Annotated in this window: 51 protein-coding genes, 2 tRNA genes and 1 pseudogene (1 of these 54 only partly in view); 28 read left to right on the top strand and 26 right to left on the bottom strand. The window is 60.1% G+C overall.

The window, feature by feature from the left end:
* Together ACFORG_RS13800 and ACFORG_RS13795 are read right to left on the bottom strand one after the other, a co-directional pair.
* Positions 1 to 115, bottom strand: the beginning of a protein-coding gene (locus ACFORG_RS13800; protein ID WP_386736118.1) for a YceI family protein. Its footprint begins 458 nt before the window's first position; only the first 115 of its 573 coding nucleotides appear in the window; the start codon lies at positions 113 to 115; its stop codon lies off the left edge, out of view.
* 135 nt (positions 116 to 250) lie between these two features.
* Complete coding sequence (locus ACFORG_RS13795; RefSeq protein ID WP_386736117.1) at positions 251 to 769, bottom strand: hypothetical protein; 519 nt, start codon at positions 767 to 769, stop codon at positions 251 to 253.
* A gap of 272 nt (positions 770 to 1,041) precedes the next feature.
* On the opposite strand from ACFORG_RS13795, the gene rpsF reads away from it, so the two are divergent.
* The 7 genes from rpsF to ACFORG_RS13760 all read left to right on the top strand — a co-directional run bounded on the left by rpsF (position 1,042) and on the right by ACFORG_RS13760 (position 5,310).
* The gene (rpsF, locus tag ACFORG_RS13790; RefSeq protein ID WP_386736116.1) at positions 1,042 to 1,395 is read left to right on the top strand and encodes a 30S ribosomal protein S6; all 354 of its coding nucleotides are present in this window, start codon (positions 1,042 to 1,044) and stop codon (positions 1,393 to 1,395) included.
* 29 nt (positions 1,396 to 1,424) lie between these two features.
* On the top strand, positions 1,425 to 1,652 hold the full coding sequence (gene rpsR / locus ACFORG_RS13785) for a 30S ribosomal protein S18 (protein WP_005982441.1): 228 nt from the start codon (positions 1,425 to 1,427) through the stop codon (positions 1,650 to 1,652).
* Between the two features lie 12 nt (positions 1,653 to 1,664).
* Positions 1,665 to 2,291 (top strand): 50S ribosomal protein L9, encoded by a 627-nt coding sequence (gene rplI, locus ACFORG_RS13780; protein ID WP_386736115.1) that lies wholly within the window; start codon positions 1,665 to 1,667, stop codon positions 2,289 to 2,291.
* A 158-nt stretch (positions 2,292 to 2,449) separates the two neighbouring features.
* Positions 2,450 to 2,944, top strand: a complete 495-nt coding sequence (locus ACFORG_RS13775) for a transglycosylase SLT domain-containing protein (protein WP_386736114.1) — start codon at positions 2,450 to 2,452, stop codon at positions 2,942 to 2,944.
* Positions 2,945 to 3,134: 190 nt separating this feature from the next.
* Entirely contained in the window at positions 3,135 to 3,536 is a 402-nt protein-coding gene (locus ACFORG_RS13770; protein ID WP_386736113.1) for a helix-turn-helix domain-containing protein, read from the top strand.
* 29 nt (positions 3,537 to 3,565) lie between these two features.
* Positions 3,566 to 4,270, top strand: coding sequence for an autoinducer binding domain-containing protein (locus ACFORG_RS13765; RefSeq protein WP_386736112.1), 705 nt, complete (start codon positions 3,566 to 3,568; stop codon positions 4,268 to 4,270).
* 179 nt (positions 4,271 to 4,449) lie between these two features.
* A complete protein-coding gene (locus tag ACFORG_RS13760) occupies positions 4,450 to 5,310 on the top strand; it encodes an acyl-homoserine-lactone synthase (RefSeq protein ID WP_386736111.1) in 861 nt (286 codons plus the stop codon).
* Between the two features lie 136 nt (positions 5,311 to 5,446).
* Here ACFORG_RS13760 and tig read toward each other — a convergent pair whose 3' ends face one another.
* The 3 genes from tig to ACFORG_RS13745 form a co-directional block, all read right to left on the bottom strand.
* Positions 5,447 to 6,778, bottom strand: a complete 1,332-nt coding sequence (gene tig / locus ACFORG_RS13755) for a trigger factor (protein ID WP_386736110.1) — start codon at positions 6,776 to 6,778, stop codon at positions 5,447 to 5,449.
* Positions 6,779 to 6,918: 140 nt separating this feature from the next.
* A complete protein-coding gene (locus ACFORG_RS13750; RefSeq protein WP_386736109.1) occupies positions 6,919 to 8,052 on the bottom strand; it encodes a porin in 1,134 nt (377 codons plus the stop codon).
* Between the two features lie 1,049 nt (positions 8,053 to 9,101).
* A tRNA-Asn gene (locus tag ACFORG_RS13745) sits at positions 9,102 to 9,176 on the bottom strand.
* Positions 9,177 to 9,384: 208 nt separating this feature from the next.
* On the opposite strand from ACFORG_RS13745, the gene ACFORG_RS13740 reads away from it, so the two are divergent.
* From ACFORG_RS13740 to ACFORG_RS13720, 5 genes are all read left to right on the top strand, one after another.
* A tRNA-Leu gene (locus ACFORG_RS13740) sits at positions 9,385 to 9,471 on the top strand.
* A 1,058-nt stretch (positions 9,472 to 10,529) separates the two neighbouring features.
* Positions 10,530 to 12,455, top strand: coding sequence for a DUF3604 domain-containing protein (locus ACFORG_RS13735; RefSeq protein WP_386736108.1), 1,926 nt, complete (start codon positions 10,530 to 10,532; stop codon positions 12,453 to 12,455).
* 373 nt (positions 12,456 to 12,828) lie between these two features.
* On the top strand, positions 12,829 to 13,260 hold the full coding sequence (locus ACFORG_RS13730; RefSeq protein WP_386736107.1) for a hypothetical protein: 432 nt from the start codon (positions 12,829 to 12,831) through the stop codon (positions 13,258 to 13,260).
* Positions 13,257 to 14,801 carry a GH3 family domain-containing protein gene (locus ACFORG_RS13725; RefSeq protein WP_386736106.1) on the top strand — a complete coding sequence of 515 codons (1,545 nt, stop codon included), beginning with the start codon at positions 13,257 to 13,259 and terminating at the stop codon, positions 14,799 to 14,801. Before ACFORG_RS13730 ends, ACFORG_RS13725 begins: the two co-directional genes overlap by 4 nt.
* A complete protein-coding gene (locus tag ACFORG_RS13720; protein ID WP_386736105.1) occupies positions 14,798 to 15,856 on the top strand; it encodes a hypothetical protein in 1,059 nt (352 codons plus the stop codon). The genes ACFORG_RS13725 and ACFORG_RS13720 overlap by 4 nt, the downstream gene beginning before the upstream one ends.
* 3 nt (positions 15,857 to 15,859) lie before the next feature.
* On the opposite strand, the gene ACFORG_RS13715 is transcribed toward ACFORG_RS13720, so the two are convergent.
* Entirely contained in the window at positions 15,860 to 16,648 is a 789-nt protein-coding gene (locus tag ACFORG_RS13715; protein ID WP_386736104.1) for an SDR family NAD(P)-dependent oxidoreductase, read from the bottom strand.
* Positions 16,649 to 17,911 carry an aminotransferase class I/II-fold pyridoxal phosphate-dependent enzyme gene (locus ACFORG_RS13710; protein WP_386736103.1) on the bottom strand — a complete coding sequence of 421 codons (1,263 nt, stop codon included), beginning with the start codon at positions 17,909 to 17,911 and terminating at the stop codon, positions 16,649 to 16,651.
* Positions 17,912 to 18,049: 138 nt separating this feature from the next.
* On the opposite strand from ACFORG_RS13710, the gene ACFORG_RS13705 reads away from it, so the two are divergent.
* The 3 genes and pseudogenes from ACFORG_RS13705 to ACFORG_RS23815 all read left to right on the top strand — a co-directional run bounded on the left by ACFORG_RS13705 (position 18,050) and on the right by ACFORG_RS23815 (position 19,981).
* The gene (locus ACFORG_RS13705) at positions 18,050 to 18,379 is read left to right on the top strand and encodes an AMP-binding protein (RefSeq protein ID WP_386736102.1); all 330 of its coding nucleotides are present in this window, start codon (positions 18,050 to 18,052) and stop codon (positions 18,377 to 18,379) included.
* Positions 18,380 to 18,395: 16 nt separating this feature from the next.
* Positions 18,396 to 19,189: pseudogene (locus ACFORG_RS23820) on the top strand (AMP-binding protein); the annotation flags it as partial.
* 24 nt (positions 19,190 to 19,213) lie between these two features.
* Positions 19,214 to 19,981 carry a hypothetical protein gene (locus ACFORG_RS23815; protein ID WP_449284307.1) on the top strand — a complete coding sequence of 256 codons (768 nt, stop codon included), beginning with the start codon at positions 19,214 to 19,216 and terminating at the stop codon, positions 19,979 to 19,981.
* 497 nt (positions 19,982 to 20,478) lie between these two features.
* Here ACFORG_RS23815 and ACFORG_RS13695 read toward each other — a convergent pair whose 3' ends face one another.
* A complete protein-coding gene (locus ACFORG_RS13695) occupies positions 20,479 to 21,240 on the bottom strand; it encodes an SDR family NAD(P)-dependent oxidoreductase (protein WP_386736101.1) in 762 nt (253 codons plus the stop codon).
* A gap of 34 nt (positions 21,241 to 21,274) precedes the next feature.
* A complete protein-coding gene (locus ACFORG_RS13690) occupies positions 21,275 to 22,678 on the bottom strand; it encodes an amidase (protein ID WP_386736100.1) in 1,404 nt (467 codons plus the stop codon).
* A gap of 222 nt (positions 22,679 to 22,900) precedes the next feature.
* On the opposite strand from ACFORG_RS13690, the gene ACFORG_RS13685 reads away from it, so the two are divergent.
* Positions 22,901 to 23,839: an acetamidase/formamidase family protein gene (locus ACFORG_RS13685; protein WP_386736099.1), complete on the top strand. Its 939-nt coding sequence runs from the start codon at positions 22,901 to 22,903 to the stop codon at positions 23,837 to 23,839.
* Here ACFORG_RS13685 and ACFORG_RS13680 read toward each other — a convergent pair whose 3' ends face one another.
* The 9 genes from ACFORG_RS13680 to ACFORG_RS13640 all read right to left on the bottom strand — a co-directional run bounded on the left by ACFORG_RS13680 (position 23,840) and on the right by ACFORG_RS13640 (position 35,946).
* Entirely contained in the window at positions 23,840 to 25,534 is a 1,695-nt protein-coding gene (locus ACFORG_RS13680; RefSeq protein ID WP_386736098.1) for an AMP-binding protein, read from the bottom strand.
* 18 nt (positions 25,535 to 25,552) lie between these two features.
* The gene (locus ACFORG_RS13675) at positions 25,553 to 27,940 is read right to left on the bottom strand and encodes an amidase (RefSeq protein WP_386736097.1); all 2,388 of its coding nucleotides are present in this window, start codon (positions 27,938 to 27,940) and stop codon (positions 25,553 to 25,555) included.
* Positions 27,937 to 28,671, bottom strand: a complete 735-nt coding sequence (locus ACFORG_RS13670) for an ATP-binding cassette domain-containing protein (protein ID WP_386736096.1) — start codon at positions 28,669 to 28,671, stop codon at positions 27,937 to 27,939. Before ACFORG_RS13670 ends, ACFORG_RS13675 begins: the two co-directional genes overlap by 4 nt.
* A complete protein-coding gene (locus ACFORG_RS13665; protein ID WP_386736095.1) occupies positions 28,668 to 29,723 on the bottom strand; it encodes a branched-chain amino acid ABC transporter permease in 1,056 nt (351 codons plus the stop codon). The genes ACFORG_RS13670 and ACFORG_RS13665 overlap by 4 nt, the downstream gene beginning before the upstream one ends.
* Positions 29,720 to 30,589, bottom strand: a complete 870-nt coding sequence (locus tag ACFORG_RS13660; RefSeq protein ID WP_386736094.1) for a branched-chain amino acid ABC transporter permease — start codon at positions 30,587 to 30,589, stop codon at positions 29,720 to 29,722. Before ACFORG_RS13660 ends, ACFORG_RS13665 begins: the two co-directional genes overlap by 4 nt.
* 60 nt (positions 30,590 to 30,649) lie before the next feature.
* Entirely contained in the window at positions 30,650 to 31,894 is a 1,245-nt protein-coding gene (locus tag ACFORG_RS13655; RefSeq protein ID WP_386736093.1) for an urea ABC transporter substrate-binding protein, read from the bottom strand.
* Positions 31,895 to 31,939: 45 nt separating this feature from the next.
* Positions 31,940 to 33,565 carry a flotillin family protein gene (locus ACFORG_RS13650; RefSeq protein ID WP_386736092.1) on the bottom strand — a complete coding sequence of 542 codons (1,626 nt, stop codon included), beginning with the start codon at positions 33,563 to 33,565 and terminating at the stop codon, positions 31,940 to 31,942.
* Between the two features lie 602 nt (positions 33,566 to 34,167).
* Positions 34,168 to 34,890 carry an aspartate/glutamate racemase family protein gene (locus tag ACFORG_RS13645; RefSeq protein WP_386736091.1) on the bottom strand — a complete coding sequence of 241 codons (723 nt, stop codon included), beginning with the start codon at positions 34,888 to 34,890 and terminating at the stop codon, positions 34,168 to 34,170.
* A 132-nt stretch (positions 34,891 to 35,022) separates the two neighbouring features.
* Positions 35,023 to 35,946 (bottom strand): LysR family transcriptional regulator, encoded by a 924-nt coding sequence (locus ACFORG_RS13640; RefSeq protein ID WP_386736090.1) that lies wholly within the window; start codon positions 35,944 to 35,946, stop codon positions 35,023 to 35,025.
* Positions 35,947 to 36,044: 98 nt separating this feature from the next.
* Here ACFORG_RS13640 and ACFORG_RS13635 point away from each other — a divergent pair, with 98 nt between their 5' ends.
* The 9 genes from ACFORG_RS13635 (at position 36,045) to ACFORG_RS13595 (ending at position 44,703) form a co-directional block, all read left to right on the top strand.
* A complete protein-coding gene (locus ACFORG_RS13635) occupies positions 36,045 to 37,178 on the top strand; it encodes an enolase C-terminal domain-like protein (RefSeq protein ID WP_386736089.1) in 1,134 nt (377 codons plus the stop codon).
* A complete protein-coding gene (locus tag ACFORG_RS13630) occupies positions 37,175 to 38,428 on the top strand; it encodes an NAD(P)/FAD-dependent oxidoreductase (protein ID WP_386736088.1) in 1,254 nt (417 codons plus the stop codon). Before ACFORG_RS13635 ends, ACFORG_RS13630 begins: the two co-directional genes overlap by 4 nt.
* A gap of 46 nt (positions 38,429 to 38,474) precedes the next feature.
* Entirely contained in the window at positions 38,475 to 39,452 is a 978-nt protein-coding gene (locus tag ACFORG_RS13625; protein WP_386736087.1) for a TRAP transporter substrate-binding protein, read from the top strand.
* Between the two features lie 72 nt (positions 39,453 to 39,524).
* Positions 39,525 to 40,058 (top strand): TRAP transporter small permease, encoded by a 534-nt coding sequence (locus ACFORG_RS13620; RefSeq protein WP_386736086.1) that lies wholly within the window; start codon positions 39,525 to 39,527, stop codon positions 40,056 to 40,058.
* 4 nt (positions 40,059 to 40,062) lie between these two features.
* Positions 40,063 to 41,373 (top strand): TRAP transporter large permease, encoded by a 1,311-nt coding sequence (locus ACFORG_RS13615; protein WP_386736085.1) that lies wholly within the window; start codon positions 40,063 to 40,065, stop codon positions 41,371 to 41,373.
* 25 nt (positions 41,374 to 41,398) lie between these two features.
* Complete coding sequence (locus ACFORG_RS13610; RefSeq protein ID WP_386736084.1) at positions 41,399 to 42,322, top strand: hypothetical protein; 924 nt, start codon at positions 41,399 to 41,401, stop codon at positions 42,320 to 42,322.
* A gap of 115 nt (positions 42,323 to 42,437) precedes the next feature.
* Positions 42,438 to 43,148 (top strand): GntR family transcriptional regulator, encoded by a 711-nt coding sequence (locus ACFORG_RS13605; protein ID WP_386736083.1) that lies wholly within the window; start codon positions 42,438 to 42,440, stop codon positions 43,146 to 43,148.
* Positions 43,149 to 43,167: 19 nt separating this feature from the next.
* Positions 43,168 to 43,947: an ABC transporter substrate-binding protein gene (locus ACFORG_RS13600; protein WP_386736082.1), complete on the top strand. Its 780-nt coding sequence runs from the start codon at positions 43,168 to 43,170 to the stop codon at positions 43,945 to 43,947.
* Positions 43,948 to 44,028: 81 nt separating this feature from the next.
* Positions 44,029 to 44,703 (top strand): amino acid ABC transporter permease, encoded by a 675-nt coding sequence (locus ACFORG_RS13595; RefSeq protein WP_386736081.1) that lies wholly within the window; start codon positions 44,029 to 44,031, stop codon positions 44,701 to 44,703.
* Positions 44,704 to 44,706: 3 nt separating this feature from the next.
* On the opposite strand, the gene ACFORG_RS13590 is transcribed toward ACFORG_RS13595, so the two are convergent.
* Positions 44,707 to 45,819 (bottom strand): aminotransferase class V-fold PLP-dependent enzyme, encoded by a 1,113-nt coding sequence (locus tag ACFORG_RS13590; RefSeq protein ID WP_386736080.1) that lies wholly within the window; start codon positions 45,817 to 45,819, stop codon positions 44,707 to 44,709.
* Positions 45,819 to 46,904, bottom strand: coding sequence for a cupin domain-containing protein (locus tag ACFORG_RS13585; protein ID WP_386736079.1), 1,086 nt, complete (start codon positions 46,902 to 46,904; stop codon positions 45,819 to 45,821). Before ACFORG_RS13585 ends, ACFORG_RS13590 begins: the two co-directional genes overlap by 1 nt.
* Positions 46,905 to 47,003: 99 nt before the next feature.
* Here ACFORG_RS13585 and ACFORG_RS13580 point away from each other — a divergent pair, with 99 nt between their 5' ends.
* Positions 47,004 to 47,729 carry an SDR family NAD(P)-dependent oxidoreductase gene (locus tag ACFORG_RS13580; protein ID WP_386736078.1) on the top strand — a complete coding sequence of 242 codons (726 nt, stop codon included), beginning with the start codon at positions 47,004 to 47,006 and terminating at the stop codon, positions 47,727 to 47,729.
* Here the strand turns inward: ACFORG_RS13580 and ACFORG_RS13575 are convergent.
* On the bottom strand, positions 47,726 to 48,484 hold the full coding sequence (locus tag ACFORG_RS13575) for an N-acyl homoserine lactonase family protein (RefSeq protein ID WP_386736077.1): 759 nt from the start codon (positions 48,482 to 48,484) through the stop codon (positions 47,726 to 47,728). The two genes, ACFORG_RS13580 and ACFORG_RS13575, sit on opposite strands and share 4 nt — an antisense overlap.
* 35 nt (positions 48,485 to 48,519) lie before the next feature.
* On the opposite strand from ACFORG_RS13575, the gene ACFORG_RS13570 reads away from it, so the two are divergent.
* Positions 48,520 to 49,656 carry an aminotransferase class I/II-fold pyridoxal phosphate-dependent enzyme gene (locus ACFORG_RS13570; protein ID WP_386736076.1) on the top strand — a complete coding sequence of 379 codons (1,137 nt, stop codon included), beginning with the start codon at positions 48,520 to 48,522 and terminating at the stop codon, positions 49,654 to 49,656.
* 29 nt (positions 49,657 to 49,685) lie between these two features.
* Here the strand turns inward: ACFORG_RS13570 and ACFORG_RS13565 are convergent, their stop codons facing one another.
* The 5 genes from ACFORG_RS13565 to ACFORG_RS13545 are packed head-to-tail and all read right to left on the bottom strand — an operon-like array spanning position 49,686 to position 55,633.
* Complete coding sequence (locus ACFORG_RS13565; protein ID WP_386736075.1) at positions 49,686 to 51,176, bottom strand: AMP-binding protein; 1,491 nt, start codon at positions 51,174 to 51,176, stop codon at positions 49,686 to 49,688.
* Positions 51,173 to 52,576: an acylating sulfoacetaldehyde dehydrogenase gene (sauS, locus tag ACFORG_RS13560; RefSeq protein ID WP_386736074.1), complete on the bottom strand. Its 1,404-nt coding sequence runs from the start codon at positions 52,574 to 52,576 to the stop codon at positions 51,173 to 51,175. The genes ACFORG_RS13565 and sauS overlap by 4 nt, the downstream gene beginning before the upstream one ends.
* Positions 52,577 to 52,633: 57 nt before the next feature.
* Positions 52,634 to 53,602, bottom strand: coding sequence for a tripartite tricarboxylate transporter substrate binding protein (locus ACFORG_RS13555; RefSeq protein WP_386736073.1), 969 nt, complete (start codon positions 53,600 to 53,602; stop codon positions 52,634 to 52,636).
* 40 nt (positions 53,603 to 53,642) lie between these two features.
* Positions 53,643 to 54,107 (bottom strand): tripartite tricarboxylate transporter TctB family protein, encoded by a 465-nt coding sequence (locus ACFORG_RS13550; protein ID WP_386736072.1) that lies wholly within the window; start codon positions 54,105 to 54,107, stop codon positions 53,643 to 53,645.
* Positions 54,104 to 55,633: a tripartite tricarboxylate transporter permease gene (locus ACFORG_RS13545; RefSeq protein ID WP_386736071.1), complete on the bottom strand. Its 1,530-nt coding sequence runs from the start codon at positions 55,631 to 55,633 to the stop codon at positions 54,104 to 54,106. Before ACFORG_RS13545 ends, ACFORG_RS13550 begins: the two co-directional genes overlap by 4 nt.
* Before the next feature lie 270 nt (positions 55,634 to 55,903).
* Between ACFORG_RS13545 and ACFORG_RS13540 the strand changes: the two genes are divergently transcribed.
* Positions 55,904 to 57,501: calcium-binding protein (locus tag ACFORG_RS13540; RefSeq protein WP_386736070.1), on the top strand; the 1,598-nt coding region annotated here is incomplete at its 3' end.

The raw sequence follows: 57,501 nt of genomic DNA, 5'->3' as shown, positions 1-57,501 counted from the left end.
GATCGTAGCTGAACAGAATTTGGCTGTGGCTTGCGTCCAGCATGTATTTCTCGGGCGCGGCAAAGGCTGCCGTTGCGGCGGTTGCCATAGCTGCGGCGAAGAGGGTCGTTTTCATCGGGGATGCTCCAATCCTGAAAATCCGTTCGGCGGCCCGGTATGAGCCACGCAACGTAGAGCTAACCCAATCCCCGGGTCGGACAATTCCCCATTCGCTCACACGCATTGTGAGGATGTGAACACGCCGATGCTGTTAGGAGGTAATGTTGACCAGACCGCTCAGCTGCATGCGTAGCGCCTGACGGATTTCCGCAGACTGTATCGGCAGTCTGAGCAGCAGGCTGCCATCCACGTCGTAAAGCTCGACCTGACGCTCGAGGAACCGCGCGCTGCCCAGCGTTTCGTAGCTGCGCCGCAGGATCGTGTGAGGACGGCCGCGATTGTTCTTCTGCAGGACACGCAGCTCGCGCCGGATGGGGTCGAAATAGGCGTCCGGCTGATTGTCGGCATGGTGCATCATCAGCAACGCAAGCCCGCACAGAAAAAAGAAGAGCGACGAGCCGAACTTCATCGCTGCAAGCTCGATGCTCAGGCTTGCCCCGGGCATGACCCACATGGCTGCCGAGCTCAGGATCAGGGCCGTTCCGAAGACACGGAATACGACCGTACGCACCGGCCAGTTGGGTGCGAAGGTTATCATCAATGGGACGGTGTCCTCGAAATTGGGAAGCGACATCGTCTTGCTCAGGTAACGTTTGTAAGTCGCGGTCATCTCGCTCAGCGTCCTCGTGCCGTTTGCGCCCGCCGGTTGTGTTCCGGTATGGTTAAACATCTTTTAGGAAAAAGTCAGGAATGCGGCAGCGGCAGGGAAATTGGGCGGCGCAGGCAGGCCCGAACCCATGCGGGGTTGCAACCGGGACCCAAACCTGTATAGGGGGCCATCCTTTCGCAGAACGTTCATCCGCGCAGCCTCTCGTGGCAGGGTCGCGAAAGGGATTTGACCCCGCCTATGAAATGCGCCTCGACAAAAGAACAGGAGTTCACATGCCGCTTTACGAGCATGTCATGATCGCGCGTCAGGACTTGTCCAACACGCAGGCCGAAGGTCTCATCGAGCATTTCGGCGCCATCCTTTCCGACAATGGCGGAACGCTCGTCGATCACGAGTATTGGGGCGTCAAGACGATGGCCTACAAGATCAACAAGAACCGCAAGGGCCACTATGCCTTCCTGCGTTCGGACGCGCCTTCGGCCGCCGTGCAGGAGATGGAGCGCCTGATGCGCCTGCATGACGACGTCATGCGCGTTCTCACCGTCAAGGTGGACGAGCATGAAGAGGGCCCTTCGGTCCAGATGCAGAAGCGCGATGAGCGCGAAGGCCGCCGCGAGCGCCGTTGATCAAAGCCTGAAGAAAAGGACAATTACCCATGGCCGCAAAACCGTTTTTCCGCCGCCGCAAGGTCTGCCCCTTCTCGGGCGACAACGCGCCCAAGATCGACTACAAGGATACGCGCCTGCTGCAGCGTTACATCTCCGAGCGTGGCAAGATCGTTCCCTCGCGCATCACCGCCGTCTCGGCCAAGAAGCAGCGTGAACTGGCCCGCGCGATCAAGCGCGCCCGCTTCCTCGCCCTGCTGCCCTACGCCGTGAAATAAGGAGCCGGACACATGCAAGTCATCCTACTCGAACGCGTGGCCAAGCTGGGCCAGATGGGCGATGTCGTCGACGTCAAGCCCGGTTTCGCGCGGAACTACCTGCTTCTCCAGAAAAAGGCGCTGGTCGCCTCCAAGGAGAACATCGCCGCTTTCGAAGATCAGAAAGCCCAGCTCGAGGCGCGCAACCTCGAAACCAAGAAAGAGGCCGAAGCCCTCGCCGAGAAGTTGGGCGGCCAGCAGTTCGTGGTGATCCGTCAGGCGTCTGACGGTGGCAACCTTTACGGCTCCGTCTCGACCCGTGACGCGGCTGACGTGGCAACCGAGGAAGGCTTCTCGATCGACCGCAAGCAGGTTCTGATCCGTCGCCCCATCAAGGAACTCGGCCTGCACGAAGTCGAAGTGCACCTGCACCCCGAGGTGATGGTTACGATCACACTGAACGTTGCCCGTTCGACCGAAGAGGCCGAACTGCAGGCATCGGGCAAATCGATCCAGGAACTGGCCGCCGAAGAAGAAGCCGCGGCTGAATTCGAGATTGCCGAGCTGTTTGAAGACATCGGCTCTGCCGCCGAAGACGACGACGCCCTGGCACCTGCTGCCGAGGCCGCCGAAGACGGTGAGGAAGAGCAGCGCGGATAAGACCGCGTGCCCGAGTGAAGATGGAGCCGCGCCCCTCGGGCGCGGCTTTTTCGTTTCCGCTCAACGGCCGTCGGCGGCATCCTGCGGATGCGACGAATGGAATGTTCCGTTCCGCGGCACGAATCAGTACTCTCCGCCTGTCTTTCGAGAGGTGACCCATGACATCATATTCGCGCAGGACCGTGCTATCCCTGCTTGGGGCGAGCGCTCTGACTGCCTGCTCGCAGAAAAGCGAAGAGCATCTGAGTACTCGTAACGCGCAGTTTGATCCGCCGCTCTACCCCAACGAAACACCCGAATTGCGCGCGCTCATCAACAAGTGGGCGGACCACTATGGATACCCGCGCCAGCTTTTGCACAGGCTTGCCATCCGGGAAAGCACGCACCGCCCCTGGGCCGTGAACCGCCCCTATTACGGGTTGTTGCAGATCCTGCCGGCGACCGCACGCTCGATGGGTTATAAGGGCTCTCCGCAGGGACTGCTGGATGCGGACACTAATTTGAAATATGCCGGAAAGTACCTGCGCGGCGCATGGCTTTTGGCGGATGGCAGCCAGGACCGCGCGATTTTCCTTTACGCGAAAGGTTTCTATTACGAAGCCAAGGCACGCGGGATGCTCGTTGAAACCGGGCTCCGGCCAGCCGGAGGTTAACGTAAAGTAAGGCGCCACATTAACAACTTTAGAACGAAAGGCGTTGAGTTTGCGCAGCCACTGGTGCAAGTTTCTTGGGGTTACCTCCCGATACGGGAGGCGGATCTCGGTCTGAACCGGCGTTCATTATTCGCCAAGGGGCCTAGATCTCCTTTGCAAGTGGTACTCAGTCGTAAACAGGTGCAGGTATATGAACGAAGTCGATGTTACGGTCGGTCAGCGCATCAAGGCGCGCCGCATGGCCTTGGGGATGAGCCAAGCTGAACTGGGAGATGCCGTTGGCGTCCGGTTCCAGCAGGTGCAGAAATACGAATCCGGAGCGAATCGGGTCAGCGCCTCGCGGCTTTGGTCGATCGCTGAGGTTCTTGGCGTGCATGTCAGCCATTTTTTCGAAGGAATTCGGCCAGCTGACGCCGATTGCGGCTCCGATAAACGGCAGCCAGTGGACAATATGGAATTTCTGAAGGATCATGACACGCTCGAACTGGTCAGCGTGTATAGCAGGCTAACACCGGCACATCGCCACGCGGTGCTGTCCTTCGTGAAAAGCCTGACCGACTTGGACGAGGACCGGAAGGTTGCAAGTGGGTAAGGCAAGACAGAACGCTTTGAGGGGACACTTTGGTCAAGCTGATAGATCTTGGCGCGCTTGATGTCGGTGAAGGTTCGAAAGGAGCCTTCATTGACGCGCTATGCGACCAGCTCGGCTTCGATTACGCCTCTTACGCGACGCTGAACGCTCTTCACGGCGATGTGCAAGGCTACGCCAATTATCCGGATGAGTGGAAGCTGCATTACGGCAAGCAAGGCTACCATCACGTCGACCCGACGATTTACACATCTTGCCAAAGCGTGGCACCGGTTGACTGGGGCCGCTTTGATCGTGACGCCAAGTTCCAGGCAGTGTTTCGTGACGCGCATGATTTCGGAATCACCAAGCGCGGCCTGACAGTTCCCATTCGTGGCCCCTACGGCGAAGTTGGGCTGCTGAGCGTTACCCGCAAATGCTCGGACCGGGAATGGTCCTTGCAGAAAAAAGATATCATGGGGCACCTTCAGGTTGCTGCCGTTCACATGCATGACAAGGTGATGGCATCCGGGGTTCTGGCCAAGGCCCTCTACCGCCCTGCCCTGTCGTCCCGCGAGGTCGAGATCCTGCAATGGGTTGCCGAAGGCAAATCACAACAGGATATCGGTGACATCCTGACGATATCGCATCGAACTGTCGAAGTGCATTTGCGGTCCGGCCGTGACAAACTCGGCGCTTTGACGACAGCGCAGGCCGTGGGCCGTGCTATCGGTATGGGCCTGATCCACCCGGGCTAACCGCGAAAAACCTATCCATGTCAGTCAGTTGATCCGCCGTGCAAGCAGAGTGCGGTCGCAAATGCATTGGCACGTAGCGTCACATTCCCCCGGCATACGGGAAAACCCCAATAGCCCTGATCGCCAGGATTGGTAACCATCATGTTACCACTCAGAACAACTGGTAGGGGGAATACCATATGATTATCGTGATCGACGCCTTGAACAAACACTCATTCGCTCCGGTTCTGGACGAGATGCATCGTCTGCGCGCAAGGGTGTTCGAAGGACGTCTTGGTTGGGACGTCAATGTCGTGGACGGAATGGAAAAGGACCGGTTCGATGAACTGAATCCTGTTCATGTCGTCAGCCTGGATGATGGCGGGCATGTCGTCGGTTGCATGCGGTTGCTGCAGACCACGGGTCCGCACATGCTGGCAGATGTCTTCCACTCGATTCTGGACGGCGAGCCCCCGCTACGAAGCGCGCAGATCTGGGAAGCGACGCGCTTTTGCGTAGACACCAAGCGACTGATGACCGGACGCGGACGAAACACCGTCTCCTACGTCACGAGCGAGGTGATGATCGGTGCCTTTGAATACGCGCAAGAGGCCGGGGTTCTGGATGCCGTTGCGGTGATCGACCCGGTCATGAACCGCGTTCTGCAACGCTCGGGCAATGCACCGGTCGACTATGTCGGCACCGCGAAACCCATGGGCAAGGTCACTGCGATGGCCGCTCTAATGGATTGCTCCGACGAGCGTATTTCCGCGATCCGGGACTACGCCGGAATTGAACATGATGTATTTCTCAGCGAGGACGAAGCCTTGAAACTCTTTGCCTGGAACGAAGCAGCACCCCAGATACCAAGCCCGGCAAACAGCGATCACAAACCGCTCAGCACGCTCGAAAGGTATTTCGTGGAGCAAATGCGCGAAGCCAAAACCGCGCAAGAAAGACAGGCGGTTCTGGACCTCATCGAGGCGCTCTCCGACCGCTACGCCATCAAGAAGCGTGTGCTGGAGAACACGGCCCCCATTGCGCTTGCACACGAGGCTTAACCCCCCCCCCTACGCCTTGTCAGCAAGCAAAAGGAGCCGCCCTTGGTAAAGGCGGCTCCGCTCAAGGCCGCCGCTCCGTAATCTCCCCGGCGGAGCGGCGGTCGCGGGACTACCGTGAAGCCCCGCGCCTAGTCGGTCACTCTTCTTCTAGTGCCTCGACCGCTTTTTGCAGGTCGTCTTTCGACACTTCTTTTTCTGTCAGAGTCGCCTGCTCAAAGACGTGGTCGACAACCTTGTCTTCGAAGATCGGCGCACGCAGCTGCTGCTGCATCTGCTGGTTCTGCTGCACGAATTCAAAGAACTGGCGTTCCTGTCCGGGATACTGACGGGCCTGGTTCATCACGGCCTGCGTCATCTCGGCGTCGCTCACCTCGACCTCGGCCTTCTGACCAAGATCAGCCAGCAGCAGCCCGAGGCGCACGCGGCGCTCGGCCAGGGTCTTGTGTTCGTCGGTCGGCTCGATCTCGCCGTGTTCGTGGCCCTGAACCTCGGGGTTTTCCTCGTGCCACAGCTGGTGCGCGATCTGCTTGGCCTCGGCGTCAACCAGAGACGGCGGCAGATCGAAGCTGACGATATCGTCCAGCTTGTCCAGCAGTTCGCGCTTCATCACGGCGCGCGCCGCACCCGAATACTCGGCTTCCAGCCGCTCGCGGATCTGCCCCTTGAGCGCGTCGAGATCCTCGGCGCCGTACTTCTTGGCAAGCTCGTCATCGACCTCGGCCGCCTTCGGCGCCTTGACCTCTTTCACGGTGCACGAGAAGACCGCTTCCTTACCGGCGAGATGCTCGGCCTGGTACTCCTCGGGGAAGCTGACGGTGACATCCTTGTCTTCGCCCGCCTTTGCACCGACCAGCTGCTCTTCGAAACCCGGGATGAAGGAGTTCGAACCCAGCACCAGCGGATAATCCTCGGCGGAGCCGCCATCGAATGCCTCGCCGTCGATCTTGCCGACGAAATCGATGACAACCTGATCTCCGTCCTCGGCAGCGGCACCCTCTTCGCGCGCTTCGAAATCCTTGGCGTTATCGGCCAGGTTGGCCAGCGCCTCGTCGACTTCGGCATCGCCGGCCTTGACCACCAGCTTCTCGATCGAGATCGAGGAGAGGTCGACATCGGGAATCTCGGGCAGCTTTTCATAGGACATTTCGACATGCACGTCGTCGCCCTCTTTCCAGTCCTCGTTGGTCATCTTGACCTCGGGCTGGAGCGCAGGCCGGTCGCCGCTGTCCTCGAAATGCTTGGTCATGGCGCCGTCGATACTTTCCTGCATCGCTTCGCCCATCAGACGCTGACCGAACTGTTTCTTGAGCAGAGCCATGGGCACCTTGCCCTTGCGAAAGCCCTTCATCTCTACCTCGGGCTGCGCCTCGGCGAGCTTCTCGTTGACCTTGGCGTCCAGTTCATCGGCCGTCACGGTTATGGCATAGCCGCGCTTCAGGCCTTCGTTCAGCGTCTCTGTTACCTGCATTGGTCTTCCCTATAAGTTTAGAGGCGCGCGTCCATGACGCGCGCCGGGCAAATTTGATGCCTTCTATTTGCCCTGCCCCGCGCGCGCAAGAGGGGTTTGGCGCGCGTGGGCTTGCAATCGGCTTTCGAACGCTGACGCGATCAGAACTTCCAGCGTGCGCCCAGCAGCCAGGACGAAACATCCTGGTAGTTGGTGGCAACCTCATCAAAGCTGTGATTGCGGTATGTCAGGTAAGCCTCGACATTCGCGTCTTCGAACTCCTGCAGAACGCCGACGCCCCAGGCTTCGCTGTCCGAGCCGACCGAGTTGTAGTCCTTGCCCGAGTAGTAGTCGATGCCGAAGCTGGTGGTCCCGACAGCCAGGAAGTTCGCATCATACGCCGCCTGAACGTACCAGTAGCTGGGATCCGTGGCGCCCGGCCGCTTGTCGTTTTGGTCGCCATATGCGGCTGCAAAGGCCAGACCGACGGGCAAGGTGATGGCACCCGAAGCAATGAAGGAGTCCGTGTTCTCGGTGCCGGGACGATCACGCCACTGGTAGGCCAGCGCACCTTCGAACTCGATACCATTGGCAAACTCGTTCTCATACATCAGCGCGATGTCTGCGAACTTGTCGTCGGGCTGCGGGTTGGCAAGAATGTTCTTACCGTATGCGACGGCCACCGAGAAACCGTTGAAGGTCGGAGAGTCGTACCGGATCCGGCCGCGACGCGAACCGTCGAAGTTGTCAAAAACATCGCCGATGGTCACACCGGACAGCGCGCCGCCAGCCGTGCGGAACTGGTACAGACCGTTGCCGTCGCCAGTGTAGGAATACATCGGCAGGGAAATCGCACCACCGGCGATCTCAGCCGCGCCATCGGCGGACATGCTGCCCTGACCGGCAGACAGTGTACCCCAGTCGCCACTCAGCGAGAAATCGATGTGACGCAGGTCGGTCCGCGACCAGCTCGAAACACCTGTCGAGCCATTCTGGTCGTATTCCGACGTCGCCGGGAAACCGAGCGCGGTTTCAAAGCGGAACCGGAATTCCATGCCGCCCTGCAGGGGCTGCATCAAACGCAAGCCGACGCGGCTGTTGGATACGTCGGAGTCGGCGAACTGGTTGTAGCTGTCAACGCCGTCGTCAACCGCGCTGAAGCCGGGGTGGAACTGACCATACAGAAGGACGTAGCCGCCGGACGCGTTTTCGTACTTCAGCTCGGCTGCAGCCGGCGCAGCTGCTACCAGCGCGCAGACCGCAACGGCGGATTTGAATTTCAGGTTCTTTGCCATTTGAACACCACTCTTGGTTTCAGTCATAGGAGGAGGAGGACTTGTGACCGGGCACCAGTTACCTTGGACTCGCCGGGACTTATGAAAACAGTGCACGGCACCCGCTTCCGGCCATCGAGGGGGCTGGCCGGATCACCGTGTGCCATGATGTTAGCAAAACACCCAAACAGTTTTGTGTAATCACCAACGCGCATTTCCCACGTGCAGCATTTTCAACATCCCCCAAACAATCCGTTGCGTTAGCGCGGAACATTCGGGCGGGTTTGCGAGTTGCAACCTTACCGAAAAACCGAACTTCGTTGAGGGAGAAACGGATCATGTTGGGACATCCTGACGAGACCGGCGTCGCTCGTGACATCCAACCGGAGAAATGGCAAGCAACGGTTTTGTGACGAGGCAAGAAAATTCCGATCACAATTTCATGCGAATATCTGAATGGTTTTGTTGGAGAATTGTGTCCGCAGACTTTTTTTTGACAACTCACGCGCGGGACTCCAAGGGTGCTGAAAGGCTGGACAACCAAGTGAGGCGACGCGCCGTGGCGCGCCGTGTCGAGGGCTGCGACTACTGTCCTGTAAAGCAGGTTGTCGACAGCTTACCCGTCGAGAACCAGAACCAGTCCGCCCTTCAAACGATCTACGTTGCCAAAGCCCTGAGTCGCATCGTTCTGGCTTTGCACAGCAGCGCGGTCTTGCAGTCCAGCGCCCTGCCCGCGGCCGCAAGACCTTTCGGCACATACGCCTTGACCAATTCAGCACTCCAAATCTTCACGCACTGTGCGTAAACGAGCAGCACAGCCTGGTTTGGGATGTCGCCGGATCAACGGGTTTGGACCATAGTCGTAAATCCGAACACGCAAGTCACCGAAGTTTTCTAGCCGAAAGGCGGTTATGGCCGCCTCAACGCTATCATAATGCGACATGCAGATCCTAGGGGTCTGACCAGATTCTCTTCCGTTGCGGGGCAAGAAAATGCAATGGCTCCCAACCGCTGGCCCAGACATGGGATTTGGCGTCACGGCCCATTTACAAAGTGGTTGGAGAGGAAGATGGCTCCGGCGGTAGGGATCGAACCTACGACCAATTGATTAACAGTCAACTGCTCTACCGCTGAGCTACGCCGGAACGGTGGGCGCCGTATAGCAATGGCTTTCGGGGGCGTCCAGAGGGTCATGACGATTTTTTGGCCGCGATTTTTGATACCGCATCCAGCACGCTCTTACAGGCTGTAGATGCGATTGATCGGAGTTTCTCTCGAACCTCGTCTGCGCTTGATCCGCCTGCAACGCACTGATAGATGATCGCGCACCACGTCCGGATATGGGCCGGATTTGCGAGCGTGGCGAAACTGGTAGACGCGCTGGATTTAGGTTCCAGTGGGGTGAAATCCGTGTCGGTTCGAGTCCGACCGCTCGCACCATCCAAGAAATCAAGACCCTGATTTCAAAGACTTCCCGATTTCGGTGATGTTTTCTGCACGATATCCGAGCTGCGCATCTCGATCAGGTCATTCCCTGAAAAGCGGTCCGCCTACCCGTGCGCTGTCGAACCTGACTGTTGGCAAGTCGTCGGGGTTGAGGTTGCCAGGATACTTCGATGCCCTTCGAGTCGTTGCCGGAGTATCGACAATGTGCGACTGGAACTGGGCGTATCGGCGTGTCCTGCCAATCGCTTTCTGAGCCAACACAGGTCTACCCAGGCCAAGAACCAAAAAGCCGACTCGACGAAGCGCGCCTAACTGGCGTTGTCATCGAACCGAGTAGACCATATTGCCGACAAGGCCATCCTTCCTTGACGACTATACTGAACGAAGAGGCACAATCGCCCCGAATGCGTTTCCGGAAACTCCGTCCGATAACACAGGCTGCGCGCATCCCCGGACAAAGGTTCGATCCGGTTACCGTCGCGATCCAAAACCGAGGCGTTGTGAGGCAGAAGTGCGGGATCGCCGCCGATAAATGAGCTTACGGCTGTGTCAAACGTCTCAACCAAGTCTTCTTGGGCGCCATGGATGTGAGCGTCCTCGCGATGACGCTCTTCCTAGGGACAGGATGGTTTTTGCCGCCCCCAGCGAAAACGCGATCCCACCCCCGCATTGTTTTGCCATGTTTTCATACATCAGTCTGATGATCGTCCGCAGCGGGCCAACGGAAAAGACGGCGCCACCCGCGTGTGTGGCATGGCCGTCTTGGATGGTTGTGCTGAGCATCAATGAGCGGGCTTTCCAACTGGATGCCCTGTGCCCGATGATCGGGATAGTCCTTTTATCCAACGGGATTAACCGCGATTCTGGCTACCGATTGTCCACGAAGTTGCCAGGGTCGCAGCTCTAGGCGACCCGAAACGTGGTGACGAGGTCGAACTACGGCAAGGTCGCTTAAAAAACACTAACGCACACAGGATGAAAGCTGTCATCCTTACCCAGGGTCACAACCTGCTGCAAAACACTTTGATATGGCACTCGTGCGAGGGAAAAAGATGAGACGACTTCTGTCATCAACCGCTTCATTCATTCTAATCGCAGGAACCGCACTCGCGACTGATGGTGTGCCGAGCCAAGAAGCCGCCGAAGGCACTTTCAAAGCGCCGCCGTTCTCACCCTACGCCAACCGAACGATACCTGAGCGACCTCTTTGGGGCGACACCCACCTTCATACTGGTCTGTCATTGGATGCGGGTGCCTTTGGAAACACGCTCTTGCCGGATGAGGCCTGGCGATTTGCGAAGGGTGAACAAGTCATCTCTTCCACGGGTCAGCCCGTACGCCTTGCGCGACCACTCGACTGGATGGTGTTGACCGATCACACGGATCTCATGGGGTTCGCACCTGATCTTCAGGCTGGCAAACCAGGTGTTCTGGCCGATCCCAAAGGGCGTGAATGGTACGAGGGCTATTCCAAAGGAGGTGCGGCGGCAGGAGAGACCGCGTTTGACCTCATCACCAATTTCTCGCAGGGCACTCTGCCGGAGTTGCTGCTCAATTCGTACAGCCCAGGTGCGGACGCTTTCGCATTCACTTGGGAGCACATAGTAGACGCTGCCGAACGTCACAACGAGCCCGGGACCTTCACGGCTTTCATCGGGTTCGAATGGACTTCCGTTCCAAAGGGTTTCAACCTCCACCGCAACGTTATGCTTCGGGATGGCGGCGTGCGGGCAAAGCAAGTCGTACCCCCGGTTACTCAAGCTCCGTTCGGAGATACCAACCCCGACAGCCTGTATGACTGGTTGGAGATGTACGAAGAAAAGACTGGTGGTCGCGCGGTATCTTTCTCCCACAATGGAAATCTCTCTAATGGGTGGATGTTTCCCATCGATAAAAGGTACCACGGTGAGACGGTGGATCAGACCTATGTGGAGCGCCGCGCGAGGTGGGAGCCGCACTACGAGGTCACTCAGATCAAGGGGGACGGCGAAGCACACCCAGCGCTAAGCCCTGAAGATGCGTTCGCCGACTATGAAAACTGGGATGTCGGCAACCTGGACCTTACAGAACTCAAGACCCCCGAAATGCTAGCTGGTGAGTATGCACGGGAAGCCTTGAAACGGGGTTTGATGCTGGAAGAAAAGTTCGGAGTGAATCCTTACAAGTTTGGCATGGGTGGGGCGACGGACAGCCACACCTCATTGACCACCGCTGAAGAAGAGAATTTCTTTAGCAAATCCGTCAGCGTTGAACCGTCGCCGAACCGAATTCAACACCCTTTCGTCAAGAGTGCTCTGGGTGAAATCCCGGGCCATCTGTTGGTGGCTTCCGGATACACCGCCGTCTGGGCAACCGAAAACACGCGCGCCGCCATCTTTGATGCATTCAAACGGCGTGAGACCTATGCCACAACAGGGCCGCGCATCGGACTGCGCTTTTTCGGTGGTTGGGACTTCACCGAAAACGACCTGCGCACTCGGATGCCTGCCGAGATCGGCTACTCCAAGGGGGTTCCCATGGGCGGGGATATGCGCCCACGTGAGGGCGATGGCGCTCCCAACTTCCTGATCTTTGCGTTGCGGGATCCGATTGGTGCCAATCTAGATCGACTTCAGATCATCAAGGGTTGGCTAGATAGCGACGGAGAACTGCAAGAGAAGGTATATGACGTTGCTTGGTCAGGGGACCGTGTCGCTGACGAGGATGGCAATGTGCCTTCCGTAGGCAACACTGTTGATCTCGAAACCGCAAGTTGGAGCAACTCGATCGGAACGTCAGAACTGGCGGTCGTCTGGACCGATCCCGATTTCAACGCTGCCGAACGAGCATTCTACTATGTGCGCGCTTTGGAGATACCAACGCCTCGTTGGGTCGTGTACGACAAGGTCCGCTTCGGAATTGAGCTGCCGGAAGAGGCTCAACTGATACATCAGGAACGCGCCTACTCCTCACCAATCTGGTATACACCAAAGGACTAGTGTCAGGACCCATACCCAGTATCCACTCAAGACACGCGGATCATCGACGCCAGGATTGCCCTTGGATTCGGGAGATATGGGGCGAGGAACGCCATTGTCGCATCTCTCGGCCAGAAGAAGGCAGACACGTCACCGCTCTGTTTTTGCCCGATGAATCATGCCGCCAATCGAAAATCGATGGGGCCAGAACCTGAACATAGCGATGGACCAATTCGGTTGGGGAAACTCAGTTCGCCGAAAGCCGGCAGCGCCCCTTCCACGCTTGATCGAGATCATTGCTCGGACGCTACCGGTTGGCTTGCATTGTGCGTATCCCCGAGTGGCAAAAAATGTCTCAAGAATGGCGGCTCTCGCGCTCCGAACGCCTGGCCAGATGCTGAGGTGGTTCTTCAGATGGGCGCATGACCAGCCCGGACTGGTCCGGATTTCGATCGCGGTGGCGGTCGGGGCGGTGTCGGGCTGGATATCCAATGAACTGGGCAATTTCCAGAAACCGCTGCATCCTTGTGCGACAGTAGGTTGGGCTCTTGCCTTCTTCATCGGGATCTTTCAGCGGAACCGCCTGCATCGCACCTTGTCCTTTGCAGTATCCCGAACAACTAATGAAACCTCGCCGCGTGGCGAACCAGTTGTCATCGGCTGCATCACCATGTCTCGCGCCGGCCCGAATTTCTTGCTGACCAAGGTCGCAGCGCCCCACCATCGTCTGACCCGGCCAATCTGTCTGGGTGGCGTTTCCGCGCTCGGGTACGCCTTGATGAAGCTCTACCCGCCCATCCGGCAGCAATCCGAAGGCCTGTCATGACGGGTCGGAGTTATCATGACTTCACGACCTTTGCGCGAGCCTATGCTTGGTTCCGCACCCGGAGACTGGACGCCACAAGGCCCGAGATCGCTCAGGCGGCCACGCTGCGCCGCCTTGTGCGCCATGCCGTGCAAACCGTCTTTGGCAGGGCGCATCGGTTCAGCGCAATCGACGGGATCGAACCTTACCAGCGCCAGGTTCCAATTCGTGACTACGAAACATTCTGGGAAACGTGGTGGCAACCGGATTACCCGAAGCTCGTCGATGTCTGCTGGCCCGGGAAAATTCCCTTCTTCACTATGACTTCCGGAACCACGACAGGGCGGTCGAAATACATCCCATACACCTTCGAGATGCGTCGCGCAGCAATACGTGGGCTCGTTGACCCGCTGTGTTTCCACCTGATCCGGCGACCGGATAGCCGGTTGTTCGGTGGCGCCGTGCTTGGCCTTACGGGACCAGTGAAACTCTCGCCGGTCAGCGATGGCGCGGATGCCGCCGCAGTCAGCGCCGTCACGGCCGCCGCCCTGCCGGGTTGGCTACGACATAGGGTCCTGCCCGCCGGAGAACTCGCCAACCTGGAGGATTGGCAGGAAAAGATCCAGCGGCTAGCCCCTCTTTCGCTGACCAGCGACGTGCGGATGCTGGCCGGATCACCGAACTGGTTGCTGATCTTTCTGGCTGAAGTAGCAAGGCAGGGCTGTACTGGGACAAGCCGGTTGGCAGACTGGTATCCGGATCTGGAACTCATCGTGCATGGCGGGGTCAATTTCACCCCGTATCGGGATCGGTTCCGCGCGTTGCTGGAAGGCAGCCATGCCGAAACCCGTGAAATGTACTCTGCATCCGAAGGCGTGTTTGCTTATGCCGATCGGGTGGACGGCGACGGGTTGCGGCTGAATCTGGACGGCCGGATTTTCTATGAATTCGTCCCGCCCGAGCAGCTGGACGATGCGAACCCGGATCGTCGCTGGATCGGAAACGTCGATATCGGGGTCGATTATGCGTTGATTATCACAACGGCGGCGGGCCTGTGGTCTTATGCTGTCGGCGATATCGTGCGCTTCGTCGATCTCTGGCCGCCCCGTCTGATCGTGTCGGGTCGGGTCCAGCAAGGGTTGTCGGTCTTTGGCGAACACCTTCTCGAAATCGAACTGGCCGAGGCCGTGGCGCACGCAGCCCGTGCCGTGAACCTGACGGCCCTAGACTATACCGTGGGTTCCCTCCAGGGATCCGCCGGCGGACATCACGCATTTCTCGTCGAACCAGACAAACAAGTTGCCGATAACGTGGCGGGCAGAATGGCCGAGGCGATCGACTCCCGGCTATGTGATCTGAACAAGGATTACCACGAACTTCGCAAGGACGGAGCACTCGGCGCGCCCGAGGTTCGACTGGTGCCGCCCGGCGGCTTTGCCAGATGGATGAGGCTGCGGCGCAATCTGGGAGGACAGAACAAGCTTCCTCGGATTGTTATCGATCCAGACCTCTTCGCTGACATCAGAAACATCGCCCTGAAGGATAAAGGACGTAGCGAATGACTGGTGACCTTTTCTGGAGCGAACCCGAAACCGGGCGAACCATCACCTGCTCGCATCACCCCTCGAAACAAACGGTCGCCTTGCTGGAGAGCACCATCTGGGGCAGCCGTGCAACCCGTTACCGGATCATCGGCATAACGGGCAAGCTCGCCCGCCTGCGCGAACCGCGTTACTTCGTGCTGTCCGAAAACGGTCGTGAACTCTGCGTCTTTGTCCTCGATTTCTGCCGCAAAAAGGTGATGGACCAAGACTGTGGCGCCTGGCACTTCGTCATGGCTTCGACAGTACCGGACCGGCAGAACGAAGGCTTGGCCGGACTTCTCATCGAACATGTGCGGGATTATTGCGTGGCTACTGTGGGACGCCCGGGTTTCGGCTTTGCCTATGTCGAGGCCAGTACCGAGTATTCGCTGAAACTTTCAGAGCAGATCGGCCATGCTGTCGAAGCCGAGATTCCCCTGACACTGTTTTCACGCCTTCATGCGCGCGCCGACCCAAGGGTATCACGATTGCGCGCGGAAGAATCTCATATAGTGTTGAACCGCTTGCAGTCCCTTTACGCGAGCCACGAACTGAACGATTTTGCCACTGCATTGAACCCCGAGGAATACTTGGCGCTTCGCGATCAGAATGGCCTTGTGGCGGGTGCTCAGACCGAAGTGTTGCGCTGGTCAGTTCAGTCCCTACCCGGTCCGACAGGACGCCTGCTATTGAACGTGCTCCCCAGGGTACCGGGCCTCAACCGCATGATTGACCTGCGGGATCTGCGCATTGTCCGTTTCGGGAACATCCTGATGCCGGACGGGGCCGAGGACGCACTGTTCCGGGTGCTTGAAACGGCGCTGTCCGTGCATCGGACAAAGGTGGGCCTGATCTTGTTGGACGCGCGAAGCCCGGAGCTGGAGCGACTGCGCGGACATGGCAGTTTCGGCCTGCTATCGGGCGCGCTGAAAGGTTCGGTCAAGCTGCATATCGACGTGGTCGGCATGGAGAAGCACATGCTCACACGCTTGAGACAGCAACCGCTGCTGGTCAGTGCCGCGGATGTGTTCTGAAGATCACGCATCGCTGCGCACAAGCCAGCGACCCAGCGGACCGGGCATCAGTTTGAAACCGGTGGCTATGACCTTGTTGAGCAGCCCGGGAACGCAGACCGCCTTGTTGCGCTCGACGGCGGCGATTGCAACTCTGGCGACGTCTTCAGGTCGGCTCCACATCCAGCGCGGGACCTCCACAGACTCCACGCTACCACCCGCAGCCTTCTGAAAGCTGGTTTCGGTGAAGCCCGGGCACAGCGCGGTGACATGCACGCCGCCAGACCGCAACTCTTCCCGTATGGCCAGTGAGAACTGGTAAAGAAAGGATTTGACCGGATAATAAAGGGTCCCGCCCGCGTGGGGCGGCAACAAAGCCGACAGCGAAGCGACGTTTATGATTTCTCCACCGCCTTGCCGGACCATAGACGGGGCGAAGAGCTGTGTCAGATGCACCGGGGCCGTGGCCATGACCTCTATCGTGGCCCGGTGCCGCGCCCAGTTTACGTCACACAGATTGCCTGGCACTCCGAAACCGGCATTGTTGATGAGGGTTTTGATGCTGATACCCCGGTCTTCAACTTCCTGCCAAAGCCGTTTGGGGGCTGCGGGATCGGACAGATCGGCGGACAGCGTCAAGGCTTTGATGCTCTGCGATGCGGACAAGATATCGGCCACCTCCTGCAACGGCTCTTCCCGCCTGGCAACCAAAACAAGGTCGTGGCCCCGTCTGGCGTAGGCATTAGCAAAAGCCCGACCGATACCGGCCGAGGCACCGGTGATGAGAACCGCACCGTCATCGCGGTTCGGCATTTAGCTTGCGCCTTGCTTACGCCACTCGCCAAGGCATTTCAGCAAGTAGTCGATCTGGTCGCGCTCATGTTCACAGGTCATCACGAAACGGATCCTTGCCATGCCCAGCGCGACGGCCGGATAGCGCGCATGCGGTGCGACAATGCCGCGGTGCCTCAAGTACCGGGTAACCTCGGCGGCCTTCAACTCGTCACCGATCAGCGCAGGAACGATATGGGCTTCACTGCCTAGCGTGTCATAGCCGAGCGATTCAACCTCCCGCCGGAAGTAGAAAGCGTTCTCCATCGCCTTTTCCCGCCGCCATGCTTCGCGTTCGGCCACGTCGATAGCCTCGGCAACGCCTGCGGCAATCGCCGGGGGCAACGGTGCCGAAAAGATATACGTTCGGGCAGAAATACGAAGAAAATCAACGATATCCCTGTCCCCTGCCACGTAGCCGCCAATACCGCCGAATGCCTTGGTGAACGTACCCATCTGAAGATCAACTTCGCTCGGCGGCACGCCATGATGCTCAAGGCTGCCTCGGCCGTTCTCACCCAGCATCCCGACCCCGTGCGCATCGTCGATCATGAGCATCGCCCCGTATTCTCGAGACAGCCGCGCGAGTTCGGGTATCGGTGCGATGTCGCCATCCATACTGAAGACGCCATCGCTGATGATGAACTTCGACTCCTTGTCCGACCTCGCCAGCTGGTCGGCCAGAACCGAAGTGTTTTTGTGCGGGAACTTGCAGATTTCCGCCTGCGCGAGTCGCACGCCGTCGACCACGCTCGCGTGATTCAGTTCCTCGCTGAACACGTCCCAGCCTGCTTCCTTTTCAGTCGATGACGACGCGCTCGAACCTCCCAGATGTGCTTCGGCAATCGACTGCAACAGGTCGACCTTCATCAGAGCGGGGATTGCACCGACATTGGCCATGTAGCCGGCAGCAAAGCAAATCGCGTCTTCGCGACCCAGGTGTTCGGCGATGCGATGTTCCAGGGCCCGGTGGACGTCGATATTGGCCGCCATCTGGCGCGATCCGCCTGATCCGAGCCCATAGCGGTCCAGTGCCTTCTTGGCCGCTTCCTTGACCTCGGGGTGATTGGAAAGGCCCAAAAGGTTGTTGGAGCAAAAAAGCAAGTGATCGCGACCGTCGACCCAGATCACGGGCTCGGTCGTGGCGCTGTTGACGATCGGGTTCTTCGGATAAAGGTCGGATGCTTTCACCATCCGGACCAGCGCCTTGATCCTGTCGGCCGGAGACTGGGCATTTCCTGACATAACTGTCCTCCCCTGGCGGGCTACGACGGTTCGAGTCTAGCGCTGGCCGTCCAAGATTGAGTTGATTTGAGTCATGGAGGCCGCGAAGGGCTCGGCGCCAAAATCGGGCATGGTTCAACAGCAGGTCGGGCTGCAACCGTGATCGAAACCGCACCCACCATACCGATGGCCCTCGCCGAACGGGTGCGGATGACACCCGGCGCGGTTGCCTATCGCGATGCCACCATCGGCAGCGCTTGGCGTGACATCTCTTGGTCCGAGCTAGCACAACGGGTAACACGACGCCGGGCCGCCTTGGCCATGGCCAAGCTGAAACCCGGGGACAGGGTTGCGATCTTCCTGTCGAACGGGATCGAATGGGTGATCACGGATCTCGCAGCGATGGCGCAAGGGCTGGTGACGGTCCCGCTCTACGTACGAGACAGCGCTTTGCGTAACGGACGAAGCACACCGATGGAACGCGCTTGAACACGGAGCCAAGGATTTGCCAAGCATTCGGCAAGTCTGGGTCCTGTCCGCCCAAACGCAAGCAATCGACCCGCGCATGCGCCCTTGTCCCGATTACGAACCAGAAAGAAAGTTGGCTGCTGTGCCGTCGGTTTCCAGCCAACTTGCAACAATCATTTACACCTCGGGTACAACCGGTCCGCCCATGGGTGTGATGCTGAGCCACAATGCGCTTCATTGGAATGCCCGTGCCGTGGACGAGTTGAGCCGGACGACCTCTTTCTGTCGATTCTTCCACTGGCTCACGCGTTCGAAAGAACACTCGGCCGGCTATGCCCGATGTTGAATGGCGCAACCGTGGTTTTTGCGCATTCGATCGAAACACTGGCCAAGGATCTTGCCGACCAGAAGCCGACGATAATGCTGGCAGTCCTGCGTCTTTTTGAAAAAGCTCATCACAAGGCAGTCGAACGGGCTCAGGCGACGGCACTTGGCGGCCCGCTGCCAAGAAACACCAAATGGATAGGTTGGGTTCGCCACCTTGCGGCTCAGGGCAACGGCCCTCCGCTCAACCTTGTTGATCGAGTCTTCTGGACGCTTATCGGACAACGCTTGGCTAACCGGGTCAGAGCGGGATTTGGCGGGCGGCTTCGTCTGGTTCTCAGCGGAGGCCCGCCATTATCCAAGGCAACTTACCGGTTCATGGCAGCGATGGAGATCCCCCTGATCGAAGGCTACGGATTGACCGAGGCCGGCCCAGCCGTCACAGGCTCCACTCTCGCCGATCGCAGTTTTGGCAGTGTGGGCCGACCGTTGCCGGGCGCCGAGGTCAGGCTGGGCGACCGGCAGGAATTGATGGTGCGCCCGCCCGGGGTGATGATGGGATATTGGCGCAACCCTGATGCGAGTGAAGAGACTGTTGACAAAGAGGGCTGGCTGCACACGGGTGACGTCGCCTATATCGTCGAAGGACGCGTGAATATCCTTGGCCGCCTCAAGGATTTACTGGTGTTTTCAACCGGAGAGAACGTCAACCCGGCACCGATTGAAACGGCGGTTCTAACCGATCCCTTGATCGACCAGGCTTGCATTCTGGGGGATAGTAAGCCTTGGTGTTCTGCGGTCGTCGTGGTCGATGCGGACCGGTTTCACAATTGGGCGAAACGTGTTTGCCCCGAGGCGCAGAGCGTCAATGATCGCGGGCTGAGCGCTGCGCTGACCAAACGGCTGTCGGACAGGATGGAACGCGTGCCACCTTTTGCACGCATTCGCGCTGTTTACATCGAGACGCACCCCTGGAGCCTGGAAAGCGGCCTGATAACGCCGACGCTAAAAGCCAAACATTCAAGGATTGCGGTCCACTACGCCCAGAAGCTTGAGTATCTGTATTCCCGGGATGACGGTCAGAAACAACGATCTTTGCCGGGCATTCGAAGCACGATCCGAAACGATGCGTCCTTGGTTGGCCGAAGAGTGTTCATGGATCCGACGGCATTTTTGATCTCCGAGTTTCTATGCCCACGTAGTTTTGTCGATCTGAGTTCGGAAGTGCGTCTGTTTTGGTGCCGTTGGAATCGGGAAAGCTGTATTGGCCAAAGTGACTGCTACGCCCGAGAAGGATAAGCTTGGAGTGTCAGACCAGTATCACCGCCCAAACCGACGATGTTCACAAAGACAAGCATCGAACTCTTTGTTCAAGGTTTCGCACCGGGCTGAACTTGGTCAGCTTGCAGCCACGCCCAGTCGCGAAATCAGGCGGTTTCTGGATAAGGACCCTTCTGCTATTCAGTAGGTCAGTACGGGCATAAGCCCACTCAAACTTGCCGCCGACAACACGACCGCGTGGCCTCGTAGCTCGTGGTCGCCATGTCCCGCAACCACGTCGGAAAGAGGAAGGCGAAACTCCTTCACAGTGTGGCGCCTCAATAAACCGCGAAGGTACAGACCGTTTGCGCCGTTCAACATGTGCAGACCTTTGACTTTGCAACAGATGCCTCCGGGCAGGGCTTTAGGGCTCAACATGCGCGCAATGGTTTTCGCCTGGTTGACGATGCCGCTCTTCTTCGCCGCAGTGAACGGCGCATGACAGGACCGATGTACTACCCTGCGACGCTGGAGCGCTACAACTGTACGCCCTTTGTCAGTGCCCCGTCGATCACGAGGTTTGTGCCGGTGGTGAAACTGGACGCCGGGCTCGACAGGAAAACGACACCGCGCGCGATTTCTTCGGGCCTGCCCATGCGCCCGGTAGGGTTCGCTGCAAGAGCTTCGGAGAAAAGATCGGGATTGTTCCGTTCTATGTTCTCCCACACACCACCGGGAAAGTACGTGTTTCCGGGCGAGACGGTATTTGCCCGGATACCGCTGCCGGCGAGTTTCATCGCAAGGCCTTGCGCATAGTGCACGAGCGCGGCTTTGAAGGCACCGTAGGCCGGACCGGTGAAATCGACCTCGCGCCCCGAGACCGACGAAATCAGTGTGATCGCCGCCGCGTTCGAGCGTTGAAGGAACGGCATCGCCGAATTCACAAGGCGCACCGAATGCATCATGTCGACCTCGAAACTCGCATCCCACGCTACTTCGTCCTCGGAAACCGCCAAGGCCGAGACATTGCCCACGACGATGTCGATCCCATTAAGTGCCGCCGCCGAGTCCTTCACCCAGGATTGCAAGGCATGACCATTCGCGACATCCACGCCACGTCCGATCGCGGTGACACCCTTGGTTTTGAGCACGGCGAGTGTCTCTGTCACTCCCGCATTATCGCGGGCACATATCGCGACATTGGCCCCTTCCTCGGCAAATATCTCGGCGCATTGGCGCCCGATACCCTTGGTGCCGCCAGTGATCAGCACGTTCCGCCCCTTGAGCCCAAGATCCATCTGATACCCCTTTTCCCCGCCTCAAAGGCCAAAATCACTCCAGATCAGGATGCATGCAATGCCAGCCCGTCGCCGACTGATAGGCCACCCCTGCCCGCAATAGCAGCGCTTCGGACAGCAGCGGACCGACGATTTGCATGCTGGTCGGCATCCCGTCATCCGAAACCCCGTTCGGCAGGGTCAGCGTCGGCGAGCCGGAGAAATCGAACGGAGCGGTGTAGCGCAGAATGGCGTTCAGAACCTCCGGTTCTTCGCCATAGGTCTCCATCTGGGCAAGACTTGGTGTTCCGGTCGGCATGGTCGGGCAAAGCATGACATCGACGCCCGCCAGCATCGCTTCCAATGCCTGGCTGAATTCCAGCCGCAGGATATGGCCCCGGGCCACGTCCACACCGCGCGTCGCCAACCCTTCTTCGATCAATTGAACAAGGTCCGGGCCGTATTCGCCCGCTCTTGCGGGGTAGGTGTCGGTGTGGACATGGGCGGTCTCGACCGAGCACATCATGATCCAAGCAGCGACGAGGTCTTCATAGGGGGGCATGGTAACATCCACGATCCGGGCACCTAACCTCTCGAACGTGTCGATGGCCGCTTCCATTGCGGCTTTCACAGGTGCGTCGACCCCGTGAAGCGCATAAGCGGGGTCGATCCCGATCCGTATGTCACGCACCCCGTCAGACAGGGAAGCCATGTAATCGGGCACAGGCGCATCAAGCGATGTGGGATCTCTCGGATCGTAGCCGGCGATCGCCTGAAGAACCGCCGCACAATCGGCAGCGCTGCGGGCCATTGGGCCGACATGATCCAGCGACGGGGCCAGGTCGAACACGCCATGACGACTGACCCTGCCCCAAGTAGGTTTGAGCCCAGTAAGCCCGCAGGTCGCACAGGGAAAGCGGATCGAGCCGCCGGTATCGCTGCCAAGCGAGGCATAGCAGAAACCAGCCGATGTTGCGGTACCCGAACCGGTCGAGGACGACCCGACCCAGTAGTCCGGGTTGAGCGGATTGAGCGGCGTGGGAATGGAGGGATGATGACTGGTGTACGCTCCTTCGGTCATGCTCAGCTTACCAAGGATCACCGCGCCCGCCGTTTCAAGCCTGTCGACAACCGTGGCGTTGTGGTCGGACATGAACCCGTCGTTGACCGGCATGCCAGCCATGGTTGGCGCAAAGGTGGTGCAGCAAAGGTCCTTGACCGCGATCGGAACACCGTGCAACGGCCCACGGCTCCGCCCTTGCGCCAGTGCCGTGTCAGCAGCGTCGGCCTGCGCCAGCGCGTGCTCACGGGTGACTTGGATGTAGGACTTAAATCGTCCATCCAAGTCCGAAATCCGCGCCAACAGCACCTCGGTGACCGCACGAGAGCTTGTTTCACCCGCCCGCAGGGCGCGCGACGTTTCGAGCAGGCTTTGGTAATGCAAGGGTCGAGTGTCCATGATCTTCCTTTCAATACCCGAGATCGCACAGGGCACGTCCTTGGATCAGTTTCCGCGACTGTCCCTCATTTGTCCAATCGGCCGTGCATCATTTGGCTCTCCAAATCCGTTCTTCGCTTCGCGATTGGGCAACAAGCACCCCTTGTCGCGCACCATCCGCGTTGCGCGCTTGCCAAGAGGCGGCCCGGATGCTGGTATTGTTCCGTTAGGGAGAGCGTCGGCATGCAATGCAATCACACCATCCATAAGCATCAGCATCATTTCGGCTGGGATAACCGGCTGGATCCGGTTCTCAGCATCAAGCCGGGTCAGACCGTCGAGATCGAAACGATCGATGCTTCCTGCGGACAACTGGGCCCCGGCGCATCGCTGCTCGACCTCGAACGGCTCGACTTCGATAAGGTGAACCCGGTGACCGGACCGATCCATGTTGAAGGGGCCGAACCGGGCGATGCCGTAGCGGTGACGTTCCTCGATTTCAAACCCTCGGGCTGGGGCTGGACGGCGAATATTCCTGGGTTCGGCCTGCTCGCCGACCAGTTCCCGGATCCGGCGCTGCATATCTGGATGTACGATGCCGTTTCGATGGCGCCCGCCCTCTATGGTCCCGGCGGCAAGGTCCCGATGAAACCCTTCGCCGGGACAGTCGGTCTGGCACCGGTGGAACCGGGCGCGCATTCCATCGTTCCGCCGAGACGGGTTGGCGGCAATTTCGATATCCGGGACAATTGCGTCGGTACGACGCTCTACCTGCCGGTCGAGGTCGCGGGCGGCTTGCTGTCACTCGGGGATACCCATGCCGCGCAGGGCGATGGCGAGATTTGCGGCACGGCAATCGAAAGCCCGATGGTCGTGTCGGTCAAGATCGACATCATCAAGGATGCCCGCCTGCCCTTCCCTCGTTTCGAAACCAACGGGCCGGTAACCCGGCATTTCGATGCCAAGGGCTACAAGGTCACGACCGGGATCGGGCCTGACCTGATGCGCGCGGCGCGCGATGCGGTCTCGGGCATGATCGACTGGCTTTGCGCCACCACCCAAATGACCCCCGTGGACGCTTACATGCTGTGCTCGGTCTGCGGCGATCTTCGGATCAGCGAGATCGTTGACATGCCAAACTGGACGGTTTCGTTCTACTTTCCGAAGATCGTCCTCGATTGATCACCTGCTCGTCTTTTTGCTGGCAAGTTCCTGATGCAATATCTGCGACATGCGGAATTTCTGTGCCTTGCCCGTTGCGGTAAGCGGCATTTCGGAGTCGAAGCGGATATGGCGCGGCACCTTGAAACGCGCCATGCGGTCCCTGCACCACACCTGCAGATCCTCGGCGCTTAGCGATGCGTGAGGGCGCGGAATGATCCACGCCGCGACCTCCTCGCCGAAGCGTTCATCCGGAACTCCGAATACCTGCGCCTGCGCGATACCGGGATGGGTAAGCAGCACCGTTTCCACCTCGGCGGGATAAATGTTCTCTCCGCCCCGGATCAGCATGTCGCCGGCACGTCCCGTGATCTTGGCATAGCCATCCTCGTCGATCACACCGAGATCGCCGGTGTGCATCCAGCCGTCCTGCAAGACCTCGGAGGTCCGTTCCGGATCGCCCCAATACCCTTTCATCACCAGATAGCCGCGGGTTTGCACCTCGCCCTCCTGACCTACCGGCAGAACAGCGCCGTCCTTGTCGGTAATGCGCACCTCTACGTGGGGTCCAATCCGCCCCACGCTGGCAACGCGCCGCTCCAGCGGGTCGTCCGGCGCCGTCTGGAACGAGACCGGGCTGGTTTCCGTCATGCCATAGGCAATGGTGATCTCGTCGCAATGCATCTGCTGCATGACCCTGCGCATCAGCGGTTCGGGACATGGTGCGCCCGCCATGATGCCGGTACGAAGACTGCGCAGATCAAACCTTGCGAAATCCGGGTCGTCGAGCATGGCTGAGAACATCGTCGGCACGCCGTGCACGGCGGTACAGCGCTCGTCCTGCAGGGCGCGCAGCGTCGACCGGGCATCGAAGCCCTCGTCGGGGAACACCATCTTGACGCCATATGACGCGGCGGCGAGCACCCCGAGCACCATGCCGAAGCAATGATAGAGCGGCACTGGGATGCACAGCGCATCACCCGGCGCAAGCCGCATGGTGCGGGCGACCGAAATCGCGTTATTCAAGACATTGTGGTGGCTCAGCGTTGCGCCTTTGGGAGCGCCCGTGGTCCCGGACGTGAACTGGATGTTGATCGCATCATGGGGACCGAGGCCGACAGTGATTGCGTCCAGCCGCGCCCGTTTGCCGGACGTGCCCAGCGCCATCACCTCGTCGAAACGGTACATGCCCGCCCTGCCCTCGACGCCCAGGTGAACCACCCGGCGCAGTTCCGGTAAGGCGGCGCTGCGCAGGTTGCCCGGGCGGGCGCGGGCCAGTTCCGGCGACAATGCACGCAGCATCGCAAGATAATCCGCATCGCGGTGACCCTCTGCGGTGATCAGCGTGCTTACCCCTGCGGTGCGCAGGGCGTGCGCCAGCTCCTCCTGTTTATAGGACGGGTTGATGTTGACCATGATTGCACCAATTCGCGCCGTGGCGAACTGCACCAGAACCCATTGCGGGCAGTTCGGTGCCCAGATGCCGACCCGGTCCCCCTTGTAGACCCCGATGGCGAGCAGACCCGCCGCCAGTTGATCAACCTTGCGGGCCAGGTCGGCATAGCTCCAACGCACCCCGTGCCGCCAGAAGACGCACGCCGTCCGGTCGCCATGACGGCGACACACCTCCCCGAGAAAGCCCGGAATCGTCGCATCGAGCAGAGGGCGCTCGGTGCTGCCACGCACGTGGGACAGACCATCGATGGGCCGGGTCAAGTGCGCGCTCCCCCCCTGTTACATGTAGCGCCAGTCGCCGGCCTGCTCGAAAGCGCCCGCAGCGCGGTAAATCGTCGATTCCTCGTATCGGCGACCGATGATCTGCAACCCCACTGGAAGTCCGTCGCTCATCCCGCACGGCACCGACATGGCCGGGTGGCCGGTCACGTCGAAGGGCGCTGTGTTGGTGATCATCTCGAAGGCGCGCTGACACCACAATTCCAGCGAGGAATCCGCGGGCGGGATCGGCGGCGCCTTCATCGGCGTCGTCGGAGTGAGCAGCAGGTCATAAGAGGCGAAAACCTTGTTGAACTCATCCGTCAATTGCCGCGACAGGTTCTGCGCCTTGGAATAGTAGCGCCCACGAGTATGCTTGAGGTGATACTGTCCGATCAGCATCGAGATTTTCAGCGTGTCGGACAGCTCATCCGCGCGCGAACGCCAGTTTGAATGGTATTCCAGCAGCGAGGTTGTGTGCAGACCCTTCCAGCCGGTACCCATCCCGTTCCCAAGCATCATCTGCTGGGTCAGACCTTCCAGCGCGATGGGCGTCCAGATCGCCACGCCGTGCAGGTGCCATGGAACCGATATCTCGTCGACGCTGGCGCCGAGGCGGCGCAGTGTCTCGGCTGCGGTACGGACCTTGTCGTTCACATCCGCTTCGGCTCCGGCCTGCCCGAAACCCTCCTTGATCACGCCGATTCGCAGCCCGGACACCCCGCGCGACACGGCCGCGGTATAACGGTCAGTCTTGACGTCGTACTGGCGCGGGTCCAGCCCGTCCGCTCCGGCAAGAACTTCGAGCATGAGTGCATTGTCCATGACGTTCTGTGTCATTGGGCCCGCATGGTCGATGGTGGTCTCGATAGGCATGACCCCGGAATAGGGCACCAGCCCATGGGTGGGCTTCATTCCGTAACAGCCGCAGAAGGACGATGGCATCCGGATCGAGCCGCCCTGATCGCCACCGATAGCCATGTCGACCTCGCCCGCCCCCACAAGCGCGCCCGAGCCGGACGACGACCCGCCCGCCGAATGGCCGTGTTTGTGCGGGTTGTGGACCGGTCCTGTCGCGTTGGTGTGCGATCCGCCGGAAAGGCAGAAGTACTCGCAATGGGCCTTGCCAGAGATCGTTGCACCCGCGTCGAGCAGCCGCGTGACGATGGTCGCGTCAAGATCGGGGGTATAGCCTTTCAGCGTCGAGGCTCCATTCATCATGGGGACGCCGGCCACGCAGACGTTATCCTTGATTGCCACCGTCTTGCCCTGCAACGGGCCACGTGGGGCGCCTTTGATCTCGGTCTTCACGTACCAGGCATTCATCGGGTTTTCCTCGGGCGTGGGCCGATAACCCGAGGTGCGCGGGTAAAGCACGGGGGGCAGATAATCCGGCAGGCTGTCGACCACGTCATAGGCGTCGAGCGTGCCCTGCATCACGTCGAGGAACTCCTGGATGCGCGCGTCGGACATGTGCATGCCAAGCTCGGCGACGACTTCCTTCATCTGCGCATGCGTGGGGCGTTGGACAGTCATGTACGACATCCTTTCCGTCAGAGTGGCCGGCGCCATGTCCCGCGGGGCGGCGGGGCTGCGCGGCATTTCGGCCGATATGTCCGGGGCGGGTGCGGTCGCCGCCGCCCTACCCTTACCGGGCAGTTTCGGGGCATGGGCGGTGTGCGGGGCAACGCCCCCCGAGGCGCCAAGACCGGTGAATTCCTCGATCAACGCCGGGTTGGCGGTTTCCGATCCAGAAACCTCGCCGGCGATGGCGCCCTTCTGGATCAGCAAGACGCGGTCGGACAGGGCCGTGATGAAATCAAGGCTCTGTTCGACCAGAATGATCGAAATACCGATACGCTCATTGAGCGATTTCAGAAGATCGACGATCTCATCGATGATCGAAGGCTGGATGCCCTCGGTGGGTTCGTCGAGCAGGATCAGATCCGGATCCGAGATAAGGCACCGTGCCAGCGCCAAAAGCTGCTGCTCGCCCCCCGAAAGCGCACCGCCATCGCGGTCGAGCAGGCGTTCGAGCCGAGGGAAATCCTCCAGCACCTGATCAATGGCCTCCTGCTCATCCATCTGATGCGCAGCCACCCCCATGCGAAGATTGTCCCGCACGCTGAGATTGGGGAAAATACCCCGGCCCTGTGGCACATATCCGATCCCCAGCTGGGCACGGCGCGAGGACCGAAGCGGGATCAGGTCCTCGCCGTCGAAATCCATTACCCCGCCGTTGGCCGGCACGATTCCCATGATCGTCTTGAGCAAGGTCGTCTTGCCCATGCCGTTATGCCCGAGCACGCCGAGAATTTCGCCGTCCTGCACCTCCAAATCGATGCCATGCAGCACCGGGACGCGCCCGTATCCGGCACGCAGGCCCTTGATGGTCAGCAGCGCGCTCATGCCTGGCTTCCCAGATAGACTTCGCGGGCGCGCTTATCGGCCGAGATCGCTTCCATCGTGTCTTCCATCAGGATCTGCCCTTCATGAAACAGCGTCACCTGCTGCGAGATCATGCGAATGAACTGCATGTCATGTTCAACCACGATGAGCGCCGCGCTCTCGTTGATCTCACGGATCAGTTCCGCTGTACGGGCCGTCTCTTCGTGGGTCATGCCGGCGGCGGGCTCGTCAAGTAGCACCAGCCACGGCTCGGCAGCGATGACCATGCCAAGTTCGACCCATTGGCGCTGCCCGTGTGCAAGCCTGCCCACGACGTCACGCCTGATATCGCCGAGGCGAAGCCGTTCGATAGTGTCCGCAGTCAAAGCCGTTGCGCGGCGTGCACCGTGCCAGCGCCGGGCCGAAAGCCAGATGTTCTCAGACACTGACAAACCGTCGAACACGTTGGGGACCTGTGTCTTGATCCCCACGCCGAGGCCTGCCACCTCGTGTGGTTCGTAGCCGGTCGTCGTGTCGCCCCGAATCGTGATCTCGCCCGCCGTAGGTAAAAGCTGCCCGGTGAGGCATTTGAAGAATGTCGACTTGCCCGCGCCGTTCGGCCCGATCAGGCAGCGCAATTCCTTGTCGTAAAGCGTGAAATCGACCTGGTCGACCGCCCGGACGCCGCCGAAATGCATCGACAGCCCGCGCGTCTCGACGATCACCTCACGTCTGTCCCGCCGCCTGCTCATGCGTCTGCCGACCCTTGGGCGCGGCGGCTGCGTCCCCTGCGGCGACGGCTACGTGTCTTTGGCTTGCGCCGCGCCGCGTACCAGTCGACGATCGTCGGAGCGATGCCTTTCGGCACGAACAGCACGAAGAAGATCAGGATGATGCCAAGGACGAGGTTGTTGTTCAGCACCGTCTGCCCGCCCAGAGAGGCGGTCAGGTAGAACAGCCCAAAGGTCGCCACGATCGGCCCGATCAGGGTACCGCGCCCTCCGACGATAACCCAGATGATGGTCAGCGCCGCGTTGTAAAGGTTGAACACGTCCGGCGTGATCCGCCCGACCCCGTTGCAGAACAGAACCCCGCCGATCGCTGCAATCCCGGCGGAAATGGTAAAGATGCCCAGCTTGTAGAGGCGCGAGTCATAGCCAAGAAGCTCGGCGCGCAACTCGTTCTCCCGGATGCTGACACAGACACGTCCGAAATGGGTGGTCACCAGCCAGCCGCAGAACACGTAACAAAGTATCAGCGCGGCCATCGCAACGTAGAACACCTGCTCGGGGAAAAGGAACGATGACGAGTTCCACGGCAGGTTCAGAGGCGGCGAGGTGATCCCATTGAAACCGCCGAGAAGCGCATTGCCTATCTTGTATTCCGGCCCGGATGTGCGGCGGATCAAAGAAAAGAAGATCAGCGTCACGGTGAGTGTGATCACCCCGAGATAGACGTCCGAGACGCGCCCGAAGAACATGAAGTAACCCAGCAGCGCCGCAAAGGCCGAGGCGACCAGGATTGCCACGAGGATGGCCCATGTCGAGCCGCCGAAATTGATCGCGGCAATGGTGTAGGCATACGCACCGAGGCCGAAGAACGCGACCTGCCCAAAACACAGGATACCGCCATAACCCCAGACAAGTGCAAGGCTCAGAGCGAGTACGGCAAGTGCAATGGCCGTTGTCAGGTTGATGATCGTGAAAAGCTGCAGCACGTAAGGCGCGGTAAACATGAATACCAAGCCGATCAGCGCGAAGATCAGCACCGGGCGCATGCTGCGAAGGGTCGAGTTCGTGTTCATAGCGATTTGCGGAAGAACCGCCCGGTAATCCCGCGCGGCATCAGGCGCAGCAGGACGATGGCCGCGACCAGCAGGGCGACCTCACCCAGCGTCGGCCCTGCAAGAAACGAAAACACACCGTTGATGCCTCCAAGCAGCACTGATCCCGTCGCGGTTCCGGCAAGGATCGAGGCTCCGCCCGAAATCACGGTGATGAAAGCCTTGGCGATATAGGTCGCGCCGATGGTCGGCAGAACGCCGGTCACAGGCGCAAGCAGGCCCCCGGCCAGTCCCGTGACGGCGGCTCCCAGTCCGAAGGTGATCATGTAGATGCGCGAGGTGGACACCCCCAGCGCCGAAGACATCTCGGCGTTCTGCATCGTGCCGCGCGCGACCAGTCCGAGCTTGGTCAGTTTCAGCACCATGTAGACCGCGATGAACAGCACGATGGTCACACCAATCAGGAACAACTCGTACCCCGAGGCCGAGTATTCGCCGATGCGGATCGTGCCGAGCGGCGGGCTGATCGTCGTCGCGGTCGATGCGCCGAAGATCGAGGTCACGAGGCCGATCAACAAGAGCGAGAGGCCCCATGTCGCCAGCAACGTGTCGACCATGCGGCCATAGAGCCAGCGGATCAGCAACCGCTCAACGATCACCCCCATCACGCCCACCACGAGCGGTGCGAGGATCAACATCGCGATCCAGATATTCACCCCGGCATTGGTGGCCACAACGACCGTGTAGCCGCCAACCATCAAAAATTCGCCGTGGGCGAGATTGATGACGCGCATCATCCCGAAGATGATCGCAAGGCCGAGGCTGATCAGCGCCAGGTTCGCGATCACGTAGACGAGTTGAAACAGGACGGCGAGAACAAGATCCAAGACGGTCTCCCGGGAAAGGCCAGGACCGGTCCGGCTTGACGCCGGACCGGTATGCTTCGCTTACTTGATGCCCGCAGCTTCAAGCCCGTTTTCGAACAGGAAGGCGGACTGGTTCGGGTTGGCATTGAGGTCACAGACCAGCGCCGTATCGGCCGGAGGCTGCGCCTCGTAGCTTTCGACGATGTTCCATTTCTGATCTTTCAGCTCGCCGATATAGACGTTCATCGAGCAGTGGTTGGTCTGCGAGTCGATGGTCACCGTCCCGGACGGCCCATCGTAGCTCAGCCCCGAGCGCAGCGCCTCGATAACCGGTTCACGGTCCGCAGTATCTGCCGCCTTGACCGCCTCGGCCCAAAGCATCGCACCTTCGTAGGACCGGATTGCAAGCTCGTTCATCACCGGCGCATCATCCCCCAGCTTGGCCTTGAGTTTTTCAAGGAACGCCGCGTTCACCGGATTGTCGGCAGCTTCGAAATAACCGTATGACGCGAGAATGCCGTCGCCTTCCTCGGCAGAGATCAGGGTTTGCTCGTTCCCGACACCAAAAGTGGTCGATGCGATCGGGATGTCCTGCATCATGCCCGCGGCGGCGTATTGCCTGTAGAAGGACACGTGCGCGCCGCCCACCAGCGCCGAGATCACGAAGTCCGGCTTTGCGGTCTGGATCTTGTTGATGGTCGGGCCGAAATTGGTGACGTCCAGCGGGAAGAATTCGACATCGAGCGTCTCGCCGCCATTCTCGGCCACGAATTTCTGCATCCACTGCGCAGTGATCTGGCCATAGTTATAGTCGGCCGCCACGATATAGACCTTCTTGCCCCATTTGTTCATGGCATAGGGCACAACCTTTGCCACGGTCTGTGCCGGGGTCGAACCGGTGCAGAAGTTGTTGTAATCGCATACACCACCTTCGTATTGCACGTTGTAGAAATAGAGCGTCTGAAAGCGCGACAGCGTGGGCCGGATAGCCTCGCGCGAGGCCGAGGTGATCCCTGCATGTACCGTATGCGCACGGTCACCTGCCGCCGCCTGCGTGGCGTACTGGGTGTAGAACTGGATGGTGGACTGCGCATCATACAGCGTCAGTTCCACCTCGCGCCCCAACAGACCGCCGGCGGCGTTGATGTCCTCGATGGCCATCTTCGTCGTCTCGGCCATGGGTGCGCCGTAAATGTCGAGGCCGCCGGACAGGTCGAGAATTGATGCGAACTTGATCGCGTCTGTTTGCGCACGCCCGATCGTGGCGGGTGCGGCGAGTGTCAGAGCCGTTGTGCCAAGTACGAAATTTCTGCGGGAAATATTCATGGTTGCCATCTCCTGTCGGGGTTATCGAGCAAACGTGTCATGGCGTCAGCTCTTCTTGTCGGACGAGGTGCTTTCCGAGTCTTCCGAGGGCGCTTTTGCGCCGTCGCCTTCGAGCGGTGTGGTGATCCCACGCAGACCACCGCCGATATTCATGCCGACCTCTTCACCGAGCTTCTGAACGGCGGGCAGTTGCAGCGCCATGCCAAGGACCGAGTCGACCACCTGGTTTACAGTGGACTTGTCGCCGCCTGCCCCGCCGCCGCCTCCTGTTCCGCCGAACCCGGTTACTTGATTGATCCGTATCGTTTCGATCTTCTCGGCGGGTTTCATCATGCGCTCGACCACACTCGGCAGCGTGCGCAGGCGTGCTTCCTGCAGCTTCATGGCTATGAGTTCGGGGCTTTGCGTGTTCTCGGACGAGATGATTGCGGACCGGCCTTCGGCCTCTGCGATAAGCTTCTCCCGCTCCGCCGCCGCGCGGTCTCGCACGGCCTTTGCATCGGCCTCGGCCATGGAGATGATCGTGTCGGCTTCGGAGCGGACGCGCACGTCGTCCACTTGCGCCTGTTCGGCGGCGCGGATCAATGCAAGGGCTTTGTCGCGCTCTGCCGCGGCGGTCTCTCGCACTGTCTGCACGCGCTCCTCCGCTTCGGCCTCGCTGGCCTTGGCGAGAATTGCGTCGGCCTCTGCACGGGCCTCCTCCTCACGCTTCTTGGCGAGCGTCACGAGGTTCTCCGATTTCTTGAGGGCCGAGTTCAACTCGGACTCCAGCGACTGTCGGCGCAATTCCGTGTCGCGCGCGATTTCCGACAGGCGCACCTCGCGCTCGCGAGCGATCCGGGCAGCCTCACGGCGCTTTTCCGAAATGGATTGTTCTTCGGCGGTCTCGGCAGCCGAACGCGACCGGGCGATTTCGATCTCGCGCTGCTGCTCGATCATCGCCTCTTCTTCCTCGCGGGAAATGGTCAGTTTGCGCTTGGTCGCATCAAGCTGGCTTTGCCGCACGGACACGTCGGCATCGGCTTCGATGACCGCGCGCTCCTTCTTGTTCACCGCGATGATTTCCGCCAAGCGGCGCATCCCGAGAGCGTTGAAGGCGTTGTTCTCATCAAGCGCGTGAAACGGCGTCTGGTCGATCCGCGTCAAGGACACCGATTCCAGCATGAGCCCGTTTTGCGACAGGTTGTCGTTCAGCATCTCGCTGATTTCCTTGGCATAACGGGCCCTGTTATCCTGCAACTCATCCATCGTGTAGGAGGCAGCCACCGACAGCATCGCATCGACGAGCTTACCTTCGAGGATGTCTTCGAGGTCCGCAGCGCGGAAGGACTTGCCCGCCAGTGCCTGTGCCGCCGTCGCGACTCCCTCTTCGGTCGCTCGGACGCGCACGTAGAATTCCGCACCAATATCGACGCGCAGGCGGTCCTTGGTGATGATGGATTTCGGGCCGAGGCGATCGATTTCCAGCTTCGAGGTTCGCATGTTCACTTCGGAGACCTTGTGCAGGAACGGCAACGCGATACAGCCGCCATTGAGCACGACCTTTTGCCCGCCCATACCAGTCCGAACGACACTGATCTCGCGCGTGGCCTTGCGGTAATAACGGTTCAGAAAAAGAATGAGCAGGATGACTGCGACAACAAGCAGAACAACCGCGATAAACCACGCCATAGTCGACCCCCCATCGTGTAGTGCACGTTTTTCAACGAGTTCGCTTTAAGCGCGGCACGAACTTTAGCCCAAAGAGCAGCTTTGGCTTATTGTGCAGGTCCTTCACAACGGTAGGAAACGCGGAATTTCATTGTCAAGCTTTTACTTGAATTGTTTGCCTGCACACGAAACAAATGCGTAGAAACCGGGCGCGGGCCTGCCCCTGCGAATGTTGGAGCTCCGCCTTTCCGCACTGACCAAGGAGATAATTTTTGCCTTTTATTACAGATACATAGAGACAAGCACCTGACGGACAGCCTCGGACAAACAAACGAAAGCGAAGAGGTCAATTTAGTTTCAAGCGTCGAACTGATGCTTCTGGTCGGCGCCTTGGTTTTACCGAGGAGTGGCCTGTAGAACGTCAAGCCCAAGGCCGGGTCAGGCTTTAGCGACGCTTCGCTCCCAACGTTCTTTCCAAAGAGATTTCTTTCCGGCCTGACCAATTTCCAGATGAGCGATTGCGCGACAAACTCCCTCTGTCTGATCGGACCGTAGGGTGCCTGGACCACTTTTCGTACCGCTCTTCACGACCTCGTGCAGACGCCCAGTTGTGCAGATTGGCGCTAGACGGGTACCGGGAAAGACCTTGGGACGAGTCCGGATTGGAACCAGTTCACGAAGCTCTGGATCGAAAAGACCGGCAAGCCGACCGCTGCCCTGATGGCAGGGGCATAGGGAACCATATTTGTGCACTCCAGCACCAAGGCCCCAATGTCGGGATGCGCTGTGACAAGCGCCTTTGCCGCGTCGACATTGTCCGCCCTGGCGGCCTCTAAATCAAGTTCCAACTCGTTCCCGAGAATGGCGCGGGTGAATTCCCTCAGCCCCTCGGTCGACCCAACCGGCGTTCCGGCGGGTACGTTCGCAGCTCGCAGATGCTGCTCGGTCAGGGTAGTGCCCGAAATCGTCAGGATTCCGCAACGTTTGCCCGGAGGGAGTGTCGCGTTCACTAGGTTCACTTGCATCAGCGACGAGGCCGCGACAGGCACGTTGACCGCTGCTGAAAGCTCTTCCTGAAACAGTGAAAGAAAGCCGCAATTCGTGGTAATTCCATCGACACCCGAGGCCACGAGGTCCCTGGCCGCATCTACAAAGGCAGGCAGCAGGCCCGTGGCGCCCTGACGCACCACGAGATCGGGCGACGCGTTGCGAACCACACGGTACTGGACCGGAAAGTCCCATGTCAGCGCGTTGCCCATGTCGCCCGGGATCCGGGGAAACCGGGCCTCGAGCATCAGTATCCCCACGGACGCGCCGTAGACGGGTTTCCCCCCCTGCACTTTCATCGACATCTCCCTTTCACGGACACGGCCCATGATTGACGCGCCTCGGAGCGTTTTCCAAGATGCCTTGGCTGAAAGAAGATACATCGCCGGGCTGAAACTCGCGTAACCGCCGCTGACAGGGCCGCCTCGGTTTCAGAGCGGATCGCGTGACCTGGCCGCGTCATCGACGGCCATTGCCGCCATGCGCGGAACAACCTGATCGAGGAATTGCCGCCCGATGGCCGAAAGCGGCCGGTCGGTTGCCGTGACAACGACGATATCGAGCAGGATCGAGGGCTCGAACCGCCGCACAACATAGCCCGAGCGGTCATCGGATCTTAGGGTGAAGGGGTCGATCAGCGCGGCGCCAAGCCCCTGCTTCACCAAGTTCAGAGCGTTGAGGAAAAGGTCAGTGTGGCTACGAATGCGGAACCGTGCTCCCTCGGAATGAAAAGCCTCGCGCAGGCGCCGGCTCACCATGTGGTCCGTCCCCATCACGATGAAGGGATACCCGTCAAGCAGTCGTGGCGTAAGGGTTTCGTGGCGCGCCAGATCACTATCCGCAGGCAGTGCACAAAGTGTTTCGAAGTGGAAGTGCTGCTGTGTCAGCCCCTCTTGCCGGACCGGCATTTCGCAGATCCCGATTTCGAAAAGGCCCGCGGTCACCCATTCCTGGATCTTTCCGGAATACTGCGACTGAAAAGCGATGGTGAGGTTCTTCCTGTCTTTGCTGAACTCGGCGATTTCGGACGGCATGAAACCGAAGGCCAGCGCGTGATTGGTCGCCACTTGCAGTTGACCCGCTTTCTGGTTCTGCAAATCGAAAACCGCTTGATTGACGTGGTCCAGACCACGCACGACCGTATCGATCTCGTCGAACAGTACCGTCGCCTCGGGCGTCGGGACCAGCCGCCCCCGCGTACGCTCGAATAGCTTCAGCTTCGTACGGCGTTCGAGTTGCGCCAGCAGGTTGCTGATCGCCGGCTGAGAAATCCCCAGATGCTCCGCCGCGGCGGTGACGGTACCCCGCTGGATGATCGCGTGAAATGCCTGAAACTGTCGAAAGGGCGTAGACATGACCATTGAGTATCACAAAAACTTATGGTCTCGCAAAATCTTAGTATTGGAAATGATGCCATTCCGGCGGCAGTCTTTCCCTGAGAGGATTACCCACCATGTCGGATCTCAATCAGATCATCGTTGGTTATGATCTTTGGTACCTGAAGCTGCCCGTTGTTTCCGCGCGTGATCACGGTATCGGGCGCGTCAGCGGCAGCTGCGAAGTGATCGTTTTGCGCCTGCGGACGGAAGGGGGCATCGAGGGTTTTGGCGAGGCATCGCCATGGTCCGTCTTTACCGGCTCACCCGAGGCGAGTTTTGCCGCGCTGGATCGATACATCCGGCCTTTCGTCATCAACCGAAAGGTAAGCGAGCGCACCGCGATCATGGCCGACGCAAACCGTGCCGTTGCGCATTGTACCGAGGCCAAAGCGGCGCTCGAGGCAGCATTGCTCGACCTCGAAGGGCGGGTTTCATGCCAGCCCGTATACGCCCTGCTCGGCGGCAAGCATTGCGACACGATCCCGCTTTCGGTGTCGCTTGCCGATCCGGACTGGTCGTCGGACCGGGCTCTGCTGATGCGACTTCGCGAGGATGGCGTCCGCCTCGTCAAGCTCAAAACGGGGTTTGCAGGCCACGGCTTCGACCTGATGCGCCTCGAAGAGCTTGCGCGCGATTTCCCCGACCTTGCGGTCCGGGTCGATTATAACCAAGGCTTGGCGCCCGAAGATGCCTTGGCGCAGGTCCGCGAAGTTACCACCTTTCGCCCGGATTTCATCGAGCAGCCCGTTGCCGCGCCGCTTTACGACCTGATGGCCGAAATCCGTGCGGCGATCGACGTGCCTCTTCTGGCCGATGAAAGCGTCTTTGGCCCCGAGGACATGATCCGAGCCAGCCGCGAGGAGATATGCGACGGGGTCTCGATCAAGATCATGAAGTCGGGCGGCCTTCTACGCGCGCAGGAAACTGCGGCTATCGCGGCCGCGAACGGCCTGACGGCTTATGGCGGAGACATGTTCGAAGCAGGCCTCGCCCATCTGGCGGGCGCACATATGGTGGCGGCGACACCAGCAATTTCACTTGGCTGCGAGTTTTACCAAGCGCGGTATTTCCTGCGAGACGATATCCTTGAAGAGCCGTTCCCCTGCACCGGCGGTGTCGTGCGGCTGCCCGATGCTCCGGGCCTCGGAATCCGGCCGGATGTCGGCAAACTGGATCACTACAGCCAGGAAAGGACCAAGGTCGCATGAGCGAGTCGCAAAAAACCGTTGCGGTGATCGGCGCGGGCATTGTCGGGGTGTCGACCGCGATCTGGCTGCAGCGCGACGGGCACAAGGTGATCCTGATCGACCGCGAAGGCCCAGCGGCAGGCGCGAGCCACGGAAACGGTGGGGTTCTGGCCTCATGCTCGATCATTCCCGTGACCACACCGGGCCTCTTGGGCAAGGCACCCAAAATGCTTCTCAGCCCGGACCAGCCGCTGTTTCTGAAATGGGGATACCTGCCAAAGCTGCTTCCCTGGCTTGTGAAGTATTTGCGCACGGCGAACGCCGAAGATGTCCGCAAACGCGCGGCAGCCCTTTCATCGATCATAGGCGACAGTCTCGCCGATCATCAGGCCTTGGCAGCGGGCACGGGGGCCGAACGCTGGATCGTGCCCTCCGATTACCTGTTTCTCTACAATGATCGCAGCCATTACGAGGGCGACGCCTTCGGCTGGTCGGTGCGCAAAGAACACGGCTTCGCCTGGGACGTGCTTGAGGGCGATACGTGGCGCGAATACGATCCCGTGTTCGGACCAGACATCAATGTCGCGGCGCGCCTGCGCAATCACGGTCGCATCAGCGATCCGGGCGCCTACGTCAAGGCGCTTGCCGCACATGCGCAAAGCGAGAGCGCACGTTTCATCAAGGCCGAGGTCGAAGACATAGCCCGGGAAAACGGCCGGTTGACCGGAGTCCGCGCCGGGGGCGAGACCATCGGCTGCGACGCCGCCGTATTGGCAACCGGGGCGTGGTCGGCACCACTGGCGGAGAAGTTCGGTTTCAAGGCACCGCTCGAAAGCGAACGCGGGTACCATCTGGAATTGTGGGAGCCTTCGATCATGCCCCGGTCACCGGTAATGGTCGCCTCGGGGAAATTTGTCGCCACACCGATGGAAGGCCGCCTGCGCCTTGCCGGCGTGGTGGAATTCGGCGGGCTCGACGCCGCGCCCTCGCGCGCTCCGTTCCGTCTTTTGGAGAAGAACATCCGGGCTGCGATCCCGGGCCTGACGTGGGAAAAGACAGTCGAATGGATGGGCCATCGCCCGTCCATGGCCGACTCGATTCCCGTTATGGGCGAGGTTCCGGGACTTTCGGGGGCCTTCACGGCCTTTGGCCACGACCATGTCGGGCTGACCGGCGGGCCGAAAACAGGGCGAATCCTGTCCCAATTGATTTCGGGTAAGCGACCTAACCTTGATCTGACCCCATATTCCCCTGCACGTTTCATGACGTGAGGGCAAACACCAGGCAGAAAATGCCAACACAACCAGGGAGACTGACATGAAAAAGATGACAACACTCTTGGCCACGGCGGCGACCACAGCGGCGCTTGCAGCGCCCGCCACCGCCGAGAAATGGGATATGCCCATGGCCTATTCCGCCAGCAACTTTCATTCGGCCACCGGTGCCGAATTCGCCAAATGCGTAACCACCGGCACCGGCGGCGAGATCGAGATCGTGACACATCCGTCAGGCTCGCTCTTCCCCGGGGCGCAGATCAAGCGCGCGATCCAAACCGGCCAGGTTCCCATTGGCGAAAGGCTTTTGTCCGGACATCAGAACGAGAATGCGCTGTTCGGCTTCGACTCCGTGCCGTTTCTGGCAACCTCTTTCGACGACAGCGCAAAGCTGTGGGAGGCGGCCAAGGAACCTATGACCGAGCTTCTCGCAAGCCAGAACCTCACCCTGCTTTACTCGGTGCCTTGGCCGCCACAAGGGCTCTACTTCAAGAACGAGGTGACGTCCGTTGCCGACATGGAAGGCATCAAGTTCCGCAGCTACAACAACGCGACCTCACGGCTCGCCGAATTGACCGGAATGCTGCCCGTTACCATCGAAGCCGCGGAAATCAGCCAGGCCTTCGCCACCGGTGTTGCCGATGCGATGGTGTCGTCGGGCTCCACCGGCTATGACCGGAAGGTCTGGGAATCGCTGAACTATTTCTACGAGGTCGATGCCTGGCTGCCACGCAACTATGTCATGGTGAACAGCCAGACTTGGGAAGGCGTGTCCGAGGCGAACCAGAACGTCATCCGAGGCTGCGCGGAACTGGCGGAATACGCCGGCAACTGGCGGTCCAAGGAATACACCAGTTTCACGCTTCAGGGCCTGCGCGACGGCGGAATGACCGTCGGCCCCGCAAGCGAGCAGATGGTTAACGAGCTGAAGGAAATCGGCGTCACCATGACCGACGAATGGCTCGAATCCGCTGGCGAACAGGGTGCTGCAATCGTCGAGGCCTTCAAGGCCATGCAATAATCACTTGCTGCGGGCTGCCCGCTCTGGGCTGCCCGCACTTTCACCGGCACCAAAAAAGACAAGGGGGACGGGATGGCCGCGCTCAGGGGGCTTCGCTCCGCACTTGATTTCACCTACTTGGCGGCAGGGGTTCTCGCCTCGCTCTGCCTGATCGCCATTCTCGTGCTTATCGTTCTTCAGATGCTGGCCCGGTGGATCGGCGAAGTGGCGCCCGGCATCCCCGAATACGCAGGCTATTTCATGGCAGCGGCCTCATTTCTTGCCTTCGCCAACGCGCTCAATCGCGGCAGCCACATTCGGGTATCAATCCTGCTGAACGCGGTCCCCCCGCATATTGCCCGCTGGATCGACGTGTGGTGCTTCGCGATCGGTACGGCGGTGATGTGGTACGTGGTGTATTACGGATGGCGGTTCGTGAATTTCTCGATCATGATCAATGACATCAGCCAGGGACAGGATCGTACGCCCCTGTGGATCCCCCAGTCTTTCATGCTGCTCGGCGCCGTCATCATGGCCATCGCGCTGACCGATCACCTGATCCACCTGCTCTTTGACGGCAAGCACCGGATCCAACGCGACCTCGTCGATCAGAGCTTTGGGGAGTAGGATCATGGAAGACTTCTCGATCATCATCCTGTTCCTGTTCGTACTTTTCCTGCTGCTAGGCACCGGGGTCTGGGTCGGGCTTGCACTGATGGGTGTCGCCTGGGTCGGCATGGAGCTTTTCACCACGCGCCCTGTCGGGGATGTCATGCTGACCACGATCTGGTCGGCCTCCTCGTCCTGGACGCTGACCGCCCTGCCCCTGTTCATCTGGATGGGAGAGATCCTGTACCGGACAAGGCTGAGCGAGGATATGTTCAAGGGCCTCAGCCCCTGGATGGCCGCCCTGCCGGGGGGCTTGGTGCATACCAATATTGTCGGGTGTACCGTGTTCGCCGCGGTTTCAGGCTCGTCCGCCGCCACCCTGACGACGGTTGGCAAGATGTCGATACCCGAACTGCGCAGGCGCGAGTATCCTGAAAGGATGATCATCGGCACGCTGGCAGGTGCGGCAACGCTCGGCCTGATGATACCGCCCTCGCTCACGCTGATCGTTTATGGGGTGACCATCAACGAGAGCATTTCGAAACTGTTCTTCGCGGGTGTCCTGCCGGGACTGGTTCTTGCGAGCATGTTCATGGCTTATGTGGCGATTTCCAGCCGGCTGTCCAAGTCGTGGAACCCAACGCCGGAGCCGCCGATGAGCCTGAGCGAACGGGTCGCGAATTCCCGCTTCCTGATCCCGGTCTTCCTGCTGATCTCTGTGGTGATCGGCTCGATGTATCTCGGCTTCGCCACCGCGACCGAGGCTGCGGCATTCGGCGTGATCGGTGGCCTCGTGCTGGCGGCGAGCCAAGGCTCTCTCAACTGGAAGACCTTCACCGAAAGCCTGATGGGCGCCACCCGCACCAGTGCCATGATTGCGCTGATCCTTGCCGGTGCGGCGTTCCTATCGCTATCGATGGGCTTTACCGGGCTCCCACGCGGGCTGGCCGATTTGATCGCCCAATGGGAACTGACCCGTTTCGAATTGCTGATGGTGCTGCTCCTCTTCTACATCATTCTAGGTATGTTCCTCGACGGTATCTCGTCGGTGGTGCTGACGATGGCTGTGGTCGAACCCATGGTCCGCGAGGCCGGGATCGACCTGATCTGGTTCGGCATTTTCATCGTCGTGGTGGTCGAAATGGCGCAAATCACTCCGCCGATCGGTTTCAACCTCTTCGTCCTTCAGGGAATGACCAGCCACGAAATGGGATTCATCGCACGGGCAGCATTCCCGATGTTCCTGATCATGGTGTTGATGGTTTTCGTCCTGATCGTCTTTCCGGAACTGGCGACATGGCTGCCGGACAACATCCGGCAAGGGCCGGGATGAGGAGCTTGGCAGAGTATTATCATCCTTGCTGAACTTCGCGGCCCGCCACGGCAAAAGGTGCCTGTTTATTGGACTCGTCATCGGACTGTCCTTTCCCGCCCTCGCACAGCAGGTAAAGGTCTACCTGCCGGCCCTCGTCGCGGGTCTGCTGTTCCTCGCATCATTCCGGATGAGCCCCGCCGCGCTGCTGAACGGGTTGAGGAACACGCGCCCAACATTGAGATTGGTCGCGATCTATCAGGTGGCCGCTCCTCTCGTGGCAGTTGGGCTTGTCACACTGATGGGAGTGCAAGGAACAACGGCGGCCTTTGCGTTGATCCTGATGCTCTCCGCGCCCTCGGTCACCGGCAGCCCGAATTTCGCAATCCTCATGGGACAAGAGCCTGACGGCGCTTGGCGACTTTTGGTTGTCGGCACAGCGTTGTTTCCGGTCACGGTCTTTCCGGTCCTGTGGCTGCTGCCGGAAATCGAGGATACCACAGTTGTGACGAGCGCGCTGCGGCTTGCCGCGATGGTCTTGCTTGCTTCAGGCACCGCATTTGCATTGAGGAAAGGCGTTTTTTCGAACCTTGAAGACCGGCATGTTCAGGCACTGGATGGCGCAGGTGCGATCCTTTTGGCCGTCGTGGTTATCGGGCTCATGTCGGCGGTGGGTCCGCTCCTACTGGATGATCCTCTGCGGTTTCTCGCGTGGCTGGGCTTCGCCTGCTGCGTGAATTTCGGCCTGCAACTCCTGGCTTGGTCAACCATCGGCAGAACCGTATCACACGCTGAAAGGGCGGGCGTCAGCATCGTTGCGGGCAACCGCAACATCGCGCTCTTTCTCGTCGCCCTGCCGCCTGCGACGACAGATGCGTTGCTAGAGTTCATCGGCTGCTACCAGATCCCGATGTATTTGACGCCGGTCTTCATGGCAGCGATCTACAATCGGGCGCATCGACATCCGTGACCCGACAGTGTTTCGTCTCGCACGCGACCCATAACCCGGGATCGGGCTTGAGGAAGCACACGCCTCCGATAGATCGTAGTTGTTTGGGCGAATTGTATATAATAGCGTCAATCCCATGAGGTCCCTGAACGAAGCTACGCTTTACGACGCTTTGCGGCGCGACATCCTGAACGGTGTCTTTGCGCCCGGTGATCCACTCCGATTGTCCGGCTTGTCCCAACGCTACAACGTCAGCGCGACGCCCTTGCGCGAAGCGCTTTCACGGCTGGAAGAGAAACGCCTTGTCGTTGCCCACAGGAATCGCGGCTGGCAGGTGGCGCCCATTTCGCTCGCAGAGCTGGAGGATATTGCGGCAGCCCGGCTGGGGCTTGAGGAGATGATGACCGCCGAGGCCATCGACCATGGCGATCTGGAGTGGGAGGCAGGTATCGTCGCTAGCTTTCACCGCTTGAGCCAGACCGACATGGCCCTGACGGGCGATGCATCCGACCGGCTTGCCTGGCGCGACGCCCACGATGCCTTTCACCATGCCCTGCTTGCCTCGGTGCGATCCAGACGGCTGCGCCAGACCTACGGCGATCTCATCGAAGAAATGCAACGCTACCATGATGTGACGATCTACGCGGCACGTCCTGTTCTGCCCGAAGATGGAACACTGAATGCGGTGCATTCACTGGATGCGCATGCAGGCCTGCGCGACGCGTTTCTCGGGCGCGACACCGCGCGCGCACAAAAGCTAATGCGTGACCATGTAAACAACACACTGGTCGTCTACCGGTCGGCGACTCGCAAACAAGACACAAAGACCGGTGCCAACGCGACATGACAGCAGAGAGGAAATCACCATGAAAAAGACAGTTCTGGCCGCGGTGGCCGTCCTGACAGCAGGCCTTTCTTCGGCAGGTTGGGCGGAAACCCTGCAGGTGGGCGCCTACCCCTCGAACCCGCCATGGGAATTCAAGAACGAGCAGAGCGAATTCGAAGGGTTCGAAGTAGACGTGATCCGCGAAGTGGCCAAGCGCAACGGCTGGGAGGTCGAAATTCAGGACCTCGGCTTTCAGGCTCTTTTTGCGGCCACCAGTTCAGGCCGAATCGACGCGGCCATCAGTTCGATCACCATCACCGCCGAGCGACTGCAGAACCAGGCCTTTACCCAGCCCTACTATGACGCCGCACTGGTCATGGTCACCTCGACAGATGGCCCTGAAACGCTTGCCGAACTTGAAGGCGCAACAATGGGCGGCCTCGCCTCCTCGACCGGCGAGACGTGGATTCAGGAAAACACCGGGGACTACAAGTTCGGCGATTACAAGAGCTACCCGGCGCAACAGAACCTGCTGCTCGACATCGTGAATGGCCGCGTGACCGCCGGCGTATCGGACTATCTCGGCGTGGCCTTTGCCGCCGAACAGATGGAGGGGCTGAAGATCGCGGAACGCATCCGCACGGGGGAGCAATACGCGATCATGATGCCCAAAGGGTCCGACAAGCTCGAGGCCGTTAACGACGCCATTTCAGCCATGAAGGAGGATGGCACCATGGCGGCGCTTTACGAAAAATGGATCGGGGGCACGCCGGTCGAAGGGTCCTCGACCATCACGGTCACGGACATTCCCAAGCCCTGATTGCACGATCTTTGACCCAGCGGGCGCCTTTTGGGGCGCTCGCTTTTTTGACACCACCTTGCGCCGCCGGAGGCCGACCACGTGGATTTCTTCGATACGTTTCTGAACTGGCCGGTCATGGTCAGGGTTTGGCCGATGCTGGTCAGGGGCATCGCGAATACCTTCGCCCTGGCGACGGCGACGCTGATCATTGGGTCGATTGCGGGCGTGTTGATATGCCTTGTCCGCCTTTACGGGCCAAAGCCGCTGCGTTGGCTGGCAATTGCCTATATCGATGTGTTCCGCGCCCTGCCGATCCTCGTTCTGCTTGTCCTTGTATATTACGCCCTGCCCTTCGTCGGTATCCGGCTGAATTCCTTCTCGGCCGCGGTCCTGTCCTTGTCGCTGGTGCTTTCGGCCTTTACGGCCGAGGTCTTTCGCTCGGGGATACAAGCGATTCCGAAAGGTCAGATCGAAGCTGCCGAGGCTTTGGGCCTGCCATTCCACGTGACCGTCTGGAAAGTCATCCTTCCGCAGGCCATTCGGATCGCGATTCCGCCGCACACATCGAATTCGGTGGCGATCGCAAAGGACACCTCGCTGGCATCAGTTGTCGCCATGCCCGACCTGCTGAAACAGGCAACTGACGCGCAGGCCCTGACGGCAAACCCCTCCCCGTTGATCGCAGCGGCGATCATGTACCTGATCGTTCTGCTGCCCGCTGTGCGCCTTGTCGCGGTTCTGGAACGCCGCTTCGCGAAATCGGACGTCAGATGACCCTCACAGCAGTTCGCCCAATGCCGCGTCCAACGCCTCAACGTCCTCACGCGTCGTGATGATCCCCGGCGAAAACCGCAGAACCTGGCTGCGGTTGTCGCAGACGATCCCGCGCTCAAGCAGTGATGCGACCAAGGCACCTGCATCCCGGTCGGGCCGCAGTGTGGCCATGACACTGCCGCCGCGCTCCTTCGCTGCGCGCGGTGAGGCCAGCGACAGGTCGTGACGGTCCATTACGCCGATCAGGTCGTCGCTTAGCGCGTATGTGTGCTGTGCAAGCGCGCCATGCTCCTGTTCGGAATGCCAACGAAGGGCGGGCAATGCCGCCACGTTCGGCAAAGCCGCCGGTGTACCATGGTCAAAGCGCCGGGCATCGGGCGCATATGAGAACCGGGTGATGTCCCAGTTGAAGGGATCGGGCTGGCTAAACCAGCCGCGCAACTCGGGCTCTGCCCGCTCGATCAGTTCGGGTCGCATGTACAGCATGCCAGCCCCCGGCGGACCGCACAGCCACTTCAGAGATGTCGAAACCGCGAAATCGCAGGGTGTTTTCTGCACGGAAAACGGCAGCAGGCCCGCGCCTTGCGTGATGTCCACGCCGATCACACTTCCCATCTCGCGGCCATGCGCGACCAGCGCATCGAGATCGCATCGGTAGGACGAGGTGGAGGTGATCCAGGTCAGCAAGGCAAGGCCGACATCCTTGCCCCAGGCACCAAGCATGTCTTCGCTGCGCACCCATGTTTCGCCCTGTCGTATCGGCACGGTATCCAGGGTGAAGCCAAACTTGTCCGCAAGACCTGCCAGCAGAAAATGCAGCGACGGAAAACAGTCGGCCGCGACAAGCAAGCGCTTGCCGCGCAATATCTCGGGCGGCAATGCCCCCAACACGCTATGAAGCGCCTGCGTCACGTTCTCGGACGCCGTCAGGCTTCCCTCTGGCGCCTCGATGAGGTTTGACCAGAGCGAAACATACTCTCCGCGCGCCTGCATCAGATGTTGCCACTGGGTATTTGTCTCGGCTGACCAATAGCCTGCGAATTCCTGAAGCGCTTCGGACAGCGCCGCTTCCTTGCCCGGATATTGCCCGATGGAGTGGTAGTAAAAATAGGCCATCAGACGTCCCCCCGCAGTGACATGCCGGGCAACATGACTTCCAGCAGCTCGATATCGTCAGAGGCATTGGCATACCGGGTCCGCATCCCCGGCGGAATGACAAAAGCATCGCCCTCGGTCAACTCGGTCGGGTCGTGATCCTCGGCTTCCAGCCGCATCGTACCTGCCATGACAAAGGTAAAGTGGATATCGGCATCATGCTCAGCCCATTCACTCGCCCCTTCGCCCCGTCGCAGAACCTGCACCCCGGCGACGCCCTTGGTGTTACCGGCAATCGTCGTGTCCCGCGCAACAAACCCCGCCAGGCGATGCGGGTACCACGAGGCTTCGCCCCCCACGTTGTGGACAAAGCGTTGCCCGTCCCACTCGCGCTCCGGACGGTGATGCGGTGTGGGCAGGGTCATCTCGTGATCGATCTCGGTGACATGCTCGGCCGGAACACCGATTTCGATCACCTCGATTCCATCGCTGGCCTCGAGTACGCGATGGCGGATCTCGGGCGGCTGGATGAAGCAATCCCCACGATGCAGACGGATCGGCCCGCCTTGATCCTCGTAGACAACGTCGACCCATCCCGCGATGCAAAAGATCAACTGGAACCCGACCTTGTGGAAATGCACCATGTCGGGGACAGGGCCGCCATCAGGGATGCGAATATGGCTTGCGATGATCGACCCGCCCAGCCTGTCGGGGATCAGGTCGCGATACTGCATCCCTGCCCGCCCGACGACCCATGGCGCCTGGTCTTTCAGCCGACGAACGGCGAAACCGTGCCGCGTTTTCGGCAGGACAAGCGGTGGGTTCAGCTGCTCGATTTCGACGCGCGTGCCATTCGGCGCGGTCAATTCGCGTTGCCCCTCGGCAAAGGCATCGGGATCGTCGGTCAGTAAACGGATGACGCCCGGCTCTCCCTCTGCTTCCCTGTCGATGCGTACCCTCAGCCCGTGTCCAGAAAAGACAGCTACAGACGGGTTATCGGCGGGATAGATCATATCCATCCGCATGCCCAACGTACCTGTATAGAACGGGATGTCATCGCGCAGTTCCCGCGTGGGAAGTACAATCTCGGCACGAATCTCGGACATGCGGCCTCCAGAAAAATCGAATGTGATCCGAAATATCATATACGATCTTGGCGCAATGCCGCAACGCCGTTAGGCTCTACTCACGAAGAGGAGTAAGTCATGAACAGCAAAACGGCGATCGTAACGGGCGCAGCGGGTGGAATGGGACGGGCCATCTGCGCACGCCTGCTGGATGACGGGTTACAAGTGGCGGGTTTTGATCGCGATGCAAACGGGCTGGACGGCATGGCGCGAGAGGGGTTCCTGCCTTGCCCGCTCGACCTGACCAACCCCGATGCGATTGCGCCCGCCGTGGCCCGCGTTGCAGATCATTTCGGCGGGCTGGACGTGCTGGTCAACAATGCCGGAACCTGCTTCATGTCCGAGTTTCCGAACATCCCGGTTCAGGAATTCGAAGACCAGATGGCGCTCAACTTCTCGGCTGCGTTTCACTGCTGCCAGGCGGTGGTGCCGCTCTTGCTCGACCGCGACGGGGTCAAGAAGATCGTCAATATCTCCTCCAACGGGGCCTACAATTTCGATGTCTTCGACCCTCCGCATTACCGGGCGTCCAAGGCCGCGCTGGACAACCTGACCAAGGACCTCGCCCGCAGGTTCGCCCGCGACCGCATCGCCGTGAACTCCATCGCCCCGGCGATGACAGAAACACCGCTTTTCAATGTCGTCAGCGAAGAGGTTCTGGCCGAGGCCATCGCCCAGATGCCGCATGGCCGCGCCATGAAACCCGAAGAGGTCGCGGCCTGGGTGGGCTTTCTGATCTCTCCCGCCGGCGACATCTCGAGCGGAAATGTCATTATCCTCAATCAGGGCCGGGATGTGCGCTAACCATAATGATCCGGCACTTTTCTCAGCGTCGCCCATTGTTCCGGGCAATGACCGTAGATTACGAACGCATCGCGCTCTGCGGCCAATTCCATCAAGCGCGCCGCGCTTGCAATGGCCGCTTGCGGGTCAGGCGCGGTGTCAAACCGCTCGTCTATTTCGGCGGGCCTGGAAATCGCGTCAGAGGTCAGCAGAACCGCACCCGTCTCGGGCAGATCGACAAGCATCGCGATTTGGCCCGGCGCGTGGCCCGGCGCCATCACTATCTCGAACCCCGGACCGATCCTGACGTCACCCTCAAGCACAACGTATTCGCGCTCCGGCCAGTCCAGCGGGCGCCGCTGCCCCCAGTAGAGCGGCTTCGGCAAGGCGCGTTCGGCGGCACTGATGACCATCGGGGCCTGAACGAAGTCGCCAATCGCGCCGACATGGTCGATGTGCGTATGGGTCAGGATGAACAGATCGATCTGATCGGCGTCTATCCCGGCCTTGGCGATCTGTGGACGGGGCAACTGATCCGGGCGGCACTCGATCACTTCCCCGAACTCGAACAGTCGATCCTCCTGCGTGGCGCGTTCGGCATTCTCGGCATACTTCGCCGGAAATCCCGAGTCGATCAAAACCCGTTCATTGGCATCGGTCTCAACGAGATATCCGCAGATGCCGATGACCCTGCCGTTCGCGTGCACCTTGAACAGACCGAAATCGAGAACGCTCAGCCGCGCGGGCCGACCTTTGAGCAATCGCATGTCGCGCATTCTGCCCCTCCATCGTCTTTCGCCGGAGCCTTGCAATGAAAGTCAGGATACACAAGCTTTTCCAGAACCTGCTCGACTCGGTCGCCGCCGAACCGGAGGCAGTTGTCGGGTTTTCTAATGCCGTTCCACAAAAGCTGGGCACCTTCCTCGCGGATCTGGATCCGGACCTTCCGCTGGATTGGAACGGCCGAGATTTCCGGGGTCTTCCCGAACTGCGCGGCCATGTGTTGCGGCAAGCCGGCCTCGAAAACCTCTGTCAGCTGGAGGATGTTCTGATCACCGCCGGAGCGGCCGAAGCCAACTACCTTGCAATAAGGCAGCTGGTCGATCCCGGCGATCGCGTGGTGACCGAAGGGCCGGGCTGGCCGCAAGTTGGCGTGCTGACAGACGCAATAGGTGCCGAACTCGTCACCGTGCGCCGTCGGGATGAAGAGGGTTGGACCCTGCCGCTTGACGAGTTGCGTACTGCTGTCACCCCCGACACGCGTCTGATTTTCCTAAGCAATCCCAACAACCCGACCGGGCGCCTCTTTCAGCCGGATGAACTGACCGAGATCGTCGATATCGCACGTTCAGTCGGCGCTTGGCTGTTGATCGACGAGGTCTATGCCGGGCTTGAATGGGACGCGCCGCGTGCCGCCAGCGTGGCCGGGCTCTACGAGCGCGGAATCACCACCGGCAGCGTTTCCAAGGCTTTGGGCCTTCAGGGGTTGCGGACCGGATGGCTGATTTGCCGGGATAAGTCTGTCGTGATGGATGCGGTGATCCTGCGTGAAAACTCCAGCGAGATCATGAACATCATGGGCGAAGTTCTGGCTGAAATCGCGTTGCGCCCTGACCGCTACGCCGCGGCGATCGGCCGTGCACGACGGGATGGGGCTGCCAACCTGAAGACGCTCGACAAATTCGTCGCATCGCATCCCGGTTTGAGCTGGCACCGGCCGCAGGCCGGATTGATTGGCTTGGGCCGGCTGGAAAATGGCGGTGACAGCGACGCATTTGCCAGATGCCTGCTGAACCCGCCCTATCGTACCTTCATCCTGCCCGGAAGCGCCTATGGCGAGCCGCGTCATGTCCGCTTGGGTGTTGGCGGCGGGGCCGACGTCAACCTGAACGAGGGCCTTAACCGAATGGCTGCGTTGTTGACGAACTGGAACCAAGATCAGGCTTGAATCTGCCTTCTATCGTAACTCTCCGTCGCTCACGGCCCGAGAATATCCGCGAGCTTGAGCCTCTGGATTTTGCCTGACGGCCCTTTCGGCAATTCGTCCATCACATGAATCCTGTCGGGCGCCTTGAACCGACCAAGTTTTTGGGTGCACAGGTCCATCAAGTCGCCCGGTTTTGTTGCGCAATCTTGCTTCAGCCGCACGGCGGCTTCAACCGTCTCTCCATACCGGTCACTCTTCCGGGCAAAGGCAGCCGCCTCTATGACGTCGGGATGGGCATAAAGCGCTTCGTCGATCTCTCGCGGAGCGATGTTTTCACCACCCTTGATGATCAACTCCTTGAGCCGCCCCGTCACGAAAACGTATCCTTCGCCATCCATGCGCGCCAGATCACCGCTGCGAAGCCAGCCGTTGCGAAAACACTCCGCCGTCGCCTCGGGGTTTTTCAGGTACCCTTCCATCACGTTCGGTCCACGAATGACAATCTCGCCCTCCGTGTCCGTCGCAACGCGGTTTCCCCTGTCATCCTGAATCTCGACCTCACATCCAAACTGGATACCCGGAGACCCTATCTTGCGCGTTCCTGGTGGAAGCGGATTCGACAGTATCTGCGCCGCAGTTTCAGTGAGGCCCATGGTCTCGACAAGCGGAACGCCAAAACGCGCTTCGAACGCCGATTGTGTTTCGATTGCCAGGGCCGACGAGGCGGAGCGTCCGAACCGCAGGTGCGCACGGGTCTGCGCATCCGGTTCGGCGTCGCCGTGCAGGAGATGCGAAATGATCGTCGGCACCGCAGAAAACCAGGTCACCTTGCATTTGCCAGCCTGTTCCCAGAAGCGCGAAGCCGAAAAGCGAGAGACCATGGCCAGCGACCCGCCGGACACGAGCGATCCCATCACTGTCACGCAAAGCCCGTTGATGTGATAGACCGGCAGCACGCAGAACCCGCGATCCGCCTCGTTCAGCTCATGCGCGATGGCCGTCGTCCAACCACCGGCCAAGAGGCTGGAATGACTATGCAACACCCCCTTTGGCCGCCCGGTCGTGCCGGAAGTGTACATCAACAGCGCATGATCATTTGGATGCAGCTCATGAAGCTCGACTTTCCCGCTTGGGCCGGTTTCGATGATTTCGATGCCGGTTTCGTTGGCGGCGTCGAATGTCTCGCGGCAATCGGCATGAACGAAGGCAAAGCGCGCCTCGCAATGTGACAGCGCAAAAGCGATTGCATCGCGACCGGCGGCAAGGTTGATCATCGTGGTACGGAAACCACCCACCAGCGTTCCGTAAAGGGCGACGATACCTTCGCGGCTATTCGGTGCCACGATCGCGATGCTTTCGCCCTTGCGAACGCCTTTACGTGTCAGGAGACGGGCAAAGGCGAACGCTTCATCGCGAAGCTCGGCCCATTTTATCTGCGAGCCGGTCTCGGGGAAAACGACAGCCACACCGCCCAAATCGGCGCGATGCGTCAGCCAATCGCGAACCGTGCCCTCGGGCGGCGTGCCGGGTGACAGCTTCATCGACCGGCCACATCCCAGTAGTTTCCGAATATCTCGTCCAGAGTCGGTTCCCGCGCGGGTATCTCGCGCACGATTTTCGTCGATTGCAGGAAGTGCTTCCAGTGAACGTTTTCGTCCACCGCGTTCCCACCCCAGCTGCCGCAGCCCATCGACAGCGAAAACGGCATGCCGTTGGTAAATGCTCCCCCTGTCGCAAAGGTATGCGCCTGGTTCACGATCACCCGGCTGGTCGGGATCTCGCGCGCAAGTCGCATGGGCCGCGCCTGCTCATTGGTATGCAAGCCGACGGAATGGCCAGCCCCCTGGTGCATCTGGATCTCGCGCGTGATTTGAACCGCCTCGTCGAAATTCGCCGCATGATACAGTGCCAGAACGCGGCTGAGTTTCTCGCCGGAAAGCGGATGATCCGAACCGATGCCACTGGTCGGCACGGCGATGTACTCGGTGCCTTCCGGAACCTTGCCAGCCAGTCCCAAGGCAGAAATCATCTTGTCGGCGTCCTGCGCGATTGCCGCGCGGTTGAGGTGGCCGTCAGGCCATAGGGCGGAGACAACGAGGTCTTCGTCCTCGATCACCGCGCCGCCGGTCACGCTTAGGGCCTCGAGAAAGGCATCCTTCACCGCATCGACGACCACCACCGAGTTTTCCGAGGAACAGGAAGTGGCATTGTCGAACGTCTTGGAGGCGCGGATCTTTTCGGCGGCATCCAGAAGATCGGCGGTTTCGTCAACGATCACCGTCACATTGCCCGCCCCGACAGCGACAGCGGGAGTCCCTGCGGTCTGCGCACGGTGCACGTTGTTCTGACTTCCGGTTGCCACGATCATGTCGCAGTTTTCCATCAGCCTTTGCGTCTTTTCCTTTGACCCCGGTGCGGGAACCATCAACACAAGGTCCGGGTCTTCACCGATCTTTGCGAACTCCGCATGGATGAACGCGATCAGGCGCTCGCAGCTGGCAACCCCTTTGGGGGATGGCGCGACGACGATCGCATTGCCGCATTTCAATGCGTTGATGATGTTGTTCGCCGGTGTCGCAGCCGGGTTCGTCGAAGGCACGATCGCCCCGACGACACCCTTGGGTCGCGCGATTTCGGTGATACCCGTGGCTGCATCATCGCGGATCACCCCGAAGGTCGCCACGCCCTTAATGTCACGCAGCAGGCCCAGTGTCTTGCGATGGTTCTTGATGATCTTGTCCGGCACGTTGCCAAGGCCCGTCGTCGCGACGGCCAGTTCGGCAAGCTCCCGGTTCCGGTCGGGCTCCATGATGGCCCAGCCGGCTGCCTCGGCCGCGCGATTGTAACGTTCCTGGCTCCCCTCCGCCTCGTAGCGGCGCTGCGCAGCGCGCGCGCGGGCGATAATCATGTCCAGCTCGGCAATCGGATCGGGGGCATTCATCGTGTCACCTTTCAAGTCTGCGGGGCGCGCAGGTGACCCTGAGCGCCCCGGTCCGTGTCACAGGCCGGCGAGAAGATCCTTGAGTGTTTCCTCGCGCGCCTTCCACATCTCGATGACCTCGTCGCGGGTCATGACATGCATCGGGCTTCCGCCCGCGTCCATCTTGCCTTTCACGCGCTTGTTCTCGAACATCGTCGGCACGATCTCGGCCAGCTTGTCAATGATTGGTTGCGGCGTTCCCTTGGGCACCATGACCCCGCGAAAGTTGACGCTGGCATTGTCGATGTCAAAGCCCTGTTCCTTCATCGTCGGAACATCGGGAAGGAAATCGTTCCGTTCGAGGTCGAAAACGCCCAGGATTTTGACATTGCCCGCTTCACGCGCACGGAAAGCATCGGACAGGTTGTTGACCCCTCCCAGGACCTCCCCGGCGATCACGGCCTTCATGGCTCCGGCCCCGCCCGCGTTATTGGGAATATAGGCAAGCTTCACGCCCGCCGCCTTTTCGAGTTGCAGGGCCGCGATGTGATGTCCCACGAACAGTCCCGCCCCCGAGAAGGTGAGACCGCCGGGATTTTCCTTTGCGTAGTTCACGACATCCTGCATCGAGTTGAACTCGCTATCGGCGGCAACGACGAACACCGCCGGATCGGCCCCCCAGTTGGCGATCGGTTCGAAACTGTCGGCACCGTATTCGACCCCGCCTTCGATCGACTGGGCGATGAAATGCGGAATGTTATAGGCGCCCAGGGTGTAGCCGTCGGCCTCGGCCTGCGTGGCGAACCAGTTCCAACCGACACGCCCCCCGGCGCCCGGCTTGTTGATGATCGCGATGGGCATCCCCAGCGCATCCTCGTTGCCGGCCGTCATGGTCACGATACGCGCCTGGAAATCGGTCGCACCGCCCGCGCCATAGCTGACCATCAGCATCAATGGACGTTCGGGGTAATTCTCGTGGCCCTCGGCCACGGCGGCACCTGTAAGGCCCATTAGCGCAATGGACGCGGCTGCAATCAGTTTTTTCATTTGGTCCTCCCTTGGATGAATGCTCTGCCGCTATTGCGGTTCAGAAGAAAATCTCTCGCGGCGTAAAGACGTTCAGCACGATCGCGAAGAGAAAATACATCACGGCCAGAAACCCGGCCGTGATGACGATACGTTTGATCCAACTATTGAGCTCGCCATGGGGCGCGGGATCGTAAAGGGTCAGAAGAATGAATAAGGTTATCGTCGAGGCCGTGTAAAAGCCCAGCGTCTCAGCGGCCCAGAAAACGAAGACCAGCGATACGATCAGTCCGGGCAGGATGTTCGCCACCGCGCTTGTAGTCAGCCCCAGACCGACCTTAGTCTTGCCAAGCAGCGCTTTTCCAAAGGTCCAGAGGGCCAAGACGACGAAAACGGTCGAAATGATACGGGGAAACAGGAAGGCGCGTGCCGGCTCTGACGTGAAGCTGACATAGGCCACATACACCCCGACCGCGGCGACCATCCCGCTGGCCACGATATGCTGGCTGCGTGGTAGGCCGGTCATGTCGCCGCCTCCTCCTGGGCGACGGCATCTTCCTTGGTCGTGTAGCGGCGGCTGCGCAGCTCCATCCAGACCGAGTAGGCGATGGACGCCACGACCACCGCGATCAGGACCATGTTCAGAAGTCCCGTGAAGAAATACGCGCCGATGCTGGATGTCGCCGTCGCGATCATGGCGCCCTGCACGAAGTTTGCCTCGGCAATCGGGCCGAGGATAAGGCCAAGTACCAGCGGCGCCGCCGAAAAGCCGAACCGTTCCAGAAAGAACATGCCGGTTCCGAGCGCCATCATGACATATACGTCGCCCATCGAATGCTGGACCGAGTAGCTGCCGAAAACGGCAAGGCCCAGCACGATGGCCGCCATGACCGCGTTGGGCACGCGCGCCACCCGCGCAGCCAACCCCGCGACATACAAGCCGAAGATACACATCAGGATCTGCCCGACCAGCATCGAGTTGATGAATGTCCAGGCCACGCCCGGGTAGTTGTCGAACAGGTCGCTTCCCGGAAAAATCCCGTGGATCAGCAATCCGCCCAGCAAAACGGCCGCCGTGGGCGAGCCAGGAATTGACAAGGTCAGTAGCGGGACGAGCGATGGCCCCACCATGGCGTTGTTTGCACTTTCCGCGGCGATCACGCCTTCGCTGTGACCTTTGCCGAAGCTGTCACGCTCGGGGCTCATCTTGCGTGCCTGATCATAGGCGACAAGCCCGGCGATCTGTCCTCCGACACCGGGGATCAGGCCGATGACCGACCCTGAAAGGGTACCGATCACCAGCGCCCGAGAGCGGCGGAACACCTCGCGCACTGCGTCGGCGATCGGGTGCCGCTCGACCGTGATGACCTCGGCATCCAGCCGCTGACGTCCCTTCGCAAACATCGAGATCACCTGCGGGATCGCGAACAGACCGATAAGCGCCGGGATCACGTTTATGCCCCCCGATACGCTCGGATGAAAAATAAAGCGTTGGGCGCCCATGATGTCATCGAACCCGATGGTCGACAGCCAAAGGCCGATGCATCCGGCCAGCAATCCCTTGACAACAGAACTCGAGTCCAACGAACCGATGACCGTCACGCCAAGAATAGCAAGCCAGAACAGGTGCGAAGGACCGAACGCAAGCGCCCATTGCGCCAGCAGCGGAGTGAGGAAGATCAGAAGGAGCACACCGAAAACACCGCCGACCGCCGAGGCGACAAAAGAGAGTTGCAACGCGCGCGCGCCCTGCCCTTTTCGGGCCATTGCATGTCCGTCCAACGTCGTGGCTATGTTCGCAGGTGCACCGGGGATCTTGAGCAGGATGGCGCTGACCGCCCCACCCGCCACCGTGGACGTGTAGGCCGCCCCCAACAGGATAAGGCCCTGCGTGGGGTCGAGCTTGAACGTGAACGGGATCAGCAGCGCCACCGCCATCGTCGGAGACAGACCAGGCGTCGCCCCTAGGATCAGGCCACCAATGGTGCCGATCATCAGAAGGCCGAAATTGATGGGCGTGAACACATCCCCGAAATAGGCCAGGAACTCCAATCCGCGTCCTCCCAACGCCTCCGGAATCCGGGGTCAGCGTAATGAGTTATCCGGGAAAGACAAACGTTTTCCTAGCCCTGCCGCGCTCGGTTCCCGGCCACTCCGGCAAGGCGCACCAATGACCGAGGCGCGTTTGCAGGTTTCGTTATCGGCGGGGCCAACGGCCAGTTTTGGCCGATTGCCGAAAGTTTCCGAAAGTTACCCTTACGGAATTTCGATCTGCGGCTAAACTGCTTACGCATTTATTTTTGTTGGTTGGAGGGAAGACTCATGGCGATCAATACAATTGGAAATGTAACTGGTACATACACCATTACCGACGGCGCCGGCACGGTTCAAAGTTATCTGTTATACGATTATGCCGAAATCATCGCATCTGGCGCAGGGATTGACAGCAATCTTGTCGCGGATTCACTGGAACTCATCATTCTCGGCCAGATTTATGCCGGCACCTACGGAATCGATGCACAGCACAATACGAATGTCGATATCCAGATCGACCGGGATGCCGCCATCCGCGCACTGCAATACTCGGGGATCTATGTCGAAACCAGCGCTGCAAGCTTCATTCTGAACGATGGCGACGTCGTAGGTGAGAATGCCGGCATCAAGACCTGGGGCGCTTCCGAGTCCGTCATCATCAACAACGGCTCGATCACCCAGACGGATCAGGACAGCTCGCAGGACGCAGCCGTCCGCATGCAGGATTCCGGAACAGGCTCCGCAAGGCTGATCAATACCGGTCGCATTCATGGCGAAAGCAATGGCGTCGTGATCTGGGGCGAAGGGCGTGACGTGGATGTCGAGAACTACGGCATCATCACGGGTCGCAGCTACGGCTTGTCGATCGATGCCACGAACACGAACGAGATCGTCAATCACGGCACGGTCTCGGGTGAATGGGCGATGCGCTTCTTCGGATATGACGAGTCCTGGAGCGGCGCGACCACGACCCGCATCTTCAACTCGGGCACCGTCGAGGGTGTCGGCAACACCGCAATCCAGTTCTATTCCGCTTATGCGGGCCAAAGCTGGACGGCCGCGCTTTTCCTTGAAAACAGCGGTGAAATCCTTGGCGATATCCAGGTCGACCAGGGGGGCAACCGCGATGACACCATCATCAACTCTGGCCTGATCGTCGGCGAAACCCGGCTGCTGGGTGGCGATGACTACGTGCAGAACAGTGGCGAGATCGTAGGCTCCATGGACCTCGGCTGGGGCGAAGACCGCTTCGAGAACACCGGGTTGATCACGATGACGATTCAGGCCGGCAACAACAACGATGTCGTGGTCAATACCGGCACGGCGGGCGCAGTCTCTCTCGGTTCCGGCGACGATACCTATGACGGACGCGGTGGCCATGTCACCGGTATCGATGGGTATCCGGGCATTCATGTCTGGGGTGGATCCGGCAACGATCTCTTTATAATCGACGATGGAAGCCTGCTGATCGACGAGGACGTGGACAGCGGCAATGACACCGTGGAAAGTGCGGTCTCCTACCAGCTGGCCGACAATATCGAAGAGCTGACGCTGCTTGGTGGCGACGATATCAACGGGGACGGCAACGACCTGTCGAACCGGCTGCGCGGCAACATGGGCTCCAACCGCATGGATGGCGGCGGCGAGACCGACTACATGTACGGTCGCGGCGGCTCGGACACGATGCTGGGCGGCGATGGCGATGACTTCATCAGCGGCAACTCCGGCTGGGACATCATCCGCGGCGAGGCCGGCAACGACACCCTGCTCGGCGGCGCCGGGCGCGACGTTCTCGACGGCGGCGAGGGACAGGACCGGGCCTCCTACTACAACGCCCAGCTGACCGGCGTCTTCGCAAGCCTTCAGAACCCGGCCAACAACACCGG

Source organism: Lutimaribacter marinistellae, from assembly GCF_042648365.1.
Lineage (GTDB): Bacteria > Pseudomonadota > Alphaproteobacteria > Rhodobacterales > Rhodobacteraceae > Lutimaribacter_A > Lutimaribacter_A marinistellae.
This window is presented reverse-complemented; position numbering and strand designations above follow the sequence as displayed.

Bases quoted from the DNA above. Each gene is read 5' to 3' on its own strand.
- ACFORG_RS13795 (WP_386736117.1), bottom strand. From the start codon at position 769: ATGACCGCGACTTACAAACGTTACCTGAGCAAGACGATGTCGCTTCCC.
- rpsF (WP_386736116.1), top strand. From the start codon at position 1,042: ATGCCGCTTTACGAGCATGTCATGATCGCGCGTCAGGACTTGTCCAAC.
- rpsR (WP_005982441.1), top strand. From the start codon at position 1,425: ATGGCCGCAAAACCGTTTTTCCGCCGCCGCAAGGTCTGCCCCTTCTCG.
- rplI (WP_386736115.1), top strand. From the start codon at position 1,665: ATGCAAGTCATCCTACTCGAACGCGTGGCCAAGCTGGGCCAGATGGGC.
- ACFORG_RS13775 (WP_386736114.1), top strand. From the start codon at position 2,450: ATGACATCATATTCGCGCAGGACCGTGCTATCCCTGCTTGGGGCGAGC.
- ACFORG_RS13770 (WP_386736113.1), top strand. From the start codon at position 3,135: ATGAACGAAGTCGATGTTACGGTCGGTCAGCGCATCAAGGCGCGCCGC.
- ACFORG_RS13760 (WP_386736111.1), top strand. From the start codon at position 4,450: ATGATTATCGTGATCGACGCCTTGAACAAACACTCATTCGCTCCGGTT.
- tig (WP_386736110.1), bottom strand. From the start codon at position 6,778: ATGCAGGTAACAGAGACGCTGAACGAAGGCCTGAAGCGCGGCTATGCC.
- ACFORG_RS13750 (WP_386736109.1), bottom strand. From the start codon at position 8,052: ATGGCAAAGAACCTGAAATTCAAATCCGCCGTTGCGGTCTGCGCGCTG.
- ACFORG_RS13735 (WP_386736108.1), top strand. From the start codon at position 10,530: ATGAGACGACTTCTGTCATCAACCGCTTCATTCATTCTAATCGCAGGA.
- ACFORG_RS13730 (WP_386736107.1), top strand. From the start codon at position 12,829: ATGCTGAGGTGGTTCTTCAGATGGGCGCATGACCAGCCCGGACTGGTC.
- ACFORG_RS13725 (WP_386736106.1), top strand. From the start codon at position 13,257: ATGACGGGTCGGAGTTATCATGACTTCACGACCTTTGCGCGAGCCTAT.
- ACFORG_RS13720 (WP_386736105.1), top strand. From the start codon at position 14,798: ATGACTGGTGACCTTTTCTGGAGCGAACCCGAAACCGGGCGAACCATC.
- ACFORG_RS13715 (WP_386736104.1), bottom strand. From the start codon at position 16,648: ATGCCGAACCGCGATGACGGTGCGGTTCTCATCACCGGTGCCTCGGCC.
- ACFORG_RS13710 (WP_386736103.1), bottom strand. From the start codon at position 17,911: ATGTCAGGAAATGCCCAGTCTCCGGCCGACAGGATCAAGGCGCTGGTC.
- ACFORG_RS23815 (WP_449284307.1), top strand. From the start codon at position 19,214: ATGGTGCGCCCGCCCGGGGTGATGATGGGATATTGGCGCAACCCTGAT.
- ACFORG_RS13695 (WP_386736101.1), bottom strand. From the start codon at position 21,240: ATGGATCTTGGGCTCAAGGGGCGGAACGTGCTGATCACTGGCGGCACC.
- ACFORG_RS13690 (WP_386736100.1), bottom strand. From the start codon at position 22,678: ATGGACACTCGACCCTTGCATTACCAAAGCCTGCTCGAAACGTCGCGC.
- ACFORG_RS13685 (WP_386736099.1), top strand. From the start codon at position 22,901: ATGCAATGCAATCACACCATCCATAAGCATCAGCATCATTTCGGCTGG.
- ACFORG_RS13675 (WP_386736097.1), bottom strand. From the start codon at position 27,940: ATGAGCGCGCTGCTGACCATCAAGGGCCTGCGTGCCGGATACGGGCGC.
- ACFORG_RS13670 (WP_386736096.1), bottom strand. From the start codon at position 28,671: ATGAGCAGGCGGCGGGACAGACGTGAGGTGATCGTCGAGACGCGCGGG.
- ACFORG_RS13665 (WP_386736095.1), bottom strand. From the start codon at position 29,723: ATGAACACGAACTCGACCCTTCGCAGCATGCGCCCGGTGCTGATCTTC.
- ACFORG_RS13655 (WP_386736093.1), bottom strand. From the start codon at position 31,894: ATGAATATTTCCCGCAGAAATTTCGTACTTGGCACAACGGCTCTGACA.
- ACFORG_RS13650 (WP_386736092.1), bottom strand. From the start codon at position 33,565: ATGGCGTGGTTTATCGCGGTTGTTCTGCTTGTTGTCGCAGTCATCCTG.
- ACFORG_RS13645 (WP_386736091.1), bottom strand. From the start codon at position 34,890: ATGAAAGTGCAGGGGGGGAAACCCGTCTACGGCGCGTCCGTGGGGATA.
- ACFORG_RS13640 (WP_386736090.1), bottom strand. From the start codon at position 35,946: ATGTCTACGCCCTTTCGACAGTTTCAGGCATTTCACGCGATCATCCAG.
- ACFORG_RS13635 (WP_386736089.1), top strand. From the start codon at position 36,045: ATGTCGGATCTCAATCAGATCATCGTTGGTTATGATCTTTGGTACCTG.
- ACFORG_RS13630 (WP_386736088.1), top strand. From the start codon at position 37,175: ATGAGCGAGTCGCAAAAAACCGTTGCGGTGATCGGCGCGGGCATTGTC.
- ACFORG_RS13625 (WP_386736087.1), top strand. From the start codon at position 38,475: ATGAAAAAGATGACAACACTCTTGGCCACGGCGGCGACCACAGCGGCG.
- ACFORG_RS13620 (WP_386736086.1), top strand. From the start codon at position 39,525: ATGGCCGCGCTCAGGGGGCTTCGCTCCGCACTTGATTTCACCTACTTG.
- ACFORG_RS13615 (WP_386736085.1), top strand. From the start codon at position 40,063: ATGGAAGACTTCTCGATCATCATCCTGTTCCTGTTCGTACTTTTCCTG.
- ACFORG_RS13605 (WP_386736083.1), top strand. From the start codon at position 42,438: ATGAGGTCCCTGAACGAAGCTACGCTTTACGACGCTTTGCGGCGCGAC.
- ACFORG_RS13600 (WP_386736082.1), top strand. From the start codon at position 43,168: ATGAAAAAGACAGTTCTGGCCGCGGTGGCCGTCCTGACAGCAGGCCTT.
- ACFORG_RS13590 (WP_386736080.1), bottom strand. From the start codon at position 45,819: ATGGCCTATTTTTACTACCACTCCATCGGGCAATATCCGGGCAAGGAA.
- ACFORG_RS13585 (WP_386736079.1), bottom strand. From the start codon at position 46,904: ATGTCCGAGATTCGTGCCGAGATTGTACTTCCCACGCGGGAACTGCGC.
- ACFORG_RS13580 (WP_386736078.1), top strand. From the start codon at position 47,004: ATGAACAGCAAAACGGCGATCGTAACGGGCGCAGCGGGTGGAATGGGA.
- ACFORG_RS13575 (WP_386736077.1), bottom strand. From the start codon at position 48,484: ATGCGCGACATGCGATTGCTCAAAGGTCGGCCCGCGCGGCTGAGCGTT.
- ACFORG_RS13570 (WP_386736076.1), top strand. From the start codon at position 48,520: ATGAAAGTCAGGATACACAAGCTTTTCCAGAACCTGCTCGACTCGGTC.
- ACFORG_RS13565 (WP_386736075.1), bottom strand. From the start codon at position 51,176: ATGAAGCTGTCACCCGGCACGCCGCCCGAGGGCACGGTTCGCGATTGG.
- sauS (WP_386736074.1), bottom strand. From the start codon at position 52,576: ATGAATGCCCCCGATCCGATTGCCGAGCTGGACATGATTATCGCCCGC.
- ACFORG_RS13555 (WP_386736073.1), bottom strand. From the start codon at position 53,602: ATGAAAAAACTGATTGCAGCCGCGTCCATTGCGCTAATGGGCCTTACA.
- ACFORG_RS13550 (WP_386736072.1), bottom strand. From the start codon at position 54,107: ATGACCGGCCTACCACGCAGCCAGCATATCGTGGCCAGCGGGATGGTC.